At 59.4% G+C, this 57,671-nt stretch carries 40 protein-coding genes, 1 other RNA gene and 1 pseudogene (1 of these 42 running past the window's edge); 28 read left to right on the forward strand and 14 right to left on the reverse strand.

Annotated features, from left to right (window positions below):
* Positions 1-784: 784 nt before the first annotated feature.
* The 11 genes and pseudogenes from AC3WLP_RS14210 to AC3WLP_RS14260 all read left to right on the forward strand — a co-directional run bounded on the left by AC3WLP_RS14210 (position 785) and on the right by AC3WLP_RS14260 (position 22,261).
* A complete protein-coding gene (locus AC3WLP_RS14210; RefSeq protein WP_012053771.1) occupies positions 785-3,373 on the forward strand; it encodes a DUF8426 domain-containing protein in 2,589 nt (862 codons plus the stop codon).
* Positions 3,370-4,680 (forward strand): McrC family protein, encoded by a 1,311-nt coding sequence (locus tag AC3WLP_RS14215; RefSeq protein ID WP_012053770.1) that lies wholly within the window; start codon positions 3,370-3,372, stop codon positions 4,678-4,680. Before AC3WLP_RS14210 ends, AC3WLP_RS14215 begins: the two co-directional genes overlap by 4 nt.
* Before the next feature lie 597 nt (positions 4,681-5,277).
* A complete protein-coding gene (gene zorA1 / locus AC3WLP_RS14220) occupies positions 5,278-7,470 on the forward strand; it encodes a type I Zorya anti-phage system protein ZorA1 (protein WP_012053769.1) in 2,193 nt (730 codons plus the stop codon).
* Positions 7,471-7,483: 13 nt separating this feature from the next.
* Positions 7,484-8,227: a type I Zorya anti-phage system protein ZorB1 gene (zorB1, locus tag AC3WLP_RS14225; RefSeq protein ID WP_012053768.1), complete on the forward strand. Its 744-nt coding sequence runs from the start codon at positions 7,484-7,486 to the stop codon at positions 8,225-8,227.
* Complete coding sequence (gene zorC, locus AC3WLP_RS14230; RefSeq protein ID WP_012053767.1) at positions 8,224-9,849, forward strand: type I Zorya anti-phage system protein ZorC; 1,626 nt, start codon at positions 8,224-8,226, stop codon at positions 9,847-9,849. Before zorB1 ends, zorC begins: the two co-directional genes overlap by 4 nt.
* Positions 9,849-13,097: a type I Zorya anti-phage system protein ZorD gene (gene zorD / locus AC3WLP_RS14235; protein WP_012053766.1), complete on the forward strand. Its 3,249-nt coding sequence runs from the start codon at positions 9,849-9,851 to the stop codon at positions 13,095-13,097. Before zorC ends, zorD begins: the two co-directional genes overlap by 1 nt.
* A gap of 800 nt (positions 13,098-13,897) precedes the next feature.
* Positions 13,898-16,270, forward strand: a complete 2,373-nt coding sequence (hsdR, locus tag AC3WLP_RS14240; protein WP_012053765.1) for an EcoAI/FtnUII family type I restriction enzme subunit R — start codon at positions 13,898-13,900, stop codon at positions 16,268-16,270.
* Positions 16,271-16,705: 435 nt separating this feature from the next.
* Positions 16,706-17,107: pseudogene (locus tag AC3WLP_RS14245) on the forward strand (HNH endonuclease); the annotation flags it as partial.
* Between the two features lie 2 nt (positions 17,108-17,109).
* Complete coding sequence (locus AC3WLP_RS14250) at positions 17,110-18,579, forward strand: type I restriction-modification system subunit M (RefSeq protein ID WP_012053763.1); 1,470 nt, start codon at positions 17,110-17,112, stop codon at positions 18,577-18,579.
* A complete protein-coding gene (locus AC3WLP_RS14255) occupies positions 18,576-20,261 on the forward strand; it encodes a restriction endonuclease subunit S (RefSeq protein WP_012053762.1) in 1,686 nt (561 codons plus the stop codon). Before AC3WLP_RS14250 ends, AC3WLP_RS14255 begins: the two co-directional genes overlap by 4 nt.
* A 29-nt stretch (positions 20,262-20,290) precedes the next feature.
* Positions 20,291-22,261, forward strand: coding sequence for a DUF262 domain-containing protein (locus AC3WLP_RS14260; RefSeq protein ID WP_012053761.1), 1,971 nt, complete (start codon positions 20,291-20,293; stop codon positions 22,259-22,261).
* A 405-nt stretch (positions 22,262-22,666) separates the two neighbouring features.
* Here the strand turns inward: AC3WLP_RS14260 and AC3WLP_RS14265 are convergent, their stop codons facing one another.
* The 10 genes from AC3WLP_RS14265 to AC3WLP_RS14310 form a co-directional block, all read right to left on the reverse strand.
* Complete coding sequence (locus tag AC3WLP_RS14265) at positions 22,667-22,942, reverse strand: hypothetical protein (RefSeq protein ID WP_012053760.1); 276 nt, start codon at positions 22,940-22,942, stop codon at positions 22,667-22,669.
* Positions 22,939-23,919, reverse strand: a complete 981-nt coding sequence (locus AC3WLP_RS14270; RefSeq protein ID WP_012053759.1) for an integrase domain-containing protein — start codon at positions 23,917-23,919, stop codon at positions 22,939-22,941. The genes AC3WLP_RS14265 and AC3WLP_RS14270 overlap by 4 nt, the downstream gene beginning before the upstream one ends.
* Complete coding sequence (locus AC3WLP_RS14275; RefSeq protein WP_012053758.1) at positions 23,897-24,256, reverse strand: hypothetical protein; 360 nt, start codon at positions 24,254-24,256, stop codon at positions 23,897-23,899. Before AC3WLP_RS14275 ends, AC3WLP_RS14270 begins: the two co-directional genes overlap by 23 nt.
* Positions 24,240-25,637 (reverse strand): YfjI family protein, encoded by a 1,398-nt coding sequence (locus AC3WLP_RS14280; RefSeq protein WP_012053757.1) that lies wholly within the window; start codon positions 25,635-25,637, stop codon positions 24,240-24,242. Before AC3WLP_RS14280 ends, AC3WLP_RS14275 begins: the two co-directional genes overlap by 17 nt.
* A 964-nt stretch (positions 25,638-26,601) precedes the next feature.
* Positions 26,602-27,858, reverse strand: a complete 1,257-nt coding sequence (locus AC3WLP_RS14285; RefSeq protein ID WP_012053756.1) for an integrase domain-containing protein — start codon at positions 27,856-27,858, stop codon at positions 26,602-26,604.
* A 188-nt stretch (positions 27,859-28,046) separates the two neighbouring features.
* Positions 28,047-28,438, reverse strand: a transfer-messenger RNA (tmRNA) gene (gene ssrA, locus AC3WLP_RS14290).
* A 99-nt stretch (positions 28,439-28,537) separates the two neighbouring features.
* Positions 28,538-28,828: a PA2433 domain-containing protein gene (locus AC3WLP_RS14295; RefSeq protein WP_004576166.1), complete on the reverse strand. Its 291-nt coding sequence runs from the start codon at positions 28,826-28,828 to the stop codon at positions 28,538-28,540.
* 474 nt (positions 28,829-29,302) lie between these two features.
* Positions 29,303-32,113: an FAD-binding and (Fe-S)-binding domain-containing protein gene (locus AC3WLP_RS14300; protein WP_003249904.1), complete on the reverse strand. Its 2,811-nt coding sequence runs from the start codon at positions 32,111-32,113 to the stop codon at positions 29,303-29,305.
* 75 nt (positions 32,114-32,188) lie between these two features.
* Positions 32,189-33,334, reverse strand: a complete 1,146-nt coding sequence (gene lldD, locus AC3WLP_RS14305; protein WP_003249907.1) for an FMN-dependent L-lactate dehydrogenase LldD — start codon at positions 33,332-33,334, stop codon at positions 32,189-32,191.
* A gap of 62 nt (positions 33,335-33,396) precedes the next feature.
* Positions 33,397-35,067: a lactate permease LctP family transporter gene (locus AC3WLP_RS14310; protein WP_010955372.1), complete on the reverse strand. Its 1,671-nt coding sequence runs from the start codon at positions 35,065-35,067 to the stop codon at positions 33,397-33,399.
* A 256-nt stretch (positions 35,068-35,323) separates the two neighbouring features.
* Here AC3WLP_RS14310 and AC3WLP_RS14315 point away from each other — a divergent pair, with 256 nt between their 5' ends.
* On the forward strand, positions 35,324-36,091 hold the full coding sequence (locus AC3WLP_RS14315) for an FCD domain-containing protein (RefSeq protein ID WP_003249911.1): 768 nt from the start codon (positions 35,324-35,326) through the stop codon (positions 36,089-36,091).
* Positions 36,092-36,295: 204 nt separating this feature from the next.
* Here the strand turns inward: AC3WLP_RS14315 and smpB are convergent, their stop codons facing one another.
* Positions 36,296-36,778, reverse strand: a complete 483-nt coding sequence (gene smpB / locus AC3WLP_RS14320; protein WP_003249914.1) for an SsrA-binding protein SmpB — start codon at positions 36,776-36,778, stop codon at positions 36,296-36,298.
* Between the two features lie 163 nt (positions 36,779-36,941).
* Here smpB and AC3WLP_RS14325 point away from each other — a divergent pair, with 163 nt between their 5' ends.
* Entirely contained in the window at positions 36,942-37,376 is a 435-nt protein-coding gene (locus AC3WLP_RS14325) for a type II toxin-antitoxin system RatA family toxin (protein WP_003249916.1), read from the forward strand.
* A 63-nt stretch (positions 37,377-37,439) separates the two neighbouring features.
* Here AC3WLP_RS14325 and AC3WLP_RS14330 read toward each other — a convergent pair whose 3' ends face one another.
* A complete protein-coding gene (locus AC3WLP_RS14330) occupies positions 37,440-37,976 on the reverse strand; it encodes an outer membrane protein assembly factor BamE (protein ID WP_003249918.1) in 537 nt (178 codons plus the stop codon).
* A gap of 97 nt (positions 37,977-38,073) precedes the next feature.
* On the opposite strand from AC3WLP_RS14330, the gene fur reads away from it, so the two are divergent.
* On the forward strand, positions 38,074-38,478 hold the full coding sequence (gene fur, locus AC3WLP_RS14335; protein ID WP_003249922.1) for a ferric iron uptake transcriptional regulator: 405 nt from the start codon (positions 38,074-38,076) through the stop codon (positions 38,476-38,478).
* 318 nt (positions 38,479-38,796) lie between these two features.
* Here the strand turns inward: fur and recN are convergent, their stop codons facing one another.
* Positions 38,797-40,470: a DNA repair protein RecN gene (recN, locus tag AC3WLP_RS14340; protein ID WP_004575778.1), complete on the reverse strand. Its 1,674-nt coding sequence runs from the start codon at positions 40,468-40,470 to the stop codon at positions 38,797-38,799.
* Between the two features lie 192 nt (positions 40,471-40,662).
* Here recN and grpE point away from each other — a divergent pair, with 192 nt between their 5' ends.
* From grpE to AC3WLP_RS14380, 8 genes are all read left to right on the forward strand, one after another.
* Entirely contained in the window at positions 40,663-41,220 is a 558-nt protein-coding gene (gene grpE / locus AC3WLP_RS14345; RefSeq protein ID WP_012053755.1) for a nucleotide exchange factor GrpE, read from the forward strand.
* 101 nt (positions 41,221-41,321) lie between these two features.
* Positions 41,322-43,247 (forward strand): molecular chaperone DnaK, encoded by a 1,926-nt coding sequence (gene dnaK, locus AC3WLP_RS14350; protein ID WP_010955366.1) that lies wholly within the window; start codon positions 41,322-41,324, stop codon positions 43,245-43,247.
* Between the two features lie 197 nt (positions 43,248-43,444).
* Entirely contained in the window at positions 43,445-44,569 is a 1,125-nt protein-coding gene (gene dnaJ, locus AC3WLP_RS14355; protein ID WP_003249931.1) for a molecular chaperone DnaJ, read from the forward strand.
* A 13-nt stretch (positions 44,570-44,582) separates the two neighbouring features.
* On the forward strand, positions 44,583-45,386 hold the full coding sequence (gene dapB / locus AC3WLP_RS14360; RefSeq protein ID WP_012053753.1) for a 4-hydroxy-tetrahydrodipicolinate reductase: 804 nt from the start codon (positions 44,583-44,585) through the stop codon (positions 45,384-45,386).
* Positions 45,387-45,712: 326 nt separating this feature from the next.
* Positions 45,713-46,849: a glutamine-hydrolyzing carbamoyl-phosphate synthase small subunit gene (gene carA, locus AC3WLP_RS14365; RefSeq protein ID WP_003249935.1), complete on the forward strand. Its 1,137-nt coding sequence runs from the start codon at positions 45,713-45,715 to the stop codon at positions 46,847-46,849.
* A 105-nt stretch (positions 46,850-46,954) separates the two neighbouring features.
* The gene (carB, locus tag AC3WLP_RS14370) at positions 46,955-50,176 is read left to right on the forward strand and encodes a carbamoyl-phosphate synthase large subunit (RefSeq protein ID WP_003249937.1); all 3,222 of its coding nucleotides are present in this window, start codon (positions 46,955-46,957) and stop codon (positions 50,174-50,176) included.
* 2 nt (positions 50,177-50,178) lie between these two features.
* Complete coding sequence (greA, locus tag AC3WLP_RS14375) at positions 50,179-50,655, forward strand: transcription elongation factor GreA (RefSeq protein ID WP_024717413.1); 477 nt, start codon at positions 50,179-50,181, stop codon at positions 50,653-50,655.
* The gene (locus tag AC3WLP_RS14380) at positions 50,633-51,082 is read left to right on the forward strand and encodes a hypothetical protein (protein ID WP_012053750.1); all 450 of its coding nucleotides are present in this window, start codon (positions 50,633-50,635) and stop codon (positions 51,080-51,082) included. The genes greA and AC3WLP_RS14380 overlap by 23 nt, the downstream gene beginning before the upstream one ends.
* Positions 51,083-51,094: 12 nt before the next feature.
* On the opposite strand, the gene yhbY is transcribed toward AC3WLP_RS14380, so the two are convergent.
* The gene (gene yhbY, locus AC3WLP_RS14385; protein ID WP_003249945.1) at positions 51,095-51,403 is read right to left on the reverse strand and encodes a ribosome assembly RNA-binding protein YhbY; all 309 of its coding nucleotides are present in this window, start codon (positions 51,401-51,403) and stop codon (positions 51,095-51,097) included.
* A gap of 102 nt (positions 51,404-51,505) precedes the next feature.
* Between yhbY and rlmE the strand changes: the two genes are divergently transcribed.
* The 6 genes from rlmE to secG all read left to right on the forward strand — a co-directional run.
* Positions 51,506-52,129 (forward strand): 23S rRNA (uridine(2552)-2'-O)-methyltransferase RlmE, encoded by a 624-nt coding sequence (rlmE, locus tag AC3WLP_RS14390; RefSeq protein WP_003249947.1) that lies wholly within the window; start codon positions 51,506-51,508, stop codon positions 52,127-52,129.
* 206 nt (positions 52,130-52,335) lie between these two features.
* Complete coding sequence (gene ftsH, locus AC3WLP_RS14395; protein WP_012053749.1) at positions 52,336-54,240, forward strand: ATP-dependent zinc metalloprotease FtsH; 1,905 nt, start codon at positions 52,336-52,338, stop codon at positions 54,238-54,240.
* 8 nt (positions 54,241-54,248) lie between these two features.
* The gene (gene folP, locus AC3WLP_RS14400; RefSeq protein ID WP_012053748.1) at positions 54,249-55,100 is read left to right on the forward strand and encodes a dihydropteroate synthase; all 852 of its coding nucleotides are present in this window, start codon (positions 54,249-54,251) and stop codon (positions 55,098-55,100) included.
* 16 nt (positions 55,101-55,116) lie between these two features.
* On the forward strand, positions 55,117-56,457 hold the full coding sequence (gene glmM / locus AC3WLP_RS14405) for a phosphoglucosamine mutase (protein ID WP_012053747.1): 1,341 nt from the start codon (positions 55,117-55,119) through the stop codon (positions 56,455-56,457).
* A 65-nt stretch (positions 56,458-56,522) separates the two neighbouring features.
* Positions 56,523-57,278, forward strand: coding sequence for a triose-phosphate isomerase (gene tpiA / locus AC3WLP_RS14410; protein WP_003249956.1), 756 nt, complete (start codon positions 56,523-56,525; stop codon positions 57,276-57,278).
* A 4-nt stretch (positions 57,279-57,282) separates the two neighbouring features.
* On the forward strand, positions 57,283-57,671 hold the 5' portion of the coding sequence (secG, locus tag AC3WLP_RS14415) for a preprotein translocase subunit SecG (RefSeq protein ID WP_003249958.1). The gene runs 10 nt beyond the window's last position; only the first 389 of its 399 coding nucleotides appear in the window; its start codon is at positions 57,283-57,285; its stop codon lies beyond the right edge, outside the window.

The raw sequence follows: 57,671 nt of genomic DNA on the forward strand, positions 1-57,671 counted from the left end.
GGGGGCGGGCTGGCTAGAGGCTGGGTGTCGGCTAGTGCTGTATTTTTGGGTTTTTAGTGCCGGGGGAAGGTGAACTGGATCAGTAACATGTTGATTAATTGAATGAATATCTGTTTGTGTTTTAAGGTGGAATACCAGTTGGAATACTGCGGCCATTACTCCTCGCCTGCCGATAACCGTCTATCAGCCGACCTCTGACCCAGTCATCTAGCTAAACAACAGCCGGATAACAAGGTGAGGTTGGGCAGATGGTCCTCACGTTCCTGGCAGTGACGGGTCTTGAGGCGCGCGTGGTCCGTAAAGAGGAGATGTGTGTCTGAAATCTTTACAGTTGAATGGGCGAATCGCCGCTGGTGCTGGAAACTGCCTGGCCAGGGCACTTGAACCTGCTCCAATTGTTTACCTGTATGAACAGACAACATGGACGCGGCCTGTCATTTTGCTTAGGGTATGGCCATTCGGCATTACCAGCAAGGCGGCTGCATAGCAGCGATTGCACCCCAGGATGCACAGCCGTGGCGAATTGAGGTTCGTAGGATTACACCGAATGAGCCGAGGGGGTGAGCTTAGTTCAGTGAAATGAAGGACGACTGAGGCGGCGGTGAATTGCTTGCCCCCAGTTCACCGACATCTCACCAGTTGCGCCGTTGGCTGCTTATTTTTGATTATCAATATCCTTGATTCTGGTCCTAGAGTGTGGCTAGTCGTGTTCGACTAAAGTCGCAACCTGTTTTCGGAGTGCGAAATTTTGAAACCTAGCGTCAGCCAACTCTTTAAAGACTGGATGATTGAGACGGGCAAAGCCCCAACCACGGCCAATAATTATGCCAGTGGTGTTAACACTGTTTCGAACGATTATGGTCGAGACGTGTTTGAAATTGACAGCATCGATGACCTCGAACAGGTTTATCAGATCTACAGCCCAGGAGGGGCGCGCGCAGCAATCGGTGGCAGCAATAGCGGTAATGTTTATAACGGCCTCAAGCAGTGGCTGGAGTTTCGGCGTACTCAGCTTCAACTGAGTCCTGGTCTAGCGCCGATGGATCTTGAAGGCTATGCCGATCCTCGGGTACGACAGCTGCTGAACAAAGGCACTGCGCATGAGCAGGCATGGGTGCGGACGTTGTTGGGCATTATGCGCCAAAGCTACCCGCAGGCTGATCACTGGACGGTAAACGTCAACCCCTCGGACATTCGTATCGGTGTTCGACAACTGAACGCCCTGAAAGGCAAGCCCGTATTCAGCTTGTATTGGGACTGGGGCAAGATTCGCTGTTCGCTGCGAAAGGTTGCAGACCATCGAGAGTTGATGGAAGCCGCCGGCCTGGCCTGGGAAATTGAGTCAGATGCGTGCCCAACCCCGACGGAGATCAAGGAGTGGCTCGATTCCGTTGACGAAGTACTCGGGGAGAGGGAATTGACGCTCGGCGGATCGGGTTTTGTGCCCCTTGATTATCATCACTCCGAGCAAGAGGAGTCCACTGTGACGACAGCCGCCCCAGTACCTGCGCTTAACCAGATCCTGTTTGGGCCACCCGGTACCGGTAAAACCTACGCCACCATCGACAGTGCTTTGAAGGTGCTCGACCCTGCATACCTTGACGAGCAGTTGGACAATCGCGAGGCACTTAAGCAGCGCTTCGACGAGCTGGTGGAACAAGATCGCATCCGTTTTGTCACCTTCCACCAGAGTTTCAGTTACGAAGACTTCGTTGAAGGGCTGCGAGCGACCACTGACGAAGCAACTCAGCAGCTGCGGTATGAGGTGGTGGACGGGGTGTTCAAATCACTCTGTGAGGCGGCGGCAGCCAAGGTTACTCAGCAGGCTGAGGCACCGACCGAAGTTGGCCAACGACGCATTTGGAAAATGTCGTTGGGCAACACTCTGGGCGAAGACGCCAGCATTTATCAGGAGTGCCTGGCGGGTGATTACGTGTTGCTGGGCTACGGTGATGCTATCGACTTTTCAGGGTGCACGAGCCGCCAGCAAGTCCAAGAGCGCTTTGCTGCAGTCGGTGTGAAACCTGAAAGCCCGGCGACGGACTATGGCATCACCAGCGTGACCGCTTTCGTCGCGCGGATGAAAGTGGGCGACCTGATTGTCGTGTCTGATGGCAATTTTAAGTTCCGGGCGATTGGTGAGGTGACAGGGGACTACCTGTTCAAGCCGCACGCCGAGTATGAGGCTGGCTATTCGCAAATGCGCCCGGTGAAATGGTTGCGCCAATACCAGCCGTCACTGCCTCACACTGAGTTGCTCAATGGGCAATTCAGCCAGATGACCCTTTACGAGCTGAAAGCACCAACCCTGAACCGAGACAAGCTTAAAGCGCTACTCGGTACTCCCGAAGTGGGCCCCGGTGCTTTGCTACACGTGGGGCAGCGTTTTAGCCAAGGCTATGTAGTGCGCAGCGTTGGGCAGGAATTGGTGGAGTTGGACAAGCCCAAGGGCGGCGTACTACCGCTGCCATTGAGCTTGTTGCGGCAGCTGCTGGTCTATGTGCGAACTGGCCAAATTACCGTTGAAGATATCCGGCGTGGGCGAGTGTTTGAGAAGGTCCCCGAAGCCGAAATGGAAAAGCACATGGTTAACGGCTACCAACATGTGTTTGCACCGATGGTTGAGCAGCTTTTGAAACCGCAAGCGAGCAGCGCGGTGACTGACGCTCGCGTGCTGATCATTGATGAAATTAACCGGGGCAATATTTCGCGCATTTTCGGTGAGTTGATCACGCTGATCGAACCCTCCAAGCGTGCTGGCGAAGAAGAGGCGCTGTCGGTAGTTTTGCCCTACTCCAAGCAGCGCTTCAGCGTGCCCAGCAACCTGCATTTGATCGGCACCATGAACACCACCGACCGTTCCTTGGCCGGGTTGGATATGGCGCTGCGCCGTCGCTTTGTTTTCCAGGAGATGCCACCACGTCCTGAGCTACTAGACGATGTAGTAGTGCAGGGGCTGAACATTGGCCAACTGTTGCGCGTGATGAATCAGCGCATAGAAGTACTGCTGGACCGCGATCACTGCCTGGGGCACGCCTATTTCATGCCGCTTCAGGACGATGGGTCGCTGGAGCATTTGGAGGCAATCTTCCGCAGCCAGATTCTGCCGCTGCTACAGGAGTATTTCTTCGAGGACTGGCAGCGCATTCAGTGGGTTTTCAATGACCATCGTAAGCTATCAGTCGACCGCTTCGTAGTGCCGGATGAGCAGGATTTGACAGCGCTTTTTGGTGACATCAGCGTGCCGGCGCAAGGCCCGACCTGGCGCATTAACCATGAAGCCTTTAAGCGTATATCTGCCTACTTCGGCGTCATCGCGGCAAATACCAAGGTCGTGATGCCTGCTGAGGTATTTGAGGAGTCGGGCGCGTGAGCGCAATCATCAGCGTTCGTGAGTATGCCCGCCTGACCACGGCTGCCGTCGCACCTGGCAGCTTGGATTGTGCGCAAATTTCGGAAAGTGCTTTCGAATGGTTATGCGAGCTGAGCGCCAGCTTCAACCGGAATGGCGCTTCGCTGCTGCATATTGAAGGGCGCCGTATGCTGAAGTGGGATTCCTACGTGGGCATGCTGGAAACACCCTGTGGCACGCGACTAGAGATACTGCCCAAGCACCACGAGCAAGAGGATTGCCTGGTAAAGAGCCGGCGGTTACTGCGCAAGCTAATACAGTATGCCTTACATCTGAAGCCGCGTGAGACGTCAGTGGCCAGCTTGGATTTGTTCGATGCGCCGCTGAGTGAGTGGGTGATTGGGCAGTTTCTTGCTGAGCTGGATTTATTGGTAAAGCGGGGTGTGCGCTTCGACTACCAGCGTATCGAAGAAGAGCAACGTTTTTTACGTGGTCAGCTGAACGTTGTGGCACAAATGCGCCAGCCGCCGGGAAGACAGCATCACTTCCAAATTCGGCATGACATTTTTTTGCCGGATCGGGCCGAGAACCGCTTGCTGAAGCTGGCGCTGGAGCAGGTGGCTAAAAAGACCCAACAGCCCGCCAATTGGCGCCTGGCTAACGAACTGCGCGCCATGCTCGCCGAGCTGCCGGTTAGCCGGCAGGTAAGCCAAGATTTCCGTGCCTGGAGCGGGGACCGGCTGATGGCACACTACCAAGCGATCAAGCCCTGGAGTGAGCTGATACTTAACCAGCAGATGCCTGTTGCCGTAAGCGGCGAGTGGCGAGGGATGAGCCTGCTCTTTCCTATGGAAAAACTATTTGAAAGTTACGTCGAAGGCTGGCTGCGCCGGCGACTGGCGCCGGCAGCACGGCTTACAGCGCAAGCTGCACGGCATAGCCTGTGCGTGCATGATGGCAGCGCTATGTTCCGTTTGGAACCGGACCTGTTGCTGGAGCAGGGCGAGAGAGCTTGGGTGCTAGATACCAAGTGGAAGCGGCTGGACGAGGGCGATAGGCGGAATAAGTATGGGTTGAGCCAAGCCGATTTTTATCAGCTGTTTAGCTATGGTCATCGGTATTTGGGCGGGAGCGGCGAGTTGGCCTTGATTTACCCGCGGACTGCGCAGTTTTCGGCGCCTTTGCCAGCGTTTGAGTTCAGCTCGGAAATGCGGCTTTGGGTGTTGCCGTTTGATGTTGAGGGAGATGAGCTGTTGATTGGTGGGGAGATGGGATTTGGGAGGTGCTTAACGGGGCAAATTGAATCAGGTTGCAGATTCTCTGATTAATAACTTTGATACCGGGTTGCATTTGGAGACAGGTATAGCGTGTGACCTATTCCTAGCCTGCCAAAAACAATAGTGATGACTTTAAGCCGACCTCCGCCCCAATCGCTGCCAACCTGGTCGAAGCGTCAGCCGGCTACGACTGATCTGTTCGAGCTCCTGCTTAGATAGTGGGCCTCGCCTTGGCGCCAACGCGGCGTATCCAACTGGCGGCACAGGCGGTCATCATCATGCGCTGCACTTGCCTGAGGTTTTTCACCACGATCAAATCCGCCTCGAGGGCTGGTCTTCAGGCTAAACGGGTAGATTTGGAAAATCGCTGCGTTTCAGGACGCCGAATCTAGGGGTTGAGCTTTCAGCTTTACGACAGTTACGGCTCAGGCTAAGGTGCTGGCATAAGGACATTATCCTCCAGCATTTGTCCACGGAAGGTTCCTGGGTGCGCGTAATGCGCCCGCTCACTCCGAGTTTGTGGTACCCCCGCAAAAGCGCGCTTGGCAGGGTGCTGTCATTGATCCCACTGGATTGGTCTTTGGCGCATCAGTGTGGGTAATGCGGCCTTACTGAACATCAAAAAATGCTTAATTGAAGGCGGATGGTATGGATTTTTCGACGCTGCGGCACCTATGGGATGGTGCAAGCTCCGAGCAGTTGATCGCACCCTTAATGGTTGCTGGGTTTGTCGCCATTTTGTGCACCTTTTATTTTTTCCACTATTTCTACAAATCTTTCGGTCTTAGCGCCCAGCTGAAGCGTTTGATCAAAAGCTTGGAGAACGCAAAAACAGTTCTCCCGTCAGATCGGCGATCAGAGCTGGAGCGACTGTTCAAAGGCTCCAATCTGGAGCATTCGTGGCGCGAATATGCCGAAACGCTGCACGACCAATACGAGCTCAAGGAAGGCGAACAGGTAATTGGCCGATCGCGAGCCACCGCAGCAGCTGCACACTTCTTTTCACCGCAAAGTGTGGTTGATACCCCGCTGGGAACCGAATTCTATAAACATCTGCCTGGCATTCTGACCGGGATCGGTATTGTCGGAACCTTCTTCGGCTTGATGCTAGGCCTCCAGCACTTTGACCCGAGCACACCCGAACAGGTTAACGCCAGCGTCGATAAACTATTGAAAGACGTGTTGTTCGCATTCTTCGGCTCTTTCATTTCAATCATGGCCTCCATCGCTGTCACGCTCACTGAAAAGTTGCGTTTGGGGCACTGTTACAAGCTGCTTGAGGCACTCAACGAAACGATCGACGGGCTTTTTGACAGCGGTGTCGGTGAGGAATACCTGGCTGAGCTGGTGCGCTCTAGTGCTGAAAGCTCGGTGCAAACCCGCCAGCTGAAGGACAGCCTGGTGACTGATCTGCGGGAAATGTTACAGAACCTGGTTGATACCCAGGTCCGTGAAAGCCTCAAATTGGCAGATACCTTGTCGACGACGTACCGCGACTCTGGGCAGCTGTTGGCCGACCAGGTGAGCGGTGCAATCGAGAACAGCCTCAAATCGCCGCTTGAAGCCATCGCGGGTGCCGTGCAGGCCGCCAGTGGCGATCAGTCCGGGCAGGTACAGAATCTGCTTCAGGATGTTCTGGTTGCCTTCATGAACAAGCTGGAAGGTACGTTCGGCCAGCAGTTCAATGGCCTGCACGAGTTGATGGGCCAGTCGGTTGCCGCCATGCAGTCGATGCAGCAGGGCTTCTCGACGCTGATCCAGGATATGCGTTCGGCTAGCGAGTCCTCGAATCAAAGCAGTTCGACCATGATTGCCCAGCTACTGGCCAATATGCAGGCAGGACAAAGCGCCATGCAAGCCGGGATGAACGAGATGCTCGCCAATCTTCAGGCTTCGGTTGCCCGTATCGGCAACGAAGGAGAGGGGGCTGGCGCGCGAATGGCCGAGCAACTGGAGAAGCTGTTCGCTCAAAGCGAGGCTCGCCAACAGGCAATGGCTGAGAATCTCCAGGCTTTTGTCGAGTCGATCAAGCAGAGCATCGGCCAAGGCCAACAGGAAACCATGGCCAAGATTGCAGGCTCGGTCGAGGTGCTGGGTGAGCAGCTTTCTGCAGTCTTCAAGCAACTGGAACAGGGCCAGCAGCAGATGGATCAATCCACCCGCGCTGCCCAGGCAGACCTGCACCAAGGTACCCGCGAACTGGTGGGCGGCCTCGACGAACAGGTCAAGGCGTTGCTGCAGACGGTTTCCGAGCAACAGAAGTCTGCCCAGGACACCGTCAATGCATTGAGTGCCCAGACTGAGCAGCATCTGCAAAGTATGCAGCTGGGTGCGGATAAGATGCGGGCGGCGGCTGAGCGGTTTGAAACCGCCGGACAAAGCGTTGCGCGAGCCAGTGAGTCGACTGCAGGGCTGATGGGTACAGTCCAGGGCGCAGGAGCTGAGCTTGCACAGGCATCCCGTGAGCTGAATACCGTAGTCGCGGACTACCGGAACAATCGTGAAGCGCTCGCGAAAACGCTCGCGGTCATCGAAGGGGTAGTTGCCAGTGCTCAAGGGGAAGCCAGCGGTCGCAGTCAGTATCTCCAGGACCTGAAGGTTCAAAGCGAGCGGATGCAGGCACTTAACCGTGAAGTGTATGAATACCTCGAAAACATCAGTGGTGTGCTGGGTAACGGCTTCAAGGAATTCGGTGAGGGTATGGACCGGGCGTTGAGGCAAACCTTGGGCAGCCTCGACACCGAGCTCGATAAAGCAGTCAAGAGCCTCGCTGGCGGTGTGGAAGGGGTCAAAGAAAGCCTCGAAGACTTCAGCGACATCATGGAACGCATCAGGCGGTAACGGAGGCTAGTCGATGTTTGGTAAGCAAATGCCTTCGGCTGCCCGTTCCAAGGACGAGGGAGAGAAGCCTTTCTGGATTTCCTTTGCTGATTTGATGACCGCGATGATGATTCTGTTTCTCGTGGTCATGGTGGCGGCTTTGAGCTCCGTGACGCAGCGGATCAACCAGGCGGAGCAGGGGGAGAAGCAGCGTAGCAAGGACATCAGTCAGATTTGCGAGCACCTGAGCCTCAAGGCGAAGACTGCCAGCAAGACCATCGTCGTGGACTGCAAGGACAACCGGATCAGCTTCGGCGATGCTGGCCGCTTTGGGCATAACCAGTACGCGCTGAGCAACGATGGCCAATCGGCACTTCAGGAGGTCGTGCCGATGATTCTGGACGCGGCCAACAGTGAAGAGGGGCGTAAATGGTTCAAGCAGGTTGTGATCGAAGGGTCGACCGACACTGACGGTTCCTACCTGTATAACTTGCACCTGTCATTGCAGCGTTCGGAGTGGGTGATGTGCAGCCTGCTCGATAGTCGCAGCCCGCTCCAGGTCGGATTGTCGCCGGAGCATCAACAGCAGATCAGATCGATGTTTCTGGCGGGTGGTGTGTCGTTCAACAATGCAAAGGACACCAAGGAAGAAAGCCGGCGAGTCGAGTTGCGCATGCAATTCTTTGGCTTGAAGGAGAAGGAGAGCAGTCTCAAGCCTGATGTGCCGGTGTTCACTAACACTGACGTGGAAAAATGTCAGTTGGCGATGAATCGATGACCAGCTCGATCGCGAGGCTTTCCGTCGCCATTAGCAAAAGCCTGTCAGCTCATCGCACAGTGCATGCCCCAGAGCCGTTGGAGCGCTTCCCTCGTCTGACTGCTGCGGGAGTCGACCTTTACGAGCGGTTCGAGCGCGCTGAAAAGGCCTTGCCGCCACCCGAAGAAAAGCGCCGTGCTGCGATAAGCAAATTTCGCAATGTGCTGCCACTTAACGCTTCAGAATGGCGCCTGGTGTTTGCCGGCCTTTCGGACAAGAGTGAACGCGTCGGACCGATATTGGACGATGACCAGCTTTACGCCCGGGTGCATAAAGAAGTTCATAAGCGTATCGAGAAGCGAGAACTGAGCCGCCGGGACTGGTTGGCGCTGTGCTTCAGCTACTTTGGCTACGATGCCGCTACGCCCGAGCAGAACGCCAATTGGTGCCTATTGCGCGAAGATGTTCAGCTCGGTTTCGAATGTGTCCGCGACCAGCAGAAGCGCGTGAAGGAATGGGTGCAGATCGTTCAGCAACATCAGGAGCTTTTTTCCGAGCAAGCAGGTGCCACGCTGGGTGACCAAATGTTCAAGGGCGAGATCAGCGACCTTTCGGCATTGCAGACGATTGCACAGATCCCCGACAAAAGTTGGCTGTGGAACAGGATTTTTAGCGTACTGGTTTCTCGTATTTTCTTGTTGGATGACGCTGAGTTCTCTCAGCGTTTGGCCGACCTGGTCGACATCGGCCGGCAGCACCAGGGGTACATGAATCAGATTCTGAGTGCATGCCTGTCGCGTTACCACTTGGCAGCTTATCGGGAGAAGCCATCGTCACTGCTCAAACAGCTCGCGCTCGACAATTGGGGTAGTCCGCAGATCCGCTCCAGACAAAACAGCTGGCTGCAGTATGTCGATAAAGATGTCTGTGCGATGGTTGTGGCGTGGTTTGCGAAGGAGGATCTGGAACACTTCTTCAACCTGCTGAAGGGCGATGATGACGTCGACCAGTCACGCCTTTTCTACTGGCTGCGGTTTGCCAACCAGATGAGCTACACCAGAATCATCATGGGCTCGGATGCATGGAGTAACGAAGGTCGAGACTTTGCTCATTTCCGTGAGAAGAACAAAGGGCGTCTTGGCCGCCTGATAGGCGCAGCTGGTCATAACAATGCTGTCGTCATGCAGATCGGGAACTACTTTTTCGTGGAGTTCTCGGGAATGGGCGCCTGCTATGTGTATCAGGCAGACAAAGCTCCGTTTGATCCAGAGAAGTCCCAGCTTGGACTCGCTACCGAAATTAAGCAGCGCCATCGTGTGGTGGAGTGGATGCGTCACTTCCCGGCGCCGAGCCGCTCAGATCGCGTTGAGGGATGGCTGATCAAGTTCGATGACACCCTAGAGAGACTGGGCATTCGTATTCAAAGCCATGAGGTAGAGCCTGTCACGTCAAGACTGCTTTCGTTTGACTATCAGCTTCGTGAGTCCATGAGGTCAGTAAAACACACGCTCCATGATCGACGTGCGCAGGGCGGTGCAATCCATATTCAACTCGAAGAAAACGATCAGGCTGCAACCATCGCCCTCCGGCGATTGGGCTTTAAGCCCGAGAACAATAAGCCACTACGGTTCTGGAGAGAGTGATGCTCAAGCGTTTCCTCAAAGGCATTGGCCTGCAGCCGAATTCGGCAGCAGAAAAGACTAAGCCGGCTTTTTCCATTGAGGAGCAGGGTATCTGTTATCCCCTGAGCTTGGCGGAGAATACCGAGTCCTGGTCGCTGGCCAGTTATCTTGATCAGCTGGAAGAAGAAGAGTTCGTCTCCCAGCTGAGCGATCGCTGGCTGCTGACGTGGGATGAGCTCTACCGGCTGCTGGATGAGCCCGAGCACGTAACAAGCCTGCCGCTATTGGGGTTGCCGCCGCTGACAGTCCTTATCCCTCAATTGAGCAGCCAGGGCAGCCTTGCCTCAGACGATTTCAAAGTCTCCATCAGTGGCTGGCGTGATCCGCAGTCCAATGCCAATGTGCAGGTGCAGCGAACGGGGGCCATCGTTCAATATCAGGGAGCCACAGAACTGCTGCCTGAGGCGTCCTGGAAACTGACTGGTGCGGTACGACAGCTTTATCTGGCACAACAAAATGAGCCCGGTGAAGTAACCAACCAGATCGGCTGGGCCAGCATCAGAAAGCTAGCGCGCAAGGCTGGCGCTGGTATGGATGGCTTCTTGGACAAGACCGTCGTTATCAAACCCGAGAAACTGCGGCTCAACCCACGAAAGTCGACGCTTGGCGACACACCAGTTATCGAGTTGCAACCGAGCTTTGATGGCCAGCCGGCCAACTGGCTTGAGAGCTTTGACGGTGCCAAGCAGGTTCAGGATCGATACCGGGTAACGGGTGACGATGGCTCGCTGACTCATGTTCTGATTGAGCCTGAAGTCAAGTCGGTACTGGACTACGTGCGTTCGTTGCCTGGGCGTCGGGTTGCTGGTGACGATGCCCTTTCATTTGTCCGTAACCCTTACAGCACACTCGGCGAAAGTGCCGCACATGTGCTGGATGCCGAATCCTATGAAGACGAGCTCGCCGAGGCCGGTATTTTCTTTCATCGCTTCCATCTGGAACCCAAACCGGATGAAGCGGGCCAGCGTATCGAGCAGGTAACACTGACGCTCGAACCGATTTCTCCAACCCCGCAAGCGCCTATCGAAATTGAGTTCAAAGCGGCTCATGAGTTCGCGCCGCTGGTGCATGAATTGCACCTGAAGTTGGCCGCCGGCATGCCTGCAGGCTTCTGGCAGGGCTATGAGCTGGAACTCAGCGATTTTGATTTGCGCCAGTTGGCAGGCATCAATGACCTGCTCAAGCGTTGGCAAAACGAAGCGGCCGGAATCGAGTTTGAATCGGTCCTGGACCTTTCTCTCTACGGCGACCGTGTGACAGGCATTGGTGAGGCGGAAAGAATTACTTCGCCTTTCCTGGTCAAAGAGGCGACCGAGAACTGGTTGCCGAAAGATGTGGCAGCGCTGGGCATCGACGCAGAAATCCTGGGTCGGTGGGATCCTTCCGATCGTGCTCAATTTGAAGCGTTTGGGCAGCGGCTGGATGAAGCACGCGGTGCCGGTGATGACACGGTCTGTTTGCCAGAGTCCGAAACACCACTCTCGATTGCCGCAGCAGAACAACTGTTGGATGCCTGGTCGAAGAAGATTGCACCTGTCGAGACCGGCCAGGTTGAGCAACGGGAGAAAGTTGGCCGCGCCGTACTGCAAATCGGCCACAATATTGACGAGCCGACTTACGTACAGGTACGTCAAGCAGCGTTACGCGCCGCTTTGGATGCAACGCCAGAGTTGCCTGGTTTGCTCAAGCCTGAGGTCGTTCTGCGTGACCATCAGCTGCAAGGCGTGGCGTGGTTGCAGCATTTGTTCCGCTTGTCCCCCACGGACGTATCGGGTTGCTTGCTCGCTGATGACATGGGGCTTGGGAAAACGATCCAGTTGCTCACCTTCCTGGTCTGGTACTTGGAACAGTACCCAAACGATCAGCCAACACTGATCGTCGCTCCGGTTTCGTTGCTCGATAACTGGGAGCGAGAGCTTCACCGTTTCTTCTTTGCTGACGCGCTGCCTGTATTGAAACTGTATGGCTCAGCCCTGAGTGCAGTGAAGTTCAAGAAGGATGAAATCCCTGCGGACTTGAAAGCCAAAGGCATCAGGAACCTGCTGCGCCCAGGTTGGATGGGCGATGCCCGAATCGTCCTGACGACTTACGAGACGTTGCGCGATCAGGAGTTTTCCCTGGCGCGTCAGCAATGGTCCATCGTCGTATGTGACGAAGCTCAGAAGCTGAAGAACCCGGCGGCACTGGTGACTCAGGCGATCAAAGCCATTCCCGCACGGTTCCGAGTGGCGTGTACTGGTACACCAGTCGAAAATACTTTGATCGATCTATGGTGCCTGTTCGACTTTATTCAGCCAGGATTCCTGGGCGGCTTGAACCAGTTCGGTCGCGACTATCAGCGCCCTATCGAAGCCACACTGGAGCGTGATACGGAGGCGCTGGAACGCCTGCGTGGGCTTATCGAGCCGCAGACTTTGCGGCGGACCAAGCAGGACATCGCCAAGGACCTGCCGGCCAAGATCGAGGACGCAGCATGCCGTTCACTTGGCATGCATGCCCTGCAGCGTAACCTGTATCTGTCCGAAGTATCCGCATACAGCCAGAAGCAGCAGATCGAAGAGCAGCTCGATCAGAAGACCTCCGGCATGCTGGGGTTGCTGCACAGGCTCAAGCTGATTTGTGCTCACCCTTACAGCGTTCAGCCAGACACCCGGTTGCGCGACAACTCGCCGAAGCTTCAGTGGCTGATTCAGACTCTCGAGTCGATCAAAAGGGCCGGCAACGGCGACAAGGTCATCGTCTTTACCGAGTTGCGCGATATTCAGCGGGAACTGCAGCATGCGATTCAGCAGCATTTCGGCTTTCGGGCAACGGTCATCAATGGCGATACCAGTACAAGCAGTCAGAGCGCCAATAGCCGGCAGCGGCTGATCGATCAATTCCAGGAGCTGCCAGGTTTCGCCGTCATCATCCTGTCCACTATCGCCGTCGGATTCGGGGTGAACGTGCAGGCCGCCAATCACGTCATTCACTTTACGCGCTGCTGGAACCCGGCCAAGGAAGATCAAGCGACGGATCGAGCCTATCGGATTGGGCAGCAGAAGGATGTGTATGTGTACTATCCGACGGTTCGAGATGCAGCGATGCCGACGTTTGAGGCGACGCTGGATGAACTTTTGAGTAAGCGACGGGCGTTGGCGCGGGATATGTTGAGTGGGGCTTCGGAGCTTCAGGCTTCGGATTTTGAGGGATTGCTGGGGGCGCGGTGAAGGCTGAGCCTTTAATTAATCAAAATCACAATCGAATTAGAAAGGTGACGGCCAGCCTCGACACACTGTTAATGCCTGCCTCCCTATGCGGGGTTACTTAGCTATGTGTCAATTATGCGTGCAGGTTGTTCATTACTGCATTGGCAATTGCAGAGCTTTCAGCCTCCTGAGGGGTTTCTAACGAAGTATCGCCAGCGAGGCCTGCCTGGATTGTTTACCTGTGAGCTTGTCCAGTCTTGGCGCCGGCAGCTCAATGGCCTACGGTGCGCTGAAGTTTGCATCGCAGGTCGCATACGTCGAAGCAGCTGTGATGTCCATGATGCCGAGTAGGTTGAGCGAAGAGCTATCCGCCTCGGACTCAGCATCGCATTCTTCGTGACGGCGGCATCGATGGCCCATTGGATTACTCGCATCCGCTGTTCTGTGAGCGCATCTGCCTTTGCTTTCTCACCGGGGGCAGCTCCCGGCAGCTTCAGGACAGACGGGGGATAGTGATGATCCAGCGGCGTGATCCAGTCGCACGGGGGATGTTCATTTCGCCATGCTCTGACGTCACAACGCCGCTCGAGTAGCTTGAGTGGAATACTGGTGCTACCTCTGCGCAAAAAACAACGCGTTTTGATGGGACGCGAGCTTTACCCATGCTGGCGGGATAGATATTGTGACGTCGTTCGCACACAGTTAGGTCAAAGAGCCATCAGGGACGTAATCAAGGGTTCTAGCGTACACTTTTACGCCGTCCCAATAATCTCCTCGCTAACCAGATATGCGAGGTCAAGGTAGTTCAACGGGACGGATACATGGACAAGAATTCACTGACTGAGCGCGACATCTGCAGCAAATACATCACACCGGCCATCACCGCGGCGGGCTGGGATTTGCACAAGCAGGTTCGTGAGGAAGTCAGCTTTACCAAGGGGCGCATCATCGTCCGTGGCAAGCTGCACAGCCGAGGCGAATCGCGCCGCGCCGACTACATCCTGTATCACCAGGCCAACCTGCCGCTGGCGGTTATTGAGGCCAAGGACAACAAGCACGCTCTCGGCGCCGGCATGCAGCAGGCGCTCGGTTATGCCGAGGCGCTGGATGTGCCGTTCGTGTTCTCCAGCAACGGTGACGGTTTTCTCTTCCATGATCGCAGTGGCACCGGCGCGCAGAAGGAAACCGAGCTGAGCCTGGAGCAGTTCCCCAGTCCCGAGGAGCTGTGGCAGCGCTACTGCCAGTGGAAGGACCTCAGCGGCGAAAGCCAGCAGAAAGCCGAAGCCCCGTATTACGACGACGGCTCGGGGCGCATGCCGCGCTACTACCAGATGAACGCCATCAACCGTACCGTTGAGGCCGTGGCGCGCGGGCAGGATCGCATCCTGCTGGTCATGGCCACCGGCACCGGCAAGACGTACACTGCCTTCCAGATCATCTGGCGCTTGTGGAAGTCCGGGCAGAAGAAACGCATCCTCTTCCTCGCCGACCGCAACATCCTCGTCGACCAGACCAAGAACAACGACTTCAAGCCCTTCGGCCAGGCGATGACCAAGATTGCCAAACGGCAGATCGAAAAGTCCTACGAAATCTACCTGTCGCTGTATCAGGCCGTGACCGGCAATGAAGAAGAGAAGAATGTCTACAAGCAGTTTTCCCGCGACTTCTTCGACCTCGTGGTGATCGACGAATGCCACCGAGGCAGCGCCTCCGAAGACTCGGCCTGGCGCGAGATTCTCGACTACTTCTCCGGTGCCACCCACATCGGCCTGACCGCTACGCCGAAGGAGACCAAAGAGGTTTCCAGCATCACCTACTTCGGTGAGCCGGTGTACAGCTACACCCTCAAGCAAGGCATCGAAGATGGCTTCCTCGCCCCGTACAAAGTGGTGCGCATCGACTTCGACAAAGACCTGCAAGGCTGGCGCCCGCCCAAGGGCACGCGCGACAAGAACGGTGAGGTGATCGAAGACCGCGTCTATGACCTCAACGACATGGACCGCGACCTGGTGATCGAGGCGCGTACCCAGTTGGTCGCCCGCAAGGTCACCGAATACCTGACCGCCACCGACCCCTTTCAGAAAACCATCATCTTCTGCGACGACATTGACCACGCCGAGCGCATGCGCCAGGCCCTGGTCAACCTCAACCCCAAGCGCGTTGAGGAAAACCGCAAATACGTGATGCGCATTACCGGCGACGACAAGGAAGGCAAGGCCGAGCTGGACAACTTCATCAACCCCGAGTCGCGCTACCCGGTGATCGCCGCCACCAGCAAACTCATGACCACTGGCGTTGATGCCCAGACCTGCAAGCTGGTGGTGCTCGACCAGCACATCAAATCCATGACCGAATTCAAGCAGATCATCGGTCGTGGCACCCGTATCAACGAGGATTACGGCAAGTACTGGTTCACCATCATGGACTTCAAGAAAGCCACCGAACTGTTTGCCGACCCGGCCTTCGACGGGGAGCCGGTGGTAATCTACAACCCCGAGGGCGACTCCTCACCGGTGCCGCCGGAAGAAACCGAGGGCGAAGAGGGTGACGTGATCGACGGTGGCGCTGGGCCAACCGAAGGTGACGAAACCACCGGCGGCGCTGACGACGATGGCCGCAAGAAGCGCGTCAAATACGTGATCAACAACGTCGCCGTGCACGTCATTGCCGAGCGCGTGCAGTACTACGGCCCGGACGGCAAGCTGATCACCGAATCGCTACGCGACTACACCCGCACCTGCGTTAAGAAACAGTTTGCCTCGCTGGATGACTTCCTGCGCCGCTGGAGCGATGCCGAACAGAAGAAAGTCATCATCGATGAATTGGCCGCTCAAGGCGTGATGTGGGAAGCCTTGGACGACGAAGTCTCAGCCAAGCGCGGCCAGCCGCTCGATCCGTTCGACCTGATCTGCCATATCGCCTTCGACCAGCCGCCGCTCACCCGCAAGGAGCGCGCCGAGCAGGTGAAAAAACGCAACTACTTCGCCAAATACTCCGGCGCCGCCCGCCAGGTACTGGAAGCCCTGCTCGACAAATACGCCGACACCGGCGTCGAGCACATCGAAGACATCAAGATTCTTCAGCTGGCGCCATTCAGCCAGATCGGTGCGCCGATTGAGCTGGTCAAGGCCTTTGGCGGCAAACCGGGCTATCAGCAGGCCATTCAGGAGCTTGAGCGACAGCTCTACGGATAACCGATGCCCAAACTTAATTCATTTGAAATCGCAGCTGCACTCATCCGTAAGGGCTTTGTTCTGACCGTAAAAAATCAACATGCTAACGGGTATGAGCAACCTGGTTTTAACGGTCGTGTATTCGTCAAAATGAGCAAAACGGGTGCTCCTGTTGCCAAGCAGCCCTTCCTCATTCATCCAGAACATGCCACCGCAGGTAAATGGAACTCCATCAAGGTACTTTCCCCTTCGTTGCCAAATACCGGGTATCGAAACACCAACATGACGGGTTATCCCACCGTAGCTGGCTCTGACAGTAAATTAGCAATTGCATTGGATATCGCTACAGAGGCCGACCTTCATCAACTCCTTGATCTACTCGGTTATAAATCCTCTGTTTCTGCCCTCCAGTCCGCGACTCCTAAATCTTCGGTCTCAACAGAGGAATTTCTAAACGATCCAAACCTCACCGACACCGAACGCGATGCCCTGATCAAAGCGCGCATCGGCCAGAGCAGCTACCGCGACGACCTGCTGGCCTACTGGGGCGGCTGTGCGATTACCGACTGCTGCGTACCGGAGTTGTTGCGGGCCTCGCATATCAAACCCTGGCGTGCTGCCAGCCCTGCCGAGCGGCTTGATCCGTTCAACGGGCTGTTGCTCACCCCCAATCTTGATCTGGCCTTCGACCGTGGCCTGATCAGCTTTGACGATCAGGGGCAGATTCTTCTTGGCGAGGATCTCGACCCCGACAGCGCCCGTGCGCTCAACATCACCCCTTGTCTGCGCTTGCGCCAGATCAAGCCGCAGCATCGCGACTATCTGGCCTGGCACCGTGAACACCTTTTCAGGAAGTAAGCATGTCCATCAGCAGCACCATCAAATCCATCCAAGACATCATGCGCAAGGACGTCGGCGTCGACGGTGATGCGCAGCGTATTGGCCAGCTTGTGTGGATGCTGTTCCTGAAAATATTCGACGACCGCGAGCAGGAGTGGGAGCTCCTCGATGACGACTATCGTTCGCCGATTCCGGAGAGTTGCCGCTGGCGTACCTGGGCGGCCAACCCGGAGGGCATCACCGGTGATGCCCTGAAGGACTTCATCGACAACAACCTGTTCCCGCAGTTGCAGAACCTCCACGAATACAGCACCACGCCGGCCACCTATGTGGTGCGTGGCGTGTTCGAGGATGCCTACAACTACATGAAGTCCGGCCAGTTGATCCGCCAGGTGATCAACAAGATTCAGGAAGGGGTGGACTTTAACAAGGCGCAGGAGCGCCACGCCTTTGGCGACATGTACGAGCAACTGCTGCGCGACCTGCAGAACGCCGGCAATGCCGGTGAGTTCTACACCCCGCGCCCGGTCACCGAATTCATGGTGCGCATGGTCGACCCCAAGCTGGACGAAAAGGTCATGGACCCGGCCTGCGGCACTGGCGGCTTCCTCACCTGCAGCATCGAGCACAAGCGCAAGCGCTATGTGCAAACCGCCGAGGACGAGCGCGCCCTGCAGGCGAGCATCTTCGGCGTGGAGAAAAAGCCGCTGCCGCACCTGCTGGCCACCACTAACATGATCCTGCACGGCATCGAAGTGCCCAACCAGATCAAGCACGACAACACCCTGGGGCGCCCGCTTATCAGCTGGGGGCCGGCTGAGCGGGTCGATTGCATTGTCGCCAACCCGCCGTTCGGTGGCATGGAAGAAGACGGCATCGAAACCAACTTCCCCACGGCCTTCCGCACCCGTGAAACCGCCGACCTGTTCCTGGTGCTGATCATGCACCTGCTCAAGGACGGCGGCCGCGCCGCCGTAGTGCTGCCCGACGGCTTCCTCTTTGGTGAAGGCATCAAGAGCCGCATCAAGGAAAAGCTGCTGGCCGAGTGCAACCTGCACACCATCGTTCGCCTGCCCAACGGCGTGTTCAACCCCTACACCGGCATCAAGACCAACCTGCTGTTCTTCACCAAAGGCACGCCGACCAAGGACGTGTGGTTCTACGAGCACCAGTACCCGGCCGGTTACAAAAGCTACTCCAAGACTAAGCCCATGCGCGTCGAGGAGTTCGCCGTCGAGGAAGCCTGGTGGGGCAGCGAGGTCGATGGCTTTGCCGCGCGGCGGGAGAACGAGTTCGCCTGGAAGGTCAGCTTCGACGAGCTGCAAAACCGCAACTGGAACCTCGACTGCAAGAACCCTCACGTCGGCGAACAGATCAGTCACGACCCGGACGAACTGCTGCGTGACTACGCCGCGCTGCAAGGCGAGATTGGCGAGCTGCGCGACCAGCTCAAGGCCGTGCTGGCCGAAGCTTTGGAGCGCCAGGTATGACGTCGCTGCTCACCGATAACCTGCCACTGCTGGCGGGCGCGCCCAATGGCATCAAAAAGCTGCGTGAATTGATTCTGGAACTGGCGGTGCGCGGCAAGTTGGTGCCGCAAGATCCCGAGGATTTATCAGCCAGAACGGGCTTGGATGCTTCTCGAACCGAGCGTGCTAAGGCAATGCTCGAAGGTAAGATCAAGAAAGAAAAGCCTGCAATGGAAGTGGCAGATAGTGAGCAGCCATTTGAATTGCCAGACGGTTGGGCCTGGTGTCGTATTGTTGACACGGGAAACTACATCAATGGACTGGCATTCAAACCTAGTGATTGGTCTAGCACGGGTAGACCAATAATCCGGATTCAGAACCTTTCTGGTCGGAACGCTGAGTTTAATCGTACCGAGCGTGAGGTTGATGCCTCAGTGGTGGTTAACCCAGGTGATATTTTGGTTTCTTGGTCGGCTACTCTGGATACCTTTATTTGGCGAGGCGAGCAAGGCGTTCTTAATCAGCATATATTTCGTGTCACTCCAAGCAAAATTGTGAGTGTTCAATATTTATATTGGCTTTTAAAGTGGGCAATAAAGGTTCTCGCTGATAGTGAACATGCTCACGGGCTAGTTATGGCGCATATCAATCGGGGGCCATTTCTAGCTCAGCCCATAGGGCTTCCTCCGTTAACAGAGCAAAACAAAATAGTCGTCAAAATAGCCGAACTGATGGCTCTGTGTGACCGGCTGGAGGCCCGGCAGGCCGATGCCGACAGCGCCCACGCCCAACTGGTGCAAGCGCTGTTGGGCAGCCTGACGCAGGCCAGCGATGCCGCAGACTTTGCGCAAAGCTGGCAGCGCTTGGCTGAGCACTTCCACACCCTATTCACCACCGAATCCAGCATCGACGCCCTCAAGCAAACCCTGCTGCAACTGGCGGTGATGGGCAAGCTGGTGCCCCAAGATTCTAGAGATGAGCCTGCGAGTGAGTTGTTGAAGCGGGTTTCGGAGGAAAAGGCGCGGTTGGTGGCAGAAGGGAAGCTCAAGAAGCAGAAGCCTCTGGGCGATGTTGCTATTTCCGATATCCCGTTTGATGTACCAGATAATTGGGCCTGGTCTCGAATTGGAGAAATTGCGCTTAATACGGAGTACGGCCTGTCTGAGAAAACCTTTGACCTACAGGATGGAGTTCCCGTTTTGAAAATGGGTGACATACAAGAAGGAAGAGTGTTACTTGGCGGGCAGATGGCCGTAAGCAAGAATACAGAGGGTCTACCAGGGCTCTATTTGGAAACGGAAGATTTGCTTTACAATCGAACAAACAGCGCTGAACTGGTCGGTAAAACTGGAGTTTTCTTGGGGCAAGCGGGGGAATACTCCTTTGCTTCTTACTTGATTCGTATCAGATGCCTGAAGGAGCTGTTTTCTCCGCTCTACCTGAATATTTCGATGAATGCGCCAGGCTTTCGTGAAACCCAAATAAACCCGCATTTGAAGCAACAATGTGGGCAGGCAAACGTTAATGGGACGATCATGAAAAACATGCTGGTTTCCGTCCCGCCTCTCCCTGAACAACACCGCATCGTCGCCAAAGTCGATCAACTGATGGCCCTCTGCGAGCAACTCAAAACCCGCCTTAACCAGGCCCTGCAGGTGCACGAACATCTGGCCAGTGCGCTGGTCGAGCAGGCCGTGGCCTGATTTAACAAGAACACCGATAAGGACATCCTGTGCGTCCCGACAAGAAAGCCGTCACCGACCTGTTTACCGAGCGCGCGCAGTACCTGATCCCCTTGTTCCAGCGCGGTTACGTGTGGACGCTGAACGAGCAGGTGCAGCCGCTCTGGGAAGACCTCGTTGACCGCCTGGAGGCAATCGTCCAGCATCAGACCGATGCAGCCATGGTCGGGGCTGGCCGGCTCAGGCCGCTACGCCGGCACTTTCTCGGCACCGTGGTGATCGGCAGCCTCAAGGGCGGCAGCAGTGATGCCGTGGGCAACCGCGATGTGATCGACGGCCAGCAGCGCATCACCACCCTGCAGATCCTGCTGCTGGTGTTTCGCGACCTGGTGGCGCCGCTGGATGACGAGGCGCTGAGCTACGACCTCAAGCCGCTGACGCAGAATATCGGTAAGTACCGTCAGAGCAGCGATTCGCTCAAGGTGCTGCCGACCAATGTCGGCCGCGATGTGATGCAAGCGCTGGCCGAGCTGGGCGGCGCGGAGAAGGTTTGCGAGCGCTTCCCGGCCAAGGTTGGTCGGCAGTATCAGGAACGCCCGGCGATGGTGCGTGCCTACCTGTTCTTCCACTCCATGCTGGCCTGCCACCTGCGTGGCCTGCGCTACGATGACCCGTTGCCGGGCGCCGCGGCGGATGAAGAGCGCACCGTGGCCCATGCGGTGATTCGCTCCATCGACGCGGACAACCAGCTGAAACTGCCGGGCGCCGACCTGCCGCTGCAGGTGGAGCGCGCCCATGCGCTGCTGGTCACCCTGCGCGAGGGCTTCCAGATCATGTCGCTGGAGCTGGAGGACGAGGACGACCCGCAGATCATCTTCGAAACCCTCAATGCCCGGGGCGCACCGCTGCTGCCGAGCGACCTGATCCGCAACTTCATCTTCCTCCACGCTACACGTAACGGCGAAGACGTGGATGAGCTGTATCGCCAGGGCTGGCAGCACTTCGACGAGACGGTGGACACCAGCACCGGCAAGGGCGCCAAGTTCTGGAAGCAGCAGGAGCGGCAGGGCCGCCTGAAAAACTCGCGACTGGACCTGCTGTTTTACCACTACGTGGGCATGCGCAAGTGCGAGGATCTGAAGGTGGCCCACGTATTCAACGAGTTCAAGGACTGGTGGCAGGATGAGCCGCGCGACACTCAGCGCGAGCTGGCGCGCATCACGCACCTGGCGGGGTATTTCCAGACCTTTACGGTGCCGGCGCAGGCGAGTCGCCTCGATCTGTTCTGCCGGCGTCTGAAGCTGCTGGATGTATCCACGGTGACGCCGCTTGTGCTGTATCTACTGGAGCACCATAAGCCGGACTCCGCGGAGTTCCTGCAGGCCATTGGTGATCTGGAGTCTTACTTGGTGCGCCGCTTTATCTGTGGCTACACCACCAAGAGCTACAACCGCACCTTCCTCAACCGCTTGCTGGCGGAGATGGTGCGCGAGCAGAAGACCGATGCCGCGACCCTGCGCGACAAGCTGCTGTCCCTGCAGGGCGACAGCCAGTGCTCGCCGGATGACGAGGCCTTCGCCCGTAACTGGTGCCATCGCGCTCTTTACCAGGGCCGCAACACCAGCAAGGTCCGTGCGGTTCTCGAGGCGCTGGAGCTGTCCATGCGCGGTAGCAAGCAGGAGACCCTAGTGCTACCTGATGGCCTGACTGTGGAGCATGTATTGCCGCAGAAGTGGCAAACGAACTGGCCGCTCGCCGAGGACACACCAGAGAACCAGGAAAGGCGCCGCCGCCTACTGCACAGTATTGGCAACCTCACACTGGTGACCCAGGCCTTCAACTCCGCCCTGAGCAACGAACCCTTTGCCGTGAAGCGGCAGGAGATCGTGACCACCAGTCTGCTGATGCTCAATATGCACTTCCAGGCGTTTGGTGAGAACGATGGCTGGGAAGAAGAGCAAATCGTGTCGCGCGCCGACAAGCTGTTTTCCTATGCCCTGAGCCTCTGGCCTAGGCCGTAATCCCCTCAACGTTGAGTTTTTGCAATTACGTCTTGGATGACTTGAAATGTTGGATCTTCTAAAGCTTCTCTGACCGGATTTTTCGTTGCTGTTCTCAGCAGAAACCAATGGCGTCAGTGCCTGGCTATGGATTGCTACGGCAGCAATCTTCGCTATTTCTGTGATATTCGTCGGGCTTTACGTAGTGTCTTGGAGGAGCGATAAGCTGCTGGTCACAAAAAATTGGATGGCGATCGGCACCAATTCTTTAGCATTTCGTCGCCCATGCTGACGGCATTTTGCCTTTATGCCAGTAAGGTTGAAAGAGTGGATTTTGAACAGGTTCACTCAGCGATAGAATGTCCACGCTAAGATAGTTGAAGGGGAACAGAGAGCCCTGTGGACTGCCTACTCTCGATTCGAGCGTCAGATCAGCAATCCTTGGCCGCTCCCTAATCGCTTCCAGATCAATAGCGCGGTGAGTCGATAGTAATACCGGGTGGCGTCGGAATGGTCTTTCAGGTGCTGAGTGAGAAACCAGCGCACATGCTTGAGCTGCCAGGTCCAGGGATTATCGCGTTGCCATCGCTGTTGAATGACCGCTTGCATGACTCGTGCTTGGCGTAGGTGACGTTGCTGCGTGGCCTTCGAACCCGTCAGTACGCCGCTCAGGAACAGCGTCATATCGAAGGGTTTGCTCATATTCTCCCGCCAATGTAGTCCGACACCACATCGATCCGGTTATGCCCGAGCTCTAGGCTGATTTGTTGGCGCGCCTGTTGATCAAGGTCACGGTCAATGCGATAGCAGTGGCCGCCATTGACCGGTGCGGCGTGGCCCGTGAGCTGCTCGTATCGTTCGCAGGCGTAGGCTGCGCGCAGTTCATGAAAACCCTTCAGCGCATGTGCATGCAGCGTTTCGCGGGCGGGGAGCACGGTTTGGTGCAGGAACATGGCGTAGCTTTCGTCTCGGGCAAGCAAGTTGCGGCTGCCGGTCGGCGATGCCTGACGAACCATCTGCAGGGCCGCTTTCACCGCTTCATTGGCCACGACCCATCGCGGCGCTGATGAGCCTGAACGGCCGCCTTTGGTGCCTTCCTGGATGTTGATGCGGCCTAAGCGTTCGGCTTCGCGGTGCAAGCGTGGCAGGTCAGCCAGGATCGCTTCGCGCAGGCGCATGCCGGTTGCTCGAGCTAAAAGGACTATGGCGGCAACCCGATCGTGTTGCTGTTCGCCAAGCACCTCAGCCAGTCGCAGCACCTGTTGGTGATCTTGGCCATCCGGCGCGCGAGTGCGTACGCTCGAGCGCTGCTGTCCCAACGCCTGACTCGGGCTGGCGATCCTCACATCCTGATCACCGCGCAGCGCAGCAAGGGTGCGGTTGACGCTGCTCAGGCGGTTCTGCGCGGTGGCGATGCAGAGCGCACCTTGCTGGATCTGATGGCGCAGATACTCGGTGTAGTCTTGTAGCGTCTGTCTATTGATCTGGCGCGCATCGTTGTAGCCGGGGCCGTTCTCTGAGCGGCACCAGCGCACGAAGGCTTGCCAGCGATCGTTGTGTGCTTTGACCGTTGCGAAGTGGCCGCCGGCAAACAAATCTTCCAATGCCTGCCGACCGGCATAGGCCAGTTCGCGGCCGTAGCCAAAGTTGCGACCGTCACGCCGACCGACCAGCGTCATTGTCTTCACCTTGACCGTTGGTTTGTAGGTGCAGCAGCAGGGCTTTCCAGTGGGGACCGATGCTGTCCAACTGTCCCCAGTGTGCTGGGCGGATGAGAAGGGCGTTTTCGCCGTGTTGCAGCGAAGCTCCTTCTTCTTGCAACTGCTCGATAAGCCGAGCGAGGTCGATGGGCTCTGATGTTGGAATGGCGACAGCGGCGACACTGGCGACAACCCCCGCCGCATCTGGATTGGCACGTGGCGACAAAGTGGTGGCAGTGGCGGCGACACTCCGTATCTCGGTCGGCGAGCAATGTTGCGCCCGATAGCGGCGCACGGCGTCATTGAGGCGGAACATGGCGCACCTCGAATATGTCCCCGTCATTGTCCAGCCAGTTATGGGCAACCAGCTGCAGCAATAACTCGAAAGTGTATCGCGTGCTTTTACGGGCAAAGCGGGGGCCGTTGCGCGTAAGGTCGCGGAGGCGAAACGGTGGCCAGTTCTTCTTTATCAACCAGCGCAGCAGGCAATCGGCCTCTGCGCGAAGCTTATTCAGTGGTTCCTGTTCAGTCAGGCGTTGGTTCTCGGCCAGGTAGTAATCCATCAGCGTGGAGGCGCGCTGAATGTGCACGTCTTCCAACACAGTCGATTCCTCAATCACCGCCATCACACCAGCCATGCGTAGTACGTTCGCGGCGGCTTTGCCCGCGGCAGCTTGCACGTTGACCAGTTCGCCGAATTCCCCGGACTCGCATTCAATGGTGTCGTGAATGGCAATCCAGGCCTCACGGGCGCGGGGGCTCAACTCCAGCGCCGCAGGGTTGAGGCCACCATCTTTATGGCGTGACCAAGGCTTCTGCATCAGCGCGGCAATGCGTTGCTGGTACAGGTGCACCTTTGGATCTCGGGTCAGGTCGATGGCTTTGTACAGCCGTTGTCCAACCATACGCTCTGGCCAACTGATCAGACAGCGTCCCAGGATGCCCTGGTCTTTGATATCAGCGTCCTGCAGCAAGCGGCCTGCAAGGCGGGGTTGAAGCATCAAGTGCATGCTGAGGCGGCGATCATAGGCACGCAGACTTTCTCCAGTCATCGCACGCGACCGATCAATCGGGCTACCGTCCCACAGCGTCGACAAGTGAGTGATCGCCTTGATCATGTTGTCCTTGCTCATGGTGCTGCCGCCCAAAAACTGCCCGCCCTCATCGCTGAACAACCCCATGCTGGGCAAGCCGTGGCACAGGCTTTTGACCAGGCCCTCAATGGTCGGCTCAGCAGTGAGCAGTCTTGGTTGGACAGGCTCAGGTTGGGCGTCCAGCGCTAGCTGTGCTGACTTTTTCGAGGTCGGTGACTTCGCGGTAAGGCTCATTGCAGCTCGGTGCGCCTTGAGCTGTTCGCCATAGGCGATCCATTGCTGTCTTTCCCAGTCCCGTACGGCCTGCAGCGCAATATGGTCCACCGCGCTTTTGCGATCTCCCGAGCAAGCCACTGTCAGCAAGTACAGCGACAACGGATAGATTCGGCCGTCGAGGTGAACGTTGGCGTGCGCTTGGCTCGCCAAAGCTGCCGTGGCTAGAACAGATTGCGCGGCCATGGCGCAGGGCACGCCGATCACATCGGCCATGCGTTCCACGGCAGGCCCCAATAGATCGCCCAGCGCCGCGACCGGGTAGGGTAGGGGCGTAATCTGCTGTTCCAACAAGGGGCGTGGTGGCCCTTGTACTTCGCGCAGTTGCATAGCCGTCCTCCTTAAACTACCGATCTCTCCCTCACGTCATCCCGCCAAGAATGCTGAGTGTTATCAGGGATCAAGGCCCCTGCGACCTGTGAGGGTGTCCACTGACGCGGGACTGGCGGCTCCTTACGACCAGGAGCAAGGGCATCTCATGATCTGGCCTCCTGAGCACCGTTACCGGTGGGCGGGTGGAGGCTGCATTGGCTGACGAGACCAGTGCCGCGAGATCCTGAGCCAGGTGCAAGCAGCACTGCGATGACCGGGGCATGCCTGAATGTCAGTCTGGAGCAGTCCATTCCCTGGTCTGCGGCACCATCATCTACAGCGCTGTTGCTGGTGATATCGGCGTTTGTCACGCCGATTGTCACGAGGGGAAATGCCGCAAAGCCCTGTGCGATGAGGGCTGCAGCAGTGGTAGGAGCGCCCGTCTCTTTTCTGGAAAAAGAGACGGGCGAACGGTTGGCGCAAAACGTCGGCCGAGCAGGTTCGTTGCTGCAGGGCTAAAGGGTTAGCGGACAGCCGCACTAGGCGGATTGTTTAGAGGGCGTCCATCATTCTGGCGAATGACCGTGCGAGCCTCCGGGCGCGAATCGCACTTTGGGATGAACCACCGGGTTAGCGGCATGACCTTGAAGGCTCTGGTCATCTGGGGTGCTGCCTAAGGCAGCGCTTTGAACCTTCGTTCTATCGGTCACCGCGGTTGGGGTCAATTGGTGAAGGGCACATGGAAATGCGCCAGATTCCACCTCTGGCGTGCTTTGGAAGTCGGTGGCTGTCAGTGGCAAAGTGGCCGTTTGTCGCTTTTTTAGTGTTAGCCCGTGAGCATGGGGATGCGAAGCCTCCCCATGCTCACGGGCTTAGCCGGAGAGGCCAAAGTCGAGGCGAGTTGGCGACTGTCGCCATCCGCTCAGACGGCAAGGATGTAGATGGCACGCGGTCTGTCGCCAGTGTCGCCGTTGTCGCCGCCCTATCGGATGGGTACTACGTTTCGATCCCTAGCCACATTCATCGCGCTGGCCGAGAGATTGCCCGTCGACGCCTTCAGAATGTACTCGCTCCACCAAGCCATCATCGGCCGCCGTCGCTCGATGTAGTCGGCTCGGTTGTAGGCACTGCGCACCTCATCCTTGTCGACGTGTGCCAACGCCACTTCGATGAGCTCCGGGTCCCACCCATGTTCATTCAAGATGGTGCTGGCCATCGAGCGCATGCCGTGGCTGACCAGGCGGTCCTGGAAGCCCATGCGTTTCAATGCCATGTTGGCGGTCTGGCTATTGGCATGAGTACGAGGGTTTCGGTCTGCAGGGAAGACGTATTCCCGATGACCACTGTGGGACTTCAGTATCTCCAGCAATGACATGGCTTGATCGCTCAACGGGATGCTGTGCGGGCGGCTCTTCTTCATCCGCTCCGGTGGGATGGTCCAGACTCGCCTTTCAAAGTCGATGTCTACCCAGCGAGTAGTTGCCGCCTCGGCGGGGCGGGTCATCGTGTGCAACTGCCACTCGATCAGGCAGCGTGTCGTGCGCTTGATACTGGCGTTCGCTATTTCCAGCATGAGCTCAGGAAGCTCCTCGGGCGGTAGCGCCGCCATATTTTCTTTCTTCGGTTTCTTGAACACCGCCCGAATCCCGCTGAGCGGGTTCGCGAAGATCATTCCTGAATTGACCCCGTAGGTCATGATCTCGTTGAGGCGCTGGCTAAGCCGCTTCACCGTTTCCAAGCTGCCTTTGGATTCGATAGGGCGAAGGATCTTGATCACCATCGGTGCACTGACTTCCGAGATTGGAGTCGATTTCATGCTCGGAAAAACGTGCAGCGTGAGTGAGCGCCAGATGTCCTCAGCATAGGCCGGCGTGACCGAGTCCTTTTTCAACTCGAACCAGGCGCTAGCTACTTTCTCGAACGTATGTTCTGTCTCGGCTAGTTTGGCCTGCGCGAGATCATTGCGCTGAGCTTTGGGGTCGATCCCCTGGGCAAGTACTTCCCTAGCTTCAACCGCTTTTCGCCGAGCTTGCGCCAGAGAGACCTCGGGATAGGAGCCGAGCGCCATGTTGATTCGATTCTTGGTGACCGGATGCCTGTAGTTGAAATTCCACTGCATCGAGCGGTTTACCCGGACTCGGAGCTGGAGGCCGTCGCCATCCGTGAGGACATAGTCCTTGTCTTTGGGCTTGACCGCCTTGAGTTGGCGGTCGGAGAGACGAGCTGTTTGAGCGCACATGGGAGAGGCTCCATGACACCTTTTGGTATTCCCAAGATTAGCCCCAGGTAGGCTGGAATACCACCGGGAATACCGGGACGGCTGGAACTCAAAAAACCGTTGTGGCCCTCAAAAGAGCAGTAAACCCTTGATTTCACTGACTTCCAGGCACAAAAAAAGACGTCCGTGGACGTCTTTTTTTGATCATTTGGTGGAGCCGGGGGGATTTGAACCCCCGTCCGCCAGTACTCCGCTGTCGGTACTACATGCTTAGCCGTGTCTACTGATTTAATCCGCAGCCGCCCGACGGGCAGGGTGCTTTGGATGAGTTGTGTAAGTTTTAGTCACTTCGCCCACAACGTGCTACGCGACGATCCTGTTCTGTATGACAATCATTTCGGGTTTACAGGCATCCCCTAGTGATTGCTGGAGCCGAAGCTACCAGAAGCAAAGGTCACTTACGCTGCGAGAGCGTAGGATTCCTCGCCGTAGGTTTCGTCATTGGCAACTATAGAAGTTGCAACAGTGGATTTACGAGTTCTGTTACCAACTCGGCATGCACCTAGAGTTTCGCTACCGGCGTCGAATCCTAATCGGCCCCGCACTAGCTCTTGGCTAACGCACCTTACGGCGCGTAGGACGGAGTATACGCCATTGCGCGGGCGACGTCGACAGCCGGTCCAGTCGCCCGCTTTTGGGCTCACGCGCCGCCGCTGCTACTGCCGCTGCCTTTCTCGGTTTTTTCCAGGCGCTCCAGCACTTTGCTGGTAATGGCAATGCATTCCTTGGTGTCGCCCGAGGCCTGGGCGGCCTTGGCTTTGTCGACGTGCTCGGTGATGGCTTTGTCCAGGCCTTCGGAAGTGGCGCCGGCGGTGGCCATGCTGTCGTCGATCTTTTGCAGGTTGGCGGCGCAGAGGTCATCGGCGGCGAACACCGGCGAAGCCAGCAGGGTGGCGGCCGCGAACAGGGCCGAAAGTGCGGTACCTTTCATGGGTGTCTCCTCTGGGGCCTCTGGAAGGTGGGCCTGTAAGGTGGACTGCGGGGGATTGGCGGGGGTTCAATCGGGATGGTGGCGGGGCGATATTGAAGTGGGGATGGCACCGGCGTTGCCGGTGTTCGCGGGTTTACCGCGCATACGGCGGGCTGTGTACATCCACCGATGTGTGTCCACCATCAATCTGTGTGTAGGAGCGGGTTTACCCGCTAATGCGGTGGTGGCGGCAATGGTGAACGACGGGTAGAAGTTGGCCAGCAGGGCCGGCCTCTTCGCGGGTAAACCCGCTCCTACGGGGGGGGTGTGTACAACCAACGATGTGTGGGCACCACCAATCGGTGTAGGGGCGGGTTTACCCGCGAATGCGGTGGTGGCTGCGACGGTGAACGGCGGGTGGGGATTGGCCAGCAGGGCCGGCCTCTTCGCGGGTAAACCCGCTCCTACACAGCGCTCCCCACCTATATCAACGCGTTAGAGGCTGCGTGGCCGGGTGACGCGGTCTACCAGGTACACCAGGCCGTGGTAGTCGATGCCGCTGTGGCTCGACAGGCCTATCTCGCAGGTGCGGCTGGTGGAAATACCTTCGCTGCAATACTGCACGGCGTCCTTCAGGCTGCGCAGCGAGTGGGCGTTCAACTCGGGGGTGGTAAAGCCTTTGTCACCGGCAAACCCGCAGCAGTGAATGCCTTCCGGGATCACCACCTGTTTACTGCAGCGCCGCGCCAGGTCGATCAAGGCCTGGCTTTCGCCCAGGTGCTGGGTGCTGCAGGTTACGTGCACGGCTACCGGTTCGTCCTGGGGGGTGAACTCCAGTCGGTCAAGCAGGTGGGTGCGGATGAAGCGCACCGGGTCGTACAGGTCCAGCCGGGTGTCGCTCAGGTCCTGCACCAGGCGCAGGGTGCAGGGGCTGGTGTCGCAGTAGATCGGGTCGAGGCCGCCGCGGCTGGCGTGCAGCAGGGCGGTGATCAGTTCCTGGCGTTTGTGTTCGGCCTGCTCGGGGTAGCCCTTGGAGGCGAACGGTTGGCCGCAGCACAGGCTGTCGGCGTTGTCCGGGAACACCACCTGGTAACCGGCCTTTTCCAGCAGGGCGCGGGTTTTGTCCAGCAGCGAGCTTTGCTCGCGGTCGGCATAGGCCGGGCCCATGACCCGGGAGACGCAGGCGGCCAGGTACACGACGCGGGGGCGGGCGTCGTTGCTGGTGGCGCCGAAGGCCAGCGGGCGCAGCGGTTGCGGCATGGCCGGGGTCCATTGGGGCAGGCGGCCTTTGCTGGCTTTGCTCAGCGAAGCACTCAGGCGGCCCAGGCGCGGGGCGCCTAGCAGCTTGCGTGCGGTATTGGCGGCGGTCAGGGTCAGGCGCGCACCGCTTAGGGCAGTGTGGAAATGCTCGGCCAGCCAGTCGGCGGTTTTAGCGTGGTCGGCGGCCTGGCTGCGCAGTTTCTTCACCAACTCGCCGGTGTTGATGCCGACTGGGCAGCGCTGGGCGCACAGGCCGGTAGCGGCGCAGGTGTCGATGCCCTGGTACTGGTAGCTTTGCATCAGTTCACGGGTATCGATGCCGGCGCGCTGCTTGGCCTGGATGTCACGCCACATGACGATGCGCTGGCGTGGGCTGAGGGTCAGGCCCTTGGACGGGCACACCGGTTCGCAGAAGCCGCACTCGATGCACTTGTCGACGATTTCGTCGGCGGCAGGCAGGGGCTTGAGGTTTTTCAGGTGGATATCCGGGTCGTCGCTCAACACCACGTCAGGGTTGAGGATGCCGTTGGGGTCGAGCAGGCGCTTGAGCTTCCACATCAGCTGGTAGGCATCGTGGCCCCACTCCAGCTCCACGAAAGGCGCCATGTTGCGCCCGGTGCCGTGCTCGGCCTTGAGCGAGCCGCCAAACTCCACCGCCACCAGTTGCGCCACGTCGTCCATGAACGCCTGGTAACGGGCGACTTCTTCGGCGCTGTTGAACCCCTGGGTAAAGACGAAGTGCAGGTTGCCTTCCAGCGCGTGGCCGAAAATGATCGCTTCGTCATAGTGATGCTTGTCGAACAGCTGGATCAGGCGGTTGACGCCTTCGGCCAGTTGCTCGACGGGGAAGGTTACGTCTTCGATGATGACCGTGGTGCCGGTCTGGCGCACGGCGCCGACGGCGGGGAAGGTGTCCTTGCGGATTTTCCACAGCTGGTTGTACACGGCCGGGTCTTCGCTGAAGTCCACCTGCTGTTCCAGCGGGAAGTCGGCGATCGAGGCCATGATCTGCTGCAGTTGCTCGTGCAGCAGGCTCTGGCTGGCGGCGCGGGATTCGATCAGCAGGGCGCAGGCATTGTCCGACAGGCCTTTTACCCACAGCGGCATGCCGGGCATGTTCTGCACCGAGCGCAGGCTGCGGCGGTCGAGCAGTTCCACGGCAGAGACCGGCTGTTGCTTGAGCACGGGTACCGCGCGGCAGCAGCTTTCAACGCTGGGGAACACCAGCAGGGCGCTGGCCTTGTGCGGGTGGTCGGGCACGGTGTCGTACGTGACGGCGCTGATGAAGCCCAGGGTGCCTTCGGAGCCGACCAGCAGGTGCTGCAGAATGTCCAGCGGCTGGTCGTAGTCCACCAGTGCGTTCAGTGACAGGCCGGTGGTGTTCTTCAGCCGGTATTTGTGCCGGATGCGCTCGGCCAGCGCGGTGTTGGCGCGGGTTTCGCGGCCCAGGCGGGCCAGTGCTTCCAGCAGCTCGGCGTGGCTGCTTTCGAAGGCGGCGACGCTGGCCGGGTCTTCGCTGTCCAGGCGGGTGCCGTCGGCCAGCACCAGGCGCAGGCCCGCCAGGGTGTGGTAGGTGTTCTGCGCGGTGCCGCAGCACATGCCGCTGGCGTTGTTGGCGACGATGCCGCCGATCTTGCAGGCGTTGATCGAGGCCGGGTCGGGGCCGATCTTGCGCCCGAAGGGGGCCAGCCAGGCGTTGGCCTGGGCGCCGATCACGCCGGGTTGCAGGCGAATCTGCTCGCCCTGGCGACGGATTTCGCGGCCGTTCCAGTTATCGCCGAGCACGATCAGCACCGAGTCGCTGATGGCCTGGCCAGACAGGCTGGTGCCGGCAGCGCGGAAGGTGACCGGCACCCGCTCGCGCTGGGCCAGTTTGATCAGGCCGACCACTTCGTCCTCGGACTCGACGCGCACCACCAGCTTGGGGATCAAGCGGTAGAAGCTGGCGTCGGTGCCGAAGGCCAGGGTGGAGGTGGGGTCGTCGAAGCGGCGTTCGGCGGGGATCAGGCGCTCGGCATCACGCAGGAACGCGGCGGGCAGGCTCATGCAGTCTCCTCGCGGGGCTGTGGCGTCTGTGCGCTACATGCCCCGGGTCATTCAGGCGGTGGTTCTTGCAGGCGTTCAGGCGCCCAGTTCGCGTACCAGCGAGTCGCGGGTGATCTCGCTGATCGACTTGGCACCGGTCAGCACCATGGCCACGCGCATTTCCTTTTCGAACAGCTCAAGCAGGTTTTTCACGCCGGCCTGGCCATGCACGGCAAGGGCGTAGAGGAAGGCGCGGCCGATCAGGACGGTGTCGGCACCCAGGGCGATCATGCGCACCACGTCCAGGCCACTGCGAATGCCCGAGTCGGCCAGAATCTTCAGGTCGCCTTTGACCGCGTCGGCAATGGCCGGCAGGGCACGGGCGCTGGACAGCACGCCGTCGAGCTGGCGGCCGCCGTGGTTGGACACCACGATACCGTCGGCACCGAACTTGACCGCATCGCGGGCGTCATCGGCATCGAGAATGCCTTTGATGATCATCGGGCCGTCCCAGAACTCGCGGATCCACTCCAGGTCTTTCCAGGAAATGGACGGGTCGAAGTTGTTGCCCAGCCAGCCGATGTAGTCGGCAAGGCCGGTGGGGTTGCCACGGTATTTGGAGATGTTGCCCAGGTCATGCGGGCGGCCCATCACGCCCACATCCCATGCCCACTCGGGGTGGGTCATGGCTTGCAGCACGCGGCGCAGCGGGCCGTTCTTGCCGCTCATGCCAGAGTGGGCGTCGCGGTAGCGGGCACCGGGTACGGGCATGTCCACGGTGAACACCAGGGTCTTGACGCCGGCGGCCTTGGCCCGCTCCAGGGCATTACGCATGAAGCCGCGGTCCTTGAGCACATACAGCTGGAACCACATTGGCCGGTTGATGGCGGGCGCCACTTCTTCGATCGGGCACACCGACACAGTCGACATGGTGAACGGGATGCCATGGGCGGCGGCCGCGCGTGCGGCCTGCACTTCGCCACGGCGGGCGTACATGCCGGTGAGGCCGACCGGGGCCAGGGCCACCGGCATGCTCAGGGTTTCGTCGAACAGCTTGGTTTCCAGGCTGAGCTCGGACATGTTGTTCAGCACGCGCTGGCGCAGGGCGATGCCGGCCAGGTCCGAGACGTTGTGGCGCAGGGTGTGCTCGGCGTAGGCGCCGCCGTCAGCGTAGTGGAACAGGAAGGGGGGCAGCTTGCGTTGGGCCGCGGCGCGATAGTCGGTAGAGGCAGAAATGATCATGGATTCTCGCAGCGTTGCTTGTGGGAGTGCCGGGCGCGCGACGGCGCCCGGCCCCTTTCACTTTAGTGATGAACCAGCATGCCGGTCAGCCAGTAAGCCTGGACCAGGGTGATCAGGCCGACGATGGTGGCGAAGAACAGGCTGTGCTTGACGGTGAAGCGGAACAGGTCGGATTCCTTGCCGACCAGGCCGGTAGCGGCGCAGGCCACGGCGATCGATTGCGGCGAGATCATCTTGCCGGTTACGCCGCCGCTGGTGTTGGCCGCCACCAGCAGGGTGTCGTTGACCCCGATCTGGTGCGCGGTGGTGGCCTGCAGCGAGCTGAACAGGGCGTTGGACGAGGTGTCCGAGCCGGTCAGGAACACGCCCAGCCAGCCGAGGAACGGCGAGAAGAACGGGAACGCGGCGCCGGTACCGGCCAGCACCAGGGCCATGGTCGAGGACATGCCCGAGTAGTTGGTGACGAAGGCAAAAGCCAACACCATGCCGATCGACAGAATTGGCCAGCGCAGTTCCCAGAAGGTTTCTTTGAAAGTGGTAAGACCAGTTTTGAAGTTGATCTTCAGCACCGCCATCGAGATCAGCGCCGAGAGGAAGATCGCGGTGCCGGTGGCGGAGATCGGGTCGAGCTTGAACACCGCCGGCATGGCGGTCGGCGCGGCAACGATCGGTGCGGTCTTGATCACCAGCTGGTCGAGGTGCGGGATGGCGAAGTTGAACACGAAGTTGTACATCGCGCCGCCCGGAGCGAAAGCCGCCTTGAACGGCTTCAGGGTCCAGATGGTGACCAGCACGGTGAGGATCAGGAACGGCGACCAGGCCTTGAAAATCTCGCCAAAGCTGTACGGGCTAGGCTGGCTGCCGCTTGGCTGCACAACGGCTGCGCCGACACTGCCTTTGGCCTCGCTGAACGCACGCTTGGGCTGCCAGACTTTCAGGAACAGGGTGAGGCAGATCAGGCTGGCCAGTGCCGAGGTGATGTCTGGCAGTTCCGGGCCGATGAAGTTCGAGGTGAAGTACTGGGTGACGGCAAAGCTCAGGCCAGCGACCAGGGCGGCAGGCCAGGTTTCCTTCACGCCACGCAGGCCGTCCATCATGAACACCAGCCAGAACGGCACGAACAGCGACAGCAACGGCAGCTGGCGGCCGGTCATGGCGCCGATGTGGAAGGCGTCGATACCGGTGACCTGGCCGGCCACGATGATCGGGATACCCAGGGCGCCGAAGGCCACTGGCGCGGTGTTGGCGATCAGGCACAGGCCGGCAGCGTACAGCGGGTTGAAGCCCAGGCCCACCAGCAGTGCGGCAGTGATGGCCACCGGTGCGCCAAAGCCCGCCGCACCTTCGAGGAAGGCGCCGAAGCAGAAGCCGATCAGCAGCACTTGCAGGCGCTGGTCGTCGGTAATCGACAGCACCGAGCTGCGGATCACTTCGAACTGGCCGCTCTTGACCGTGAGTTTGTACAGGAACACCGCGGCAACGATGATCCAGGCAATTGGCCAGAGGCCATAGAGGAAGCCGTAACCCGCGGCGGCGAGGGCCATGTCGACAGGCATCTGGAAGGCGAAGATCGCCACCAGGATCGACAGCGCGAGGGTGATGCTGCCCGCTACGTGGCCCTTGAGGCGGAACACGGCGAGGGCCAGGAAGAAGAACACGATAGGGATGACCGCCGCCAGTGCGGACAGGCCAAGACTACCAAGCGGGCTATAGAGTTGTTGCCAGGTTTGCATATGGGGTGGCCCCTAATTGTTGTTGGTCAGGCACTGGCATTGGATAATTGGTAAGACCAATTTACAATGGCTGGGCGCTAGGTTAAAAGCGCTGCCGTGGGTGTGTCAATTTGTCCCGTGCAAAACTTTGGTCGCGTGCCGATGAGCGGGCGTCTGATGTGCTCGGAAAATCGCGGCTTGATGGGTGTTTGCGTGGCCTGGATCGGCGAGAATAGGCACCCCCTGAAATTTGCCGGGGGTTTGTGGAGAGCATGTGATGGTTTTTGATCAGGTACGCCAACGGCGCCTGTCCGACGACATTGTCGATCGGCTGGAAGGGATGATTCTGGAAGGCACGCTGACCTCGGGGCAGCGGCTGCCGGCCGAGCGCGTCCTGGCCGAGCAGTTTGGTGTGTCCCGCCCGTCACTGCGTGAGGCGATCCAGAAGCTGGTGGCCAAGGGGCTGCTGGTCAGCCGTCAGGGCGGGGGCAATTTTGTGGCGGAGTCGTTGGGGTCCACCTTCAGCGACCCGTTGCTGCAGTTGCTCGAGCACAGTGCCGAAGCGCAGCGTGACCTGCTCGAGTTCCGCCATACCCTGGAGGCGTCCTGCGCCTATTACGCTGCCCAGCGTGCCACCGAGCCGGACCGGGCGCGGTTGAAGGCGGCCTTCGATACGCTGCAGGACTGCTATGCCAGGGTCGATGAGGTGACCCGTGCGGAAGAGGGCGCGGCTGATGCGCGCTTCCACCTGGCGATCGCCGAGGCCAGCCATAACGCGGTGTTGCTGCACACCATCCGGGGTTTGTTCGACCTGCTCAAACGCAACGTGGTGACCAACATCGGCGGCATGTACCAGCAGCGCACCGAAACCCGGGACATGCTGATCAGCCAGCACCGGGAACTGTACCTGGCGATTGTCGAGGGCAGGGCGGAGGATGCGCGAGAGGTGTCCAGCCGGCACATTTTGTATGTGCAGGAGGTGCTGCATGAGGCGCACGAAGAAGCGCAGCGGGTGGCACGGGCGGAGCGGCGCAGCGGGCGCTGAGACTTTTAAAGGCAGTACCGGCCTCTTCGCGGGCAAGCCCGCTCCCACAGAATAGGCGCCGGGCTTGAATCTGGTGCCATTCCTGTGGGGCGTGCGTGCCCGCGAAGAGGCCGCTCCCACAGGATAGGCGCCGGGCTTGAATCTGGTGCCATTCCTGTGGGAGCGGGCTTGCCCGCGAAGAGGCCGGAACAGGTTGAAGAGTAGTTACTCTTCCTTGCCCTTGTTCCGCACAGCCCGCTGCAGCTCGCGGTTGGAATCGCGTTCGCGCATGGTGTCGCGCTTGTCGAATTCCTTCTTGCCCTTGCCCAGTGCGATTTCGCACTTGATCAGGTGCTTGCTCCAGTACAGCGCCAAAGCCACACAGGTGTAGCCTTTTTGCGCCACAGCCGCTTCCACGCGCTCGAGCTCGCGCTTGTTCAGCAGCAGCTTGCGGGTGCGTGTAGGGTCGGCGATGACGTGGGTGCTGGCCGTGGTCAGCGGGGTGATGTGGCTGCCGAACAGCCAGGCCTCACCGTCCTTGAGCAGCACGTAGCTGTCAGTCAGGTGCGCCTTGCCGGCTCGCAGGCTTTTTACTTCCCAGCCGGACAGGACCAGCCCGGCCTCGAACTTGTGTTCGATGAAGTAATCGTGTCGCGCTTTCTTGTTTTGCGCGATGGTCCCGGTCGGATGTTTTTTTTGCTTAGCCATAGGGGCGGCATTATAGGCAAGTCCGCGCGTCGTCCGCTATGGGATTTCGGTGTGCTTGAGCCACTGGAATGAATACCGGACAATACAAACCCTGTCATACGCACAGAACCTGTTTTCGGCACGCTGCGAAGCGCCGCCACCCAGCCTTGGAAGTGACGCCTGGATGACTACCCATATTCAACGCTCCGCCCTGCTGCCATACCCCGCCCAGGCGCTTTACGATCTGGTCAACGATGTGGCCAGCTACCCTGAGTTTTTGCCGTGGTGCTCGGCCTCGACGGTGATCGAAACCAGCGATACACACATGCGTGCCAAGCTCGAAGTGGCCAAGGGGGGTATGAGCCAGCACTTCGTGACGCGTAACGTGCTGGTGCCGGGGCAGTCCATCGAGATGAACCTCGAAGAAGGGCCGTTCACCCAGCTGCATGGTGTTTGGGTGTTCAAGCCGCTGGGTGAAAAAGCCTGCAAGATCAGCCTGGACCTGTCCTTCGATTACGCCGGGCCGATTGTGCGCGCCACGTTGGGCCCGCTATTCAATCAGGCGGCGAATACGCTGGTCGATGCGTTCTGCCAGCGTGCCAAGCAATTGAATGCCTGACGGATAAGGTGCAAACAAAAAGCCCGGACCAGGTCCGGGCTTTTTTGCATCTGCTGTTCCCGCTTAGCGGGTTTCCAGCGGTGCGGGGGTCGGGACCGGGGTGGTCTCGATGGTGTCGATCTCGCGCTGGATGGACTCTTCGGTCGAACCAGGCTTGGCCGGTTTTTCTACAGGTTGCGCTGCCGGCTGTTCGGCCTGGCCTGGCTCGGTGGCCGGGCTGACGGTGGTGTCGCTGCTGCCACCGAGGATTTCCTGATCGCGGCTGACGCCTGGCATGAAGTCGCCAGACAGGCTGACCAGTTGATCGCTTTCGTTGAAAAATACACTCATGCGTTCTTGCTGGCGCTTACCGCCACCAGGCTGCAGGCTGTACAGGTAATCCCAACGATTGGTGTTGAAAGTGTCCTGAATCAGCGGGTTGCCCATGATAAACCTTACTTGCCGTCGGGTCATTCCCGGGCGTAATTGGTCTATCATGTCTTGCGTGACGACATTGCCCTGCTGGATGTCGATTTTGTAAACCCCGGGAAACGAGCAACCGGCGAGTGCGAGCAGTCCCACTAGGGTGAGGCTGGTTAGCAAGAGCTTGGTGTTTTGCATCGGTGGGCGACTTCCACTATCTTGGCTGGACAACGTAAACCCCGATCATACCCGTATTAAGAGAAGCTGCGAAGCAGCATCGGCGAGAAAGCTGACCATGGTTGAAAATAGCGAATTGCGCAAAGCCGGCCTCAAGGTGACCCTGCCTCGAGTCAAGATCCTTCAGATGCTCGACTCTACCGAGCAGCGTCACATGAGTGCAGAGGATGTCTACAAGGCGCTGATGGAGGCTGGCGAGGATGTAGGCCTGGCCACCGTCTATCGCGTGCTGACCCAGTTCGAGGCGGCGGGTCTGGTGGTTCGCCATAACTTCGACGGCGGTCATGCAGTGTTCGAGCTGGCTGATGGCGGTCACCACGACCACATGGTGAACGTGGATACCAGTGAAGTCATCGAATTCATGGACGCCGAAATCGAGAAGCGCCAGCGCGAAATCGTGGCCGAGCATGGCTTCGAGCTGGTGGACCACAATCTGGTCCTGTACGTGCGTAAGAAGAAGTAACGGTTTTTCGTTATGGATAGCAAAGGCGACCTTCGGGTCGCCTTTGTGCTTTATAGCCGGGCTGAAAGAGTGTGAGATTCCTGTGGGAGCGGCCTTGCGTCGCGAAAGGGCTGCCGGGCAGCCCCAGCGATAGGTGGGTTGAAGCTGAAATCCTGGGGCCGCTTTGCGACCCTTTCGCGACGCAAGGCCGCTCCCACAGGGATCGCGCCAGCTTTTAGAAATTGAGCAAGACAGCTGCTCCCACACGGATCGCGCCAGCTTTTAGAAAATTGAGCAAGACAGTTGCTCCCACATTGACCGCGTCTGCTGGGTAGGGGCTCAGGCCTTGCCGCTCACCACCATCTTGCGTGCATGGGCCAGGGATTCCTTGGTCAGGTCGATACCGCCGAGCATCCGCGCCACTTCTTCCACGCGCTCACGCTTGCCAAGGCTAGCCACGGCGGTGTGGGTGGTGTCGCTGTTGCGCACCTTGTGCACGAACAAATGGTGATGCCCCTGCGCCGCCACCTGCGGCAGGTGGGTCACGGTCAGTACCTGGCCGCGCTCGCCCAGGCGCCGCAGCAGTTGGCCGACGATTTCTGCCGTTGGCCCGCCAATACCCACGTCGACTTCGTCGAACACCAGAGTAGGAATGCGCGAGGTCTGCGCGGTAATGACCTGGATCGCCAGGCTGATACGTGACAGTTCACCGCCCGACGCCACCTTCGCCAGGCCCTTGAGCGGCTGGCCAGGGTTGGCACTGACCAGCAGTTCGATCTGCTCCAGCCCATGGGGTGACAGTTCGGCGCCTTCGTTCGCTGTCAGTTCGATGCAGAAGCGCCCGCCAGGCATGCCCAGGCGCTGGATTTCCTGCTCCACCGCGCCTGCCAGCTGCTGCGCTGCTTGCTGGCGCAGGCCGCTGAGTTCGCGCGCCTTCTCTTTATAGTGCTGGGCGTAGGCGGCAAGCTCTTCGCCCAGCCGCTCGATCGACTCGTCACTGGCGTTAAGGCCTTCCAGCTCCTCCATCAGTTGCTGTTGCAGGTGGGGCAGCTCGGTGGGGTGCACCCGGTGTTTGCGCGCCAGGGTGTAGATGGTGTCCAGGCGCTCTTCCAGGGCTTGCAGGCGCATCGGGTCGGCGTCGAAATTGTCGAGGAAGCGGTTGAGTTCGCCCACGGCTTCCTCGACCTGAATCTGCGCGCTGGCGATCAGGTTGGCTGCTTCGTTCAGTGCCTTGGGCGAGTTGGTGGCGGCACCCAGGCGGTTGAGGCTGGAGGTGAGGGCGCTCAGCACATTGCCCGAATCACTCTCGCTGCACTGGTCGATGACCTGGCGGCAGATGCCGAACAGGGCTTCGGCGCTGGTCAGGTTCTTGTGTTCCTGTTCCAGCTGCTCCAGTTCGTGCTCGCCCAGGCCGAGGTTGTCCAGTTCTTCTAACTGGTAACTGAGCAACTGGTGGCGGGCGCGCTGCTCGTCGCCCGAGTTGGACAGGCGCTCCAGCTCCAGGCGGGTCTGGTTCCAGCGCTTGGCTGCAAGCTGTACCTGGCGGGCCAGGTCGACGGCGCCGGCATACTCGTCAAGCAAGCGGCGGTGGGTGTCGGTCTTGAGCAGGGACTGGTGCTCATGCTGGCTGTGGATATCGATCAGCAGTTCGCCCAGCGCCTTGAGGTCGCCGAGCGGGCAGGGCGTGCCGTTGATGTAGCCGCGGCTGCGGCCTTCGGCGGTAATCACCCGGCGCAGGATGCACAGGCCTTCGTTGTCCAGGTCGCGCTCGGCCAGCCAGGTGTGCGCTTCGGGAATGTCCACCAGGTCGAAGGTGGCCAGGATGTCCGCTTTGTCGGTGCCGGGGCGCACCACGCCGCTGTCGGCACGGTCGCCCAGGGCAAGGCCGAGGGCGTCGAGCATGATCGATTTGCCGGCACCGGTCTCGCCGGTGATGACGGACATGCCACGGGCGATCTCGAGGTCGAGGTGCTCGACGATGGCGTAGTTGTGAATGGACAGGTGCACCAGCATGGGGGCGGCTCCCGGAAATCAGGTCTGGTTATTTATACAGTACTTTTTTCAGGCCTGCCAATGCCCCTTCGCAGATTCTGTTGCAGCCTCGAAAACCACCTTGCCCCTTGAACCTGGTTTTTCCGGCCCCATATAGCCGACATCCAAGGCGAGCCTGGCTCGCAGTCCACAAAATTGCGCAGGAGAGACCCCATGGCTGATGAGCAGCTGAACGAGAAAGACCTTAACGTGGAAGAAACCGGTGCAGGCAATGCAGCTGATACCCGTGTTCTGGAGCTCGAGGAACAGCTGGCCGCAGCCAAGGACCAGGCGCTGCGCGCCGTTGCCGACCTGCAGAACGTACGCCGTCGTGCCGAGCAGGATGTGGAAAAAGCCCACAAGTTCGCCCTGGAGAAGTTCTCCAGCGACTTGCTGCCGGTGATCGACAGCCTGGAACTGGCCCTGGCTCACTCCAGTGCCGAGGATGAGCACGTCAAGCAGATCCGCGAAGGGGTCGAGCTGACCCTGAAGATGTTCCAGGACACCCTCAAGCGCTACAACCTTGAAGCTGTCGACCCGCACGGCCAGCCGTTCAACCCTGAGCACCACCAGGCCATGGCCATGCAGGAAAACGCCGAGGTCGAGCCAAACAGCGTGCTGAACGTGTTCCAGAAGGGTTACCTGCTGAATGGCCGCCTGCTGCGCCCCGCCATGGTGGTGGTCAGCAAGGCGCCGAGCGCGGCGCAACCCTCGATCAATGAAAAGGCTTGAAATCCTTCGGGGCATCCCCATCTAGGTGTCAAGCCTTCAAGTATTACCGCAGTTGGCCAAAGTAGTCGCTGCTACCAAATTCAAGTTTCGGGAGAGTTAACATGGGTAAAATCATCGGTATCGACCTGGGGACCACCAACTCGTGCGTCTCCATTCTGGAAAACGGTAACGTCAAAGTCATCGAAAACGCCGAAGGTGCGCGTACTACCCCTTCGATCGTGGCCTACGCCAACGATGGCGAAATCCTGGTTGGCCAGTCGGCCAAGCGCCAGGCTGTCACCAACCCGCACAACACCCTGTTCGCAGTGAAGCGCCTGATTGGCCGCCGCTTCGAAGAAGATGTCGTGCAGAAAGACATCAAGCTGGTGCCGTACAAGATCGTCAAGGCGAACAACGGTGACGCCTGGGTCGAGGCTGCTGGCAAGGAAATGGCTCCGCCGCAGATCAGCGCCGAAGTCCTGAAGAAAATGAAGAAGACCGCCGAAGACTACCTCGGCGAGCCGGTCACCGAAGCGGTCATCACCGTTCCGGCCTACTTCAACGACAGCCAGCGTCAGGCTACCAAAGACGCCGGCCGCATCGCTGGCCTGGACGTAAAACGCATCATCAACGAGCCGACTGCCGCTGCACTGGCGTACGGCATGGACAAGGCCAAGGGCGACCACACCGTCATCGTTTATGACCTGGGTGGTGGTACCTTCGACGTTTCGGTCATCGAAATCGCCGAAGTCGACGGTGAGCACCAGTTCGAAGTACTGGCTACCAACGGCGACACCTTCCTGGGTGGCGAAGACTTCGACATGCGCCTGATCGACTACCTTGTCGACGAGTTCAAGAAAGAGTCGGGCATGGACCTGAAGAACGATCCTCTGGCCCTGCAGCGCCTGAAAGAAGCCGCAGAAAAAGCCAAGATCGAGCTGTCGTCCGCTCAGTCGACCGACGTCAACCTGCCGTACATCACTGCAGATGCCACCGGTCCTAAGCACCTGAACGTGAAGATCTCCCGCGCCAAGCTGGAGTCGCTGGTCGAAGACCTGGTCAAGCGTACCATCGAGCCTTGCCGCATTGCCCTGAAAGACGCCGGCATCGACGCCAGCAAGATCGACGACGTGATCCTGGTCGGCGGTCAGACCCGCATGCCGCTGGTGCAGAAAGAAGTGGCCGACTTCTTCGGTAAAGAAGCGCGCAAGGACGTGAACCCGGACGAAGCCGTCGCCATGGGTGCTGCCATCCAGGGTGCGGTACTGGCCGGTGACGTAAAAGACGTACTGCTGCTGGACGTCAGCCCGCTGACCCTGGGTATCGAAACCATGGGTGGCGTGATGACCGCGCTGATCGAGAAGAACACCACCATCCCGACCAAGAAGTCGCAGGTGTTCTCGACTGCTGACGACAACCAGAGCGCCGTGACCATTCACGTGCTGCAAGGTGAGCGTAAGCAGGCTGCGCAGAACAAGTCGCTGGGCAAGTTCGACCTGGCTGACATTCCGCCAGCACCGCGTGGCGTGCCGCAAATCGAAGTGACCTTCGACATCGACGCCAACGGCATCCTGCACGTAGGTGCGAAAGACAAGGCCACCGGCAAGACTCAGTCGATCGTGATCAAGGCCAACTCCGGCCTGTCGGACGAAGAGATCGAGCGCATGGTGCGTGACGCCGAGGCCAACGCCGAGGAAGACCGCAAGTTCGAAGAGCTGGCGGCTGCCCGTAACCAGGGTGACGCGCTGGTGCACTCGACCCGCAAGATGGTCGCTGACGCAGGTGACAAGGTTACCGCTGAAGAGAAAACCGCCATCGAGGCCGCCGTTGTTGCCCTGGAAGCCGCTGTCAAAGGCGACGACAAGGCTGCCATCGACGCCAAGGTTGAAGAGCTGTCCAAGGTCTCTGCCCCGGTTGCCCAGAAGATGTACGCCGAGCAGTCGGCTGAACAGCCTCAGGGTGGCGCGCAGCAGGCCGAGCCGGAAGCCAAGCACGATGACGTGGTTGACGCCGAGTTCGAAGAAGTGAAAGACAACAACAAGCAGTAATCCCTGCATGTTGTCGGCCGGTTCACCGTCGTTTGCCGGTGAGCTGGTAGGATGTCGCCGCGCGGGGGCTTGCTCCCGCGTTGGCGTATCTGGAATTCGAGAATTTTTACAGCATCTGTCAGCGGCTCTTGAGGGTCGTAAGCGGGTGCTGATGGCGTGGCGCAGATGCCACACGCCCAACAAGGTGCAAATGACCTATGTCCAAGCGTGATTATTATGAGGTCCTGGGTGTCGAGCGCGGCGCCACTGAAGCGGACCTCAAGAAGGCTTACCGCCGTTTGGCGATGAAGTACCACCCGGACCGCAACCCGGGCGATAAAGAATCGGAAGACAAGTTCAAGGAGGCCAACGAGGCCTACGAAGTGCTGTCAGACGCGAGCAAGCGTGCGGCCTTCGACCAGTATGGCCATGCGGGTGTCGACCCAAGCATGGGTGGCGGTGGTGCCGGCTTTGGTGGTGCCAATTTCTCCGACATCTTCGGCGATGTGTTCAGCGACTTCTTCGGCGGCGGTCGCGGTGGTGGTCGAGGCGGTGCACAGCGCGGCAGCGACCTGCGCTACACCTTGGAGCTGAACCTGGAAGAAGCGGTGCGTGGCACCACGGTCAGCATCCGCGTGCCTACCCTGGTCAACTGCCAGCCTTGCGACGGTTCCGGTGCCAAGAAGGGCTCGACCCCGTCGACCTGCCCGACCTGTGGTGGTATCGGCCAGGTGCGCATGCAGCAAGGCTTCTTCTCGGTGCAGCAAACCTGCCCGCGCTGCCATGGCCAAGGCAAGATCATTACCGATCCGTGCACTTCGTGCCATGGTGAAGGGCGTGTCGAGGAATACAAGACGCTGTCGGTCAAGGTGCCGGCAGGTGTCGATACCGGCGACCGCATCCGTCTGTCGGGTGAGGGCGAGGCCGGTACTCATGGTGGCCCGACTGGCGACCTGTACGTGGTGATCAGCGTGCGTGAGCACGAAATCTTCCAGCGCGATGGCAAGCACCTGTACTGTGAAGTGCCGATCAGCTACACCGATGCTGCCCTGGGCGGCGAGCTGGAAGTGCCGACCCTGGATGGTCGCGTGAAGCTGAAGATTCCGGAAGGCACCCAGACCGGTAAGCAGTTCCGTCTGCGTGGCAAGGGTGTTGCGCCGGTGCGTGGGGGTGGTGCGGGTGACCTGCTGTGCCGTGTGGCCGTAGAAACCCCGGTCAATCTCAGTCGCCGTCAGCGTGAGCTGCTCGAAGAGCTGCGTGATTCGCTGGAAGGCGACAGTTCCCACTCGCCCAAGGCCAGCGGCTGGTTCGATGGTGTGAAGCGCTTCTTCGGCGATCTCTGACAAGGAACAGGTTATGCGACGTATTGCAGTGATGGGCGCGGCGGGGCGGATGGGCAAAACCCTCATCGAAGCCGTGCAACAAACCTCGGGCGCGGGGCTGACCGCAGCGATCGATCGCCCTGACAGCTCGTTGGTCGGGGCTGATGCCGGAGAGCTGGCGGCACTTGGCCGAATTGGCGTGCTGTTGTCCGACGACCTGGCCAAGGTTGCCGACGAGTTCGATGTGCTGATCGATTTCACTCACCCCTCGGTGACCCTGAAAAACCTCGCGTTCTGCCGCAAGCATGGCAAGGCGATGATCATCGGCACGACCGGTTTTACAGTCGAAGAGAAGCAGCTGTTGGCCGAAGCTGGCAAGGACATTCCAATCGTGTTCGCCGCCAACTTCAGCGTGGGTGTCAACCTTAGCCTCAAGCTGCTGGATATGGCTGCGCGGGTGCTGGGCGATGATGTCGATATCGAAATCATCGAGGCGCACCACCGGCACAAGGTCGATGCGCCATCGGGTACTGCACTGCGCATGGGTGAAGTGGTTGCCAATGCGCTGGGCCGTGATCTGCAGGAAGTGGCCGTGTATGGTCGTGAAGGGCAGACCGGTGCGCGCGATCGCAAGACCATCGGTTTCGCTACCGTGCGTGCCGGCGATGTGGTGGGCGATCACACCGTGTTGTTCGCTGCTGAAGGCGAGCGCCTGGAAATCACCCACAAGGCCTCCAGCCGCATGACCTTCGCCAAGGGGGCCGTACGTGCGGCGCTGTGGCTGGATGGGCGCGAACCTGGGCTGTACGACATGCAGGATGTGCTTGAACTGCGTTAAGTCGTGAGTGGGGTGTTGGCTGCTTCGCGGGCTTGCCCGCTCCCACAGGTACAGCGTTGCTCTTGGGCTGGTGCGATCCCTGTGGGAGCGGGCGAGCCCGCGAAGAGGCTGGCGTGGATGTCAGCCTGTCGCATCGATGTGTTTTAGAGACACATATCCGGTAGACCGAAAACACACTTTTCTGTAAGCTACAGCTTTAGTGTGTCCACTAAAAGCGCGCAGCGAATTGAATTCAGCACATGAAAGCGGGGTGACGTGTCCATACGTCACTCCGCTTTTTTGCAACCTGCGATCGCCCTTTCATGCTTGATTTACGGGAGGTCTTCTTGACAAAGCCAGCCATACTCGCCCTTGCCGACGGCAGTATTTTCCGCGGTGAAGCCATCGGTGCCGACGGTCAGACCGTTGGTGAGGTGGTATTCAACACCGCTATGACCGGCTACCAGGAAATCCTTACAGACCCTTCCTACGCGCAGCAAATCGTTACCCTGACCTACCCGCACATCGGCAACACCGGTACTACCCCGGAAGACGCCGAGTCGAACCGCGTCTGGTCCGCTGGCCTGGTCATCCGTGACCTGCCGCTGCTGGCCAGCAACTGGCGTAATACCCAGTCGCTGCCTGAGTACCTCAAGGCTAACAACGTCGTTGCCATTGCCGGCATCGACACCCGTCGCCTGACCCGTATCCTGCGTGAAAAGGGCGCCCAGAACGGCTGCATTCTGGCGGGTGACAACATCAGCGAAGAAGCTGCCATCGCCGCTGCCCGCGGCTTCCCGGGCCTGAAGGGCATGGACCTGGCCAAGGTCGTTTCCACCAAGGAACGTTACGAGTGGCGCTCCAGCGTGTGGGAGCTGAAAACCGACAGCCACCCGACCATCGACGCTGCCGACCTGCCGTACCACGTGGTTGCCTTCGACTATGGCGTCAAGCTGAACATCCTGCGCATGCTGGTGGCCCGCGGCTGCCGCGTGACCGTGGTGCCAGCCCAGACCCCGGCCAGCGAAGTGCTGGCACTCAACCCGGACGGCGTGTTCCTGTCCAACGGCCCGGGTGACCCTGAGCCGTGCGACTACGCGATCCAGGCGATCAAGGAAATCCTCGAAACCGAGATCCCGGTATTCGGCATCTGCCTCGGCCACCAGCTGCTGGCCCTGGCTTCCGGCGCCAAGACCGTGAAAATGGGCCACGGCCACCACGGTGCCAACCACCCGGTCCAGGACCTGGATACCGGTGTGGTCATGATCACCAGCCAGAACCACGGCTTCGCCGTTGACGAGGCGACCCTGCCGGGTAACGTTCGCGCCATTCACAAGTCGCTGTTCGACGGCACCCTGCAGGGTATCGAGCGTACCGACAAGAGCGCGTTCAGCTTCCAGGGCCACCCTGAAGCGAGCCCTGGCCCGACCGACGTCGCGCCTCTGTTCGATCGTTTCACCGATGCCATGGCCAAGCGCCGCTGAGCATCCTGCTTCAAGGCCCCGGGCCGGCACCTGCCGCGCCCGGCAGCGCCTGACCCAGATTGTTCAAAGCGGCTTGCCGACTGACCCCGGATTTGAGTGACCACCATGCCAAAACGTACAGACATCAAAAGCATCCTGATTCTCGGCGCTGGCCCGATCGTGATCGGCCAGGCCTGCGAATTCGACTACTCCGGCGCGCAGGCCTGTAAAGCCCTGCGCGAGGAAGGTTTCCGCGTCATCCTGGTGAACTCCAACCCAGCCACCATCATGACCGACCCGGCCATGGCCGACGCCACCTACATCGAGCCGATCAAGTGGCAATCGGTGGCCAAGATCATCGAGAAAGAGCGCCCGGACGCCGTCCTGCCGACCATGGGTGGCCAGACCGCCCTGAACTGCGCCCTGGACCTGGAGCGCCACGGCGTTCTGGAGAAGTTCGGCGTAGAGATGATCGGTGCCAACGCTGACACCATCGACAAGGCCGAAGACCGCTCGCGCTTCGACAAGGCCATGAAGGACATCGGCCTGGAGTGCCCGCGCTCCGGTATCGCCCACAGCATGGAAGAGGCCAATGCGGTCCTCGAGAAGCTTGGCTTCCCATGCATCATTCGCCCGTCGTTCACCATGGGCGGCACCGGCGGCGGTATCGCTTACAACCGTGAAGAGTTCGAAGAAATCTGCACCCGTGGTCTGGACCTGTCGCCGACCAAAGAGCTGCTGATCGACGAATCGCTGATCGGCTGGAAGGAATACGAGATGGAGGTGGTCCGCGACAAGAAGGACAACTGCATCATCGTTTGCTCGATCGAGAACTTCGACCCGATGGGTGTGCACACCGGTGACTCGATCACGGTTGCCCCGGCACAGACCCTGACCGACAAGGAATACCAGATCATGCGCAACGCCTCGCTGGCGGTGCTGCGTGAAATCGGTGTGGAAACCGGCGGTTCCAACGTCCAGTTCGGCATTTGCCCGAACACCGGCCGCATGGTCGTCATCGAGATGAACCCGCGTGTATCGCGTTCGTCCGCCCTGGCCTCCAAGGCTACCGGCTTCCCGATCGCCAAGATCGCCGCCAAGCTGGCCATTGGTTACACCCTCGACGAGCTGCAGAACGACATCACTGGCGGTCGCACCCCAGCGTCCTTCGAACCGTCGATCGACTACGTCGTCACCAAGCTGCCACGCTTCGCCTTCGAGAAATTCCCGAAAGCCGACGCCCGCCTGACCACCCAGATGAAATCCGTGGGTGAAGTCATGGCCATCGGCCGTACTTTCCAGGAATCCCTGCAGAAAGCCCTGCGCGGCCTGGAAGTCGGCGCCTGCGGCCTCGACCCGAAAGTCGACCTGGCCAGCCCGGAAGCCGCCAGCATCCTCAAGCGTGAACTGACCGTGCCGGGTGCCGAGCGTATCTGGTACGTGGCTGACGCCATGCGTTCGGGCATGACCTGCGAAGAAATCTTCAATCTGACCGGCATCGACATGTGGTTCCTGGTGCAGATGGAAGACCTGATCAAGGAAGAAGAGAAGGTCAAGACCCTGGCCCTGTCGGCAATCGACAAGGACTACATGCTGCGCCTCAAGCGCAAGGGCTTCTCGGACCAGCGCCTGGCAGTCCTGCTGGGCATCACCGACAAGAACCTGCGTCGCCACCGCCACAAGCTGGAAGTGTTCCCGGTGTACAAGCGCGTCGACACCTGCGCCGCCGAGTTCGCCACCGACACCGCCTACCTGTACTCCACCTACGAGGAAGAGTGCGAGGCCAACCCGTCGACCCGCGACAAGATCATGATCCTGGGTGGCGGCCCGAACCGTATCGGCCAAGGTATCGAGTTCGACTACTGCTGCGTACACGCCGCCCTGGCGCTGCGTGACGACGGTTACGAGACCATCATGGTCAACTGCAACCCGGAAACCGTCTCCACCGACTACGACACTTCCGACCGCCTGTACTTCGAGCCGCTGACCCTGGAAGACGTGCTGGAAGTCTGCCGCGTCGAGAAGCCGAAGGGCGTGATCGTTCACTACGGCGGCCAGACCCCGCTGAAGCTGGCCCGCGCTCTGGAAGAAGCAGGCGTGCCGATCATCGGTACCAGCCCTGACGCCATCGACCGCGCCGAAGACCGTGAGCGCTTCCAGCAGATGGTTCAGCGCCTGAACCTGCTGCAGCCGCCAAACGCCACCGTGCGCAGCGAAGAAGAGGCTATCCGTGCTGCGGGCAGCATCGGCTACCCGCTGGTCGTGCGTCCGTCCTACGTACTGGGCGGCCGTGCCATGGAGATCGTCTACGAGCTGGACGAGCTCAAGCGCTACCTGCGTGAAGCGGTACAAGTGTCGAACGACAGCCCGGTACTGCTCGACCACTTCCTCAACTGCGCCATCGAGATGGACGTGGATGCGGTGTGCGACGGCACCGACGTGGTCATCGGCGCGATCATGCAGCACATCGAACAGGCCGGCGTACACTCCGGCGACTCGGCGTGCTCGCTGCCACCTTACTCGCTGAGCAAGGAAGTGCAGGACGAAGTCCGCGTTCAGGTCAAGAAAATGGCGCTGGAGCTGGGCGTGGTCGGCCTGATGAACGTGCAGTTGGCCCTGCAGGGCGACAAGATCTACGTGATCGAAGTCAACCCGCGTGCCTCGCGTACCGTACCGTTCGTGTCCAAGTGCATCGGCACGTCCCTGGCGATGATCGCGGCCCGTGTCATGGCGGGTAAAACCCTGAAAGAGCTGGGCTTCACCCAGGAAATCATCCCGAACTTCTACAGCGTGAAGGAAGCCGTCTTCCCGTTCGCCAAGTTCCCAGGGGTTGACCCGATCCTCGGCCCTGAGATGAAATCGACCGGTGAAGTCATGGGTGTCGGTGACAGCTTCGGTGAAGCCTTCGCCAAAGCCCAGATGGGTGCCAGTGAAGTGCTGCCGACTGGCGGTACCGCGTTCATCAGCGTACGCGACGACGACAAGCCACAAGTGGCCGGCGTTGCCCGCGACCTGATCGCCCTAGGCTTCGAAGTGGTTGCCACTGCCGGCACCGCCAAGGTTATCGAGGCGGCTGGCCTGAAAGTGCGCCGTGTGAACAAAGTGACCGAAGGTCGCCCGCACGTGGTCGACATGATCAAGAACGACGAAGTGTCGCTGATCATCAATACCACCGAAGGTCGCCAGTCGATCGCCGACTCCTACTCGATTCGTCGCAATGCGCTGCAGCACAAGATTTACTGCACCACTACCATTGCGGCTGGTGAAGCCATCTGCGAAGCGCTGAAATTCGGTCCGGAAAAGACCGTTCGTCGCTTGCAGGATCTGCATGCAGGACTGAAAGCATGAGCATTACCAAATACCCGATGACCGTCCAGGGCGCTCGCGCCCTGGAAGAAGAGCACCTGTTCCTGAGCAAGACCGAGCGCCCGCGCCTGAGTCAGGCCATTGGTGAAGCGCGTGAGCTGGGTGACCTCAAGGAAAACGCCGAATACCATGCCGCCCGTGAGGAGCAGGGCATGGTCGAAGCGCGTATCCGTGATATCGAAGGCCGTCTGCAGAATTCGGTGGTCATCGATGTGACCACCATCCCTCACACCGGCAAGGTGATTTTCGGTACCACCGTGGTACTGGCCAACACCGAAACCGATGAAGAGGTGACCTACCAGATCGTTGGCGAGGATGAAGCTGACGTGAAGCAGGGCAAGCTGTCGAGCGGCGCACCCATTGCCCGTGCCATCATCGGCAAGGAAGAAGGTGATACTGTCGTCGTCAAGACGCCTAGTGGCACGGTCGAGTACGAGATTGTCGAAGTCAAGCACATCTGACCGACGCCTGCGGGCGCCATCCCTCGAGGGGATCCTCTGGCAACTGGCCCAGGTTTTCTGGGTCGGTGGCCTGTGGGTGTTCCATGTCGGGCTGGTGCCTGCGCTCAAGGTCAGTGGCCTGGCCCCGCTGCTGGTGCAGGATATCGCCGGGCAGATCGACCGCTGGTTGATCGGCGTGGCGTTGCTTGGCTTGTTGACCCAGCTGGCAGTGCTGGCGAGGGTGGACGGCCTGGCGGCCTGGTGGCGGCAGTTCCGCGGCCAGATGCTGTTGCTCGGCTTCGGGGCCTGCGTGGGGTATTACACCTTGCGCTACGGTATTTCCGTGGGCGAGCGCTGGCAGATGTTCTGCTTCCTGGTGCTGGGCTTTTCCGGCATCGTGCTGGTGGCCCAGCCGGTACCGGTCAGGGCGCGTTCACCGCGCCACTGATCGGAGCTACCGTTACTTGTAACGGTGGATGTTGGACAGCTGCTTGTTCGGCTGTGGGTTCTTGCGGTAGATCAGGGCTTTCTTGCCGATGGTCTGCACCAGCTCGGCACGGCCGGCCTTGCACAGCTCGGCGATGGTCTCGGCGCGTTCTTCGCGGTCTTCCGAGCGAATCTCGACCTTGATCAGCTCATGGTCGACCAGTGCGCGCTCCAGTTCGGCGATCACGCCTTCATTCAAACCGTTGCCAGCAACGATCAGGACCGGCTTCAGGTCATGACCAATGGACTTGTATTGCTTCTTCTGCTCGTTATTGAGCGGCATAATCTGACCCTTTCCGTCTGATTCTGTAAAATTGACCGGCATTTTACCCGAGGGCCACCGGCTCCGCCCAGTCAATCACGACGCATATCATCGAGGTGCCCCGTGGTACAACGTTCCAAAAGCAGCGCAAACTGGCTGCGAGAGCATTTCAACGACCCTTTTGTGAAGCAGGCGCAGAAGGATGGGTATCGCTCGCGTGCGAGCTACAAACTGCTGGAGATCCAGGAGAAGGACCGCCTTATCCGCCCAGGCATGAGCGTGATCGACCTCGGCGCGGCCCCTGGTGGCTGGTCCCAGGTGACCAGTCGTCTGATTGGTGGCCAGGGTCGCCTGATCGCTTCCGACATTCTGGAAATGGACTCGATCGCCGACGTGACCTTCATTCAGGGTGACTTCACCCACGACGAAGTGCTGCAGCGCATTCTCGAAGCGGTCGGCGATTCGCATGTAGACCTTGTGATTTCCGACATGGCCCCCAATATGAGTGGTACGCCCGCGGTGGACATTCCGCGTGCCATGTTCCTCTGCGAGCTGGCCCTCGATCTGGCGACCCGCGTACTCAAGCCCGGCGGCGACTTCCTGATCAAGATTTTCCAGGGCGAAGGTTTTGACGTGTACCTGAAGGACGTGCGCAGCAAGTTCGACAAGGTGCAAATGCGCAAGCCGTCGTCGTCACGGGACCGTTCCCGCGAGCAATACCTGTTGGGCAGGGGCTTCAAAGGGTAATGAAAGGTGTGAAGCGGGGTGGTCGATAGTTAATTCCAATCGGCCGCTGCGTCAGGATCGTCCGAACTTCGTGTAGTCTAGCTTTCACAAAGGGTTACAGACGGTGCCTGCGGCTGCGTAGGTAATGTAGTAAGTTAGGGCGATGAATATCATGCGAGGCACGGCTGCGTCGTGCGCCGGCCTCAGAGGGTAGCTAATTGAACGACATGGCAAAGAATCTGATCCTGTGGTTGATCATCGCAGCTGTCCTGGTGACAGTGATGAACAACTTCTCCAGCCCTAACGAGCCGCAGACCCTCAACTACTCCGACTTCATCCAGCAGGTCAAGGATGGCAAAGTCGAGCGTGTGACCGTCGATGGCTACATCATTACTGGCAAGCGCACCGATGGCGACAACTTCAAGACTGTGCGCCCGGCCATCACCGACAATGGCCTGATCGGCGATCTGGTCGACAACCACGTGGTCGTCGAAGGCAAGCAGCCTGAGCAACAGAGCATCTGGACGCAGTTGCTGGTGGCGAGCTTCCCGATCCTGGTGATCATTGCCGTGTTCATGTTCTTCATGCGCCAGATGCAAGGTGGCGCGGGCGGCAAGGGCGGGCCGATGAGCTTCGGCAAGAGCAAGGCGCGCCTGCTGTCCGAAGACCAGGTCAAGACCACGCTGGCTGACGTTGCGGGCTGCGACGAGGCCAAGGAAGAGGTTGGCGAGCTGGTCGAGTTCCTGCGCGATCCGGGCAAGTTCCAGCGCCTGGGTGGCCGTATCCCGCGCGGTGTGCTGATGGTCGGCCCACCCGGTACCGGTAAGACCCTGCTGGCCAAGGCCATCGCGGGCGAGGCGAAAGTACCGTTCTTCACCATTTCCGGTTCGGACTTCGTGGAAATGTTCGTGGGTGTCGGTGCCAGCCGTGTGCGCGACATGTTCGAGCAGGCCAAGAAGCACGCCCCGTGCATCATCTTCATCGACGAAATCGACGCCGTTGGTCGCCATCGTGGCGCCGGTATGGGCGGCGGTCACGACGAGCGTGAGCAAACCCTCAACCAGTTGCTGGTGGAGATGGACGGCTTCGAGATGAATGATGGCATCATCGTCATCGCCGCCACCAACCGTCCGGATGTGCTCGACCCTGCGCTGCTGCGCCCCGGCCGCTTCGACCGTCAGGTGGTGGTTGGCCTGCCGGACATTCGTGGTCGCGAGCAGATCCTCAAGGTGCACATGCGCAAGGTGCCGATCGGCGAGAACGTCAACCCGGCGGTCATCGCGCGGGGTACCCCAGGCTTCTCCGGTGCCGACCTGGCCAACCTGGTCAACGAGGCTTCGCTGTTTGCCGCGCGTTCCAACAAGCGCCTGGTCGAAATGAAAGAGTTCGAGCTGGCCAAGGACAAGATCATGATGGGCGCCGAGCGCAAGACCATGGTCATGTCCGAAAAGGAAAAGAGAAACACGGCCTATCACGAGGCCGGCCACGCCATTGTCGGTCGCCTGGTGCCTGAGCACGACCCGGTCTACAAGGTTTCGATCATCCCGCGTGGTCGTGCCTTGGGTGTGACCATGTTCCTGCCGGAAGAAGACCGCTACAGCCTCTCCAAGCGTGCGCTGATCAGCCAGATCTGCTCGCTGTATGGCGGCCGTATCGCCGAGGAGATGACCTTGGGCTTCGATGGCGTGACCACTGGCGCGTCCAACGACATCATGCGCGCCAGCCAGCTCGCTCGTAACATGGTGACCAAGTGGGGCCTGTCCGAGAAGCTCGGCCCGCTGATGTATGCAGAGGAAGAGGGCGAGGTGTTCCTCGGCCGCAGTGCCGGTAGCCAGCATGCCAGCGTGTCCGGCGAGACTGCCAAATTGATCGACTCCGAGGTGCGCAGCATCATCGATCAGTGCTATGCCACTGCCAAGCAGTTGCTGATCGACAACCGCGACAAGCTCGAGGCGATGACCGAAGCGCTGATGAAGTACGAGACCATCGATGCCGATCAGATTGACGACATCATGGCTGGGCGCACACCACGTGAGCCGCGTGATTGGGACGATGACAAGCACTCGGGCACGCCTGCGGCCCAGGATGAGCGTCCGGAATCGCCAATCGGCGGCCCAGCGGCTGAACACTAAGGGCATCTATGAGCTCAGTGCAGTACCCCACCCGGTTGCCTTGCGGCAGCCGGGTTCTTGATTTGTCGCATACCCATGTCATGGGTATTCTCAATATCACCCCCGATTCCTTCTCCGATGGCGGTCGCTTCAGTCAGCGCGACGAGGCCCTGCGCCATGCCGAAGCGATGGTGGCCGCTGGCGCAACGCTGATCGACATCGGTGGCGAGTCCACGCGCCCAGGTGCGCGTGCAGTGTCGGTGACCGAGGAGCTGGAGCGTGTGGCGCCAATGGTCGAGGCCATCAACAGTCGTCTCGACGTGGTCATTTCGGTCGATACCTCCACGCCTGCTGTCATGCGTGAAGCAGCCCGCCTGGGTGCCGGGCTGATCAACGACGTGCGGGCCCTGGAGCGCGATGGTGCCCTGGACGCTGCGGCGGACACCGGTCTGCCGGTGTGCCTCATGCACATGCGTGGCGAGCCGGGTAACATGCAGGACGATCCGCATTACGAGGACGTGACCGCCGACGTCACCCGTTATCTAGAACAGCGGATGGCCGCCTGCGCCGCAGCGGGCATCGATGCTGACAGAATCATCCTTGACCCGGGCTTCGGTTTCGCCAAGACACTGGCGCACAATCTGAGCCTGTTCAAGCACATGGACGCGCTCTATCGCCTTGGGCGCCCACTGCTGGTGGGTGTTTCACGAAAGAGCATGATCGGCCTGACGCTGGAACGTCCGGTCGGCGAGCGCTTGTACGGCAGCCTTGCGCTGGCGGCGTTGGCCATGACCAAGGGAGCGAGCATCCTTCGGGTACATGACGTGGCCGAAACCGTTGATGTGGTGCGCATGATCGCTGCGGTGCAAAACGCCGAATAAGAACATTGGAGTCCCTATGAGCAGAAAATACTTTGGTACCGACGGCATTCGTGGCCGCGTCGGCGAATACCCGATCACGCCTGACTTCATGCTGAAGCTTGGCTGGGCGGCCGGCATGGCCTTCCGCAAGCAAGGGCACTGCCGCGTGCTGGTGGGCAAGGACACGCGTATCTCCGGCTACATGTTCGAGTCCGCACTCGAAGCCGGCCTGTCCGCGGCAGGTGCCGATGTGATGCTGCTCGGGCCGATGCCGACACCGGCCATCGCTTACCTCACGCGTACCTTCCACGCCGAAGCCGGCATCGTCATCAGTGCCTCGCACAACCCGCACGATGACAACGGCATCAAGTTCTTCTCGGGCCAGGGCACCAAGCTGCCGGACGAGGTCGAGCTGATGATCGAAGAGCTGCTCGACCAACCGATGACCGTTATTGAGTCGGGCAAGCTGGGCAAGGTTTCGCGTATCAACGATGCCGCCGGCCGCTACATCGAATTCTGCAAGAGCAGCGTGCCGAGCAGCACCAGCTTCGAAGGCCTCAAGCTGGTGGTCGACTGCGCCCATGGTGCGACCTACAAGGTTGCGCCCAGCGTATTCCGTGAGCTGGGTGCCGACGTGACCGTGCTGCATGCGCAACCGGATGGCCTGAACATCAACGAAGGTTGCGGCTCGACACACATCGAATCGCTGCAGGCCGCTGTACTGGTCGGGCACGCCGATCTCGGCATTGCCTTTGACGGTGACGGCGATCGCGTGCTGATGGTCGACCACACGGGCGCCATCGTCGATGGCGACGAGCTGCTGTTCATCATCGCTCGCGACCTGCAGGAGCATGGCAAGCTGCAAGGCGGGGTGGTCGGTACGCTGATGAGTAACCTGGGCCTGGAGCTGGCGCTCAAGGACCTGGACATCCCGTTTGTGCGGGCCAAGGTCGGCGACCGTTACGTCATGGCCGAGCTGTTGGAGCGTGAATGGCTGGTCGGCGGTGAAAACTCCGGTCACGTCGTGTGCTGCAACCACACCACCACCGGCGATGCGATCATTGCCGCGCTGCAGGTGCTGATGGCGCTCAAGCGCCGGGGTGAAACCCTGGCCCAGGCCCGTCAGGCCCTGCGCAAGTGCCCACAGGTGCTGATCAATGTGCGCTTTGGCGCCAGCAAGGTCGACCCGCTGGAGCACCCCGCCGTCAAGGAAGCGAGTGCAAAGGTTACCGATGCGCTGGCGGGGCGTGGTCGCGTGCTGTTGCGCAAGTCCGGTACCGAGCCGCTGGTGCGGGTCATGGTTGAGGGCGAAGACGAAAGCCAGGTGCGGGCCCATGCTGAAGCACTGGCCAAACTGGTCAGCGAAGTTTGTGTCTGAAGGCGCTTGCCAGCGCAGATCTGGTTGGGTAAGATCTGCGCCCACTTTGACCGACGAGGTAAAGCATGCGTCGCCCTATGGTAGCTGGTAACTGGAAAATGCACGGTACCCGCGCTAGCGTCGCTGAGCTGACCAAAGGCTTGAGTAATCTCGCCTTGCCGAGCGGAGTGGAAGTCGCCGTATTTCCACCAGCCTTGTTCATCAATCAGGTGATTGATGGCCTGGCAGGTAAAGAAATTACTGTCGGTGCACAGAATTCTGCTGTACAACCCGAACAGGGTGCGCTGACCGGGGAAGTTGCTCCCGAGCAGCTGGTTGAAGCAGGTTGCAAGTTGGTGTTGATTGGCCATTCGGAGCGTCGCCAGATTATTGGTGAAACCGACGAAGTGCTCAATCGCAAGTTTGCAGCAGCCCAGGCCAAAGGCTTGAAGCCAGTGCTTTGCATAGGGGAAACCCTTGAGGAGCGCGAGGCTGGCAAAACGCTCGAAGTTGTCGGGCGTCAACTAAGCAGTATCATCGAAGCATTCGGTGTTAAGGCTTTTGCCGATGCAGTAATTGCCTATGAGCCTGTATGGGCCATCGGTACAGGCCTTACGGCCACGCCACAGCAGGCCCAGGATGTGCACGCCGCCATCCGCGGCCAGTTGGCGGCAGAAGATGCTGAAGTGGCTGCGAAGGTGCAGTTGCTATACGGCGGCAGCGTGAAGGCGGCCAATGCGGCCGAACTGTTCGGCATGCCGGATATCGATGGGGGGCTCATTGGTGGGGCTTCCCTGAACGCAGACGAATTCGGTGCAATTTGTCGCGCCGCAGGAAACTGAACAAATGCTGGAAACAGTCATCGTTGTTTTTCATCTGTTGGCAGCGCTGTCGCTTGTAGTGCTGGTTCTGTTGCAACAGGGTAAAGGTGCTGAAGCAGGTGCATCTTTCGGCGCGGGGGCTTCAAATACCGTGTTCGGGAGCCAAGGCTCTGCAACGTTCCTAAGTAAATTAACTGCTATACTCGCTGCCACTTTCTTTTTGACAGCACTTGGGTTAGGATACTTCGCGAAGCAACAAGCTCACCAGCTTAGCCAAGCAGGTCTTCCAGATCCAGCAGTGCTAGAAGTGAAAGAGCCGCAAAAACCGGCAGTTAATGATGATGTACCGGTGCTCCAGCAGCAGAAGAGCGAAACCACCAGTAATACGGGTGATGTACCTCCTCCGGCTCAAGA

This window comes from Pseudomonas sp. FW305-E2 (assembly GCF_058782925.1).

Coding starts and splice junctions, on each gene's coding strand:
- AC3WLP_RS14300 (WP_003249904.1), bottom strand. CDS start 32,113: ATGAGCCTGCCCGCCGCGTTCCTGCGTGATGCCGAGCGCCTGATCCCC.
- lldD (WP_003249907.1), bottom strand. CDS start 33,334: ATGATCATTTCTGCCTCTACCGACTATCGCGCCGCGGCCCAACGCAAG.
- AC3WLP_RS14270 (WP_012053759.1), bottom strand. CDS start 23,919: ATGACGCTGGTCGGTCGGCGTGACGGTCGCAACTTTGGCTACGGCCGC.
- AC3WLP_RS14275 (WP_012053758.1), bottom strand. CDS start 24,256: ATGTTCCGCCTCAATGACGCCGTGCGCCGCTATCGGGCGCAACATTGC.
- AC3WLP_RS14280 (WP_012053757.1), bottom strand. CDS start 25,637: ATGCAACTGCGCGAAGTACAAGGGCCACCACGCCCCTTGTTGGAACAG.
- AC3WLP_RS14255 (WP_012053762.1), top strand. CDS start 18,576: ATGACGTCGCTGCTCACCGATAACCTGCCACTGCTGGCGGGCGCGCCC.
- folP (WP_012053748.1), top strand. CDS start 54,249: ATGAGCTCAGTGCAGTACCCCACCCGGTTGCCTTGCGGCAGCCGGGTT.
- yhbY (WP_003249945.1), bottom strand. CDS start 51,403: ATGCCGCTCAATAACGAGCAGAAGAAGCAATACAAGTCCATTGGTCAT.
- AC3WLP_RS14210 (WP_012053771.1), top strand. CDS start 785: ATGATTGAGACGGGCAAAGCCCCAACCACGGCCAATAATTATGCCAGT.
- zorA1 (WP_012053769.1), top strand. CDS start 5,278: ATGGATTTTTCGACGCTGCGGCACCTATGGGATGGTGCAAGCTCCGAG.
- hsdR (WP_012053765.1), top strand. CDS start 13,898: ATGGACAAGAATTCACTGACTGAGCGCGACATCTGCAGCAAATACATC.
- glmM (WP_012053747.1), top strand. CDS start 55,117: ATGAGCAGAAAATACTTTGGTACCGACGGCATTCGTGGCCGCGTCGGC.
- dapB (WP_012053753.1), top strand. CDS start 44,583: ATGCGACGTATTGCAGTGATGGGCGCGGCGGGGCGGATGGGCAAAACC.
- AC3WLP_RS14315 (WP_003249911.1), top strand. CDS start 35,324: ATGGTTTTTGATCAGGTACGCCAACGGCGCCTGTCCGACGACATTGTC.
- smpB (WP_003249914.1), bottom strand. CDS start 36,778: ATGGCTAAGCAAAAAAAACATCCGACCGGGACCATCGCGCAAAACAAG.
- zorC (WP_012053767.1), top strand. CDS start 8,224: ATGACCAGCTCGATCGCGAGGCTTTCCGTCGCCATTAGCAAAAGCCTG.
- AC3WLP_RS14330 (WP_003249918.1), bottom strand. CDS start 37,976: ATGCAAAACACCAAGCTCTTGCTAACCAGCCTCACCCTAGTGGGACTG.
- AC3WLP_RS14285 (WP_012053756.1), bottom strand. CDS start 27,858: ATGTGCGCTCAAACAGCTCGTCTCTCCGACCGCCAACTCAAGGCGGTC.
- AC3WLP_RS14295 (WP_004576166.1), bottom strand. CDS start 28,828: ATGAAAGGTACCGCACTTTCGGCCCTGTTCGCGGCCGCCACCCTGCTG.
- AC3WLP_RS14250 (WP_012053763.1), top strand. CDS start 17,110: ATGTCCATCAGCAGCACCATCAAATCCATCCAAGACATCATGCGCAAG.
- dnaK (WP_010955366.1), top strand. CDS start 41,322: ATGGGTAAAATCATCGGTATCGACCTGGGGACCACCAACTCGTGCGTC.
- fur (WP_003249922.1), top strand. CDS start 38,074: ATGGTTGAAAATAGCGAATTGCGCAAAGCCGGCCTCAAGGTGACCCTG.
- ftsH (WP_012053749.1), top strand. CDS start 52,336: ATGGCAAAGAATCTGATCCTGTGGTTGATCATCGCAGCTGTCCTGGTG.
- recN (WP_004575778.1), bottom strand. CDS start 40,470: ATGCTGGTGCACCTGTCCATTCACAACTACGCCATCGTCGAGCACCTC.
- zorB1 (WP_012053768.1), top strand. CDS start 7,484: ATGTTTGGTAAGCAAATGCCTTCGGCTGCCCGTTCCAAGGACGAGGGA.
- AC3WLP_RS14265 (WP_012053760.1), bottom strand. CDS start 22,942: ATGAGCAAACCCTTCGATATGACGCTGTTCCTGAGCGGCGTACTGACG.
- AC3WLP_RS14310 (WP_010955372.1), bottom strand. CDS start 35,067: ATGCAAACCTGGCAACAACTCTATAGCCCGCTTGGTAGTCTTGGCCTG.
- tpiA (WP_003249956.1), top strand. CDS start 56,523: ATGCGTCGCCCTATGGTAGCTGGTAACTGGAAAATGCACGGTACCCGC.
- AC3WLP_RS14325 (WP_003249916.1), top strand. CDS start 36,942: ATGACTACCCATATTCAACGCTCCGCCCTGCTGCCATACCCCGCCCAG.
- carB (WP_003249937.1), top strand. CDS start 46,955: ATGCCAAAACGTACAGACATCAAAAGCATCCTGATTCTCGGCGCTGGC.
- zorD (WP_012053766.1), top strand. CDS start 9,849: ATGCTCAAGCGTTTCCTCAAAGGCATTGGCCTGCAGCCGAATTCGGCA.
- grpE (WP_012053755.1), top strand. CDS start 40,663: ATGGCTGATGAGCAGCTGAACGAGAAAGACCTTAACGTGGAAGAAACC.
- dnaJ (WP_003249931.1), top strand. CDS start 43,445: ATGTCCAAGCGTGATTATTATGAGGTCCTGGGTGTCGAGCGCGGCGCC.